We start from the raw sequence: 53628 nt of genomic DNA, 5'->3' as shown, positions 1-53628 counted from the left end.
GTGAGAATATCATCCATAGGAACCCCAGCATCTGTAAGCTACATTGCGCCAAATCGGCGCGTAATACATGTCCGTATTTTGAAAAGGTACCGGCTTTCTAAAGACTTCTTAAGTGACGCACCCCGCGTAATTTCTGGAAGTCCATCTACATAGTACTCCTCTTGTAGTAAGTGGCTCTGTCAAGTGTTATGTGTGAGTGAATTCGTCATACTTTCAGCAGCCCTTCGAATTTGTAATTCCCGAGCCGCTCGTCAAAGGCACTTGCACAAGGAGACCAAGCTCTAGCCCTTGTATTTTTCTCGGGCAACTTGGTTGAACTATTCCGCACTTCAAGCGAGGGTACAAGCGGCCGGAGTTCGCGAACTCTGGCGGCCGGAAGCAGACAATTTACAGGTCTAAATGTCGCCAGGAAACTCGATGTTGACCAGCAACATTTCGAGTTTTGCCGTTCGGTCAATTGAAGACGGCTGGTTGCTAAATCTTAAGCAATGCTTGAACAACCTTCTTTGCGGCTGTCGTCGTTCCCTGGCGCAGTCCTTGCGAGGCTGCGCCCCACCGCTTGCAGCGATTCGCACGCACGACTTGCATCCCCTTTCAACCGAATCAAGATTGGGTCAAGCGCAACGCCTGACCGCATCCTGGCAGAAACAGTCAGATCGATTGTCGGCATTCTCAACCGAAAACACCAACTGTGTAACTCCATGAAATACAAACATTGGACCATTACTACCCACCGGGCAAACGTGGGCTTCCTGGCGGTTCTCGTCGACCCCCAGGGTTTGTACGAATTCGGTCCTTTCGACAGTGCAGAGGAAGCGGCGGACTCGGTCGACAGGCACGCGCCCGACCTCGCCTCCGAGGGATGGCAGATAGTCGGCCAAAAGTTGCTCCAGCAAGAATGTCTCTTCGGCCATACCGTCTCCCAGGCTGGGGTAGTTTGAGCGAAGACCCTCAAATTCGAAATATTACTGAGAAAGGAGAGATGAGCAGTAAGCATTTTATCCGCAAGGCTAAATACTAAAACTCATAACGCCGATGGTCGTCAGGTTGCCCGAATGACGCAAGCGGTCTAGGGCAGGTTTTAGGCTGAAAACCTTTGCCCACCCGGGTTTTCAGCCTGCCTGCCGTTGTCCATCAAACTGAAAACCGCTCTAGGTGATTGCAGCAGGATTGGGTTCGGGACGGCTCAGCCACCAGGCCCAGGCGATGAGTACTGCCTGAAAGGGTAGTCTCAGCCAGTACAGCAGTGGAATGTGAGGGATTCCGTCCAGGACGATATCGTTGACGGCCATATTGATATTGGCAGGAAAAACGGCGATGAACAGAGCGACGAGTCCCCAGGCAGCCGCTCGACGAAAGGGCGGGATCAGCAGACCGATGCCGCCCAGGATCTCAAAAAAACCGCTCACGTAGACGAGCAATGCGTGGGCAGGCAGGTAGTCGGGCACGATTTTGATAAATGGTGCCGGGATGAGAAAGTGCAGAGTGCCTGCGACAATCACAAACGCGCTCATCAACACTCGCAGAAGGAACTTGTAACGGTCCAAGGCTTTTCGCAATGATGGTGTGCTGTTCACAGGCTAGCTGTAAACACCCTGGAGTCATAGCAGAATCGGGGTAGATAGAGAGGGCATCAATTTTCGGGGGTGGGGCGATTTCTGAAGAGGAAGGCCCGTGTACCCCTTGAGAAACGCTCCGGACAGCCTAGATAAAGGAGCAAGACGCCGGCGACCCGATTCCGGCCAGCAGTACTGCGGCGCTGGGTTTGCCGACACCCAGGATGCTTGCAGGTAAATCCCGCTGACTCCTTTGCCGGTCTTGTTGCGCTGCAGGGTGCTTTAACAGGCTCCCCAATCCCGCCCGCGCCCGCTCAGCTATCCCGCCTTGCCAAGGGAAGAGCCGGGGGGGGATCCCCAATCCACATAGGGCAAGCGCCCGGCAATCTCTCGAATGGCGGCCAGGCCCGCGCGCAATTGACCGGTGGCATCCCAGGTGCCGGCCAGAAACATCCGGTGTGCCCCCGCAGGCATCTCTACGGGCACGCGCGACTGCGGCAGGCGCACTTCGAGGGCTTCGAGGTCGAGGGTGAGGGGGATCTGCGGATCCTCGGCAACGGCTGTGTGCAGGTGCTCGATGTGCGCCTGCCGAGCGGTTGCGCAGGGAAGGCCGATGGCGACACAGTTGCCGAAGAAAATCTCCGCATAGCTCTCGCCCACGATGGCCCGGATGCCCCACTTGGCAAGGGCCTGGGGGGCGTGCTCGCGGCTGGAGCCGCAGCCGAAGTTCCGGCCGACCACCAGAATGCGCGCCCCCTGATGGTGGGGCGCGTCGAAGGGGTGCTGCCCGCTCTGGCGGCGGTCGTCGGCAAAGACCGCTTCGCCCAGACCATCGAAGGTGACGCAGCGCAAAAAACGCGCCGGGATGATCCGGTCGGTGTCGATGTCGTGGCCCGGTAGCGGCATGGCCCGGCCTTCGATACTGACGATGCGGCTCATGGGGTGGGCTCCAATAGGGCGCGAACGTCGGCGACCGCACCGCTCACGGCAGCGGCCACCACCATCGCCGGGCTCATCAGCAGCGTGCGGCCGGAGGCTGAGCCCTGGCGACCCTTGAAGTTGCGGTTGGAGGAGGAGGCGCTCAGTTGGCGGCCTTCGAGCCGGTCGGGGTTCATCGCCAGGCACATCGAACAGCCGGGCTCGCGCCACTCGAAACCGGCTTCTAAAAAGACTTCGTGCAGACCCTCGGCTTCAGCCTGCCGCTTGACGCGCTCGGAGCCGGGGACGACGAAAGCTTTGACGCCCGGGGCGACATGCCGGCCCCGGGCGAGATTGGCTGCTTCGCGCAGATCGCTCAGACGTCCGTTGGTGCAGCTGCCGATGAAGCAGACATCGACCTTGGTGCCGACGATGGGCACCCCTGGGGCCAGATCCATGTAGCGATAAGCTTCTTCCGCCAGAGGCCGATCTTCGCCGGGGAGTTCCTCCGGCCGGGGAACGATCTCGTCGACGGCAATCCCCTGACCCGGGGTGATGCCCCAGGTGACGGTGGGGGCAATCTCGGCGGCATCGAAGTGTATGGTGTCGTCGTACTGGGCGTCGGGGTCGGAGCGCAGGTTCTCCCACCAGGCGACCGCCCGCTCCCAGTCGGCGCCCTGGGGGGCGAAGTCGCGGCCTTTGAGGTAGGCGTAGGTGACGGCGTCGGGGTTGATGTAGCCGCAGCGGGCACCGCCCTCGATGGCCATATTGCAGACGGTCATCCGCTCTTCCATATTCATCGCCTCGAAGGTGGTGCCGGCAAATTCGTAGGCATAGCCCACCCCGGCTTTGACACCGAGCTTGCGGATGATGTGCAAAATCACATCCTTGGCAAACACCCCCGGGTGCAGGCTGCCGTTCATCTCGATGCGGCGCACTTTGAGCTTGTCTAGGGCGAGCGTCTGGGTGGCGAGCACGTCGCGCACCTGGCTGGTGCCGATGCCGAAGGCGATGGCGCCGAAAGCGCCGTGGGTGGCGGTATGGCTGTCGCCGCAGGCGATGGTCATGCCCGGCTGGGTGAACCCCTGCTCGGGGGCGATGACGTGCACGATGCCCTGGGAACCCGAACCGATGTTGTAAAAGCGAATGCCGAATTCGGCACAGTTATCTTCGAGGGCGCGGATCATCTGCTCGGCCAGCGTGTCGGCAAAAGGCCGCTGCTGGCTCTGGGTGGGCACGATGTGGTCTACTGTCGCCACTGTCCGTTCCGCATAGAGCACCCCCAAACCTCGCTCGCGCAACATCGCAAAGGCCTGGGGACTGGTCACCTCATGAATCAGGTGCAGTCCGATAAAAAGCTGGGTCTGACCGGAGGCCAGAGTGCCCACCGTGTGCAGATCCCAGACTTTGTCAAAAAGCGTTGCGCGGCTGACGGCCATGGGAGTCCCGATACTGCCCCGCTATTGTAGCGAAAAGTGCAAAAACCGAAAAAAGCAAAAAACACGGGCGGCGCCGCACACTTGTGTGCTATGGTTGTGGACGTTGGTCCACTTCTCGCGGCGGGTCGAACCTGGGCCTGCTTAGCATCGGTGTTAGAATCTGGGAGCTATTTTGATGACCAAAAACGGTACCAACGGCACTCGGTCCTCGGCGCGGGAATCGATCGACCTTTCTTCTGATGCGCCGGAGACGACCATGGCCCGCACCACAGACGATTCCAAAAAGGCCGCCCCCGCGGCCGGTACCGCCGACGAAGCCCAAAAGCAAAAAGCGCTCAAGATGGTGCTCACCCAGATCAAGCGCAACTTCGGCGAAGGGGCAATCATGCGCCTGGGCGAGAACACGCGCATTCGGGTGGAGACGGTGCCGAGCGGCGCCATCACCCTCGATCTGGCCCTGGGAGGCGGTCTGCCCAGAGGTCGGGTCATCGAAATTTATGGTCCTGAGTCCTCGGGCAAGACGACGCTGGCTTTGCATGCCATCGCCGAGATCCAAAAAACCGGCGGTGTGGCGGCCTTCGTGGACGCCGAGCACGCCCTCGATCCGGCCTACGCCAAGGTGCTGGGCGTCAATGTAGATGATCTCATCATCTCCCAGCCCGACACCGGCGAGATGGCTATGGAGATCGTCGATCAGCTGGTACGCTCGGCCGCCATCGACGTCATCGTCATCGACTCGGTGGCCGCCCTGGTGCCGCGCGCCGAGATCGAAGGCGAGATGGGCGACGCCCACGTCGGTCTGCAGGCGCGGCTGATGAGCCAGGCTTTGCGCAAGATCACAGGCAACATCGGCAAGACCGGCTGCATGGTGATTTTCCTCAACCAGCTGCGCTCCAAAATTGGCGTGATGTACGGCAACCCCGAGACCACCACCGGCGGCAATGCCCTCAAGTTCTACGCCTCGGTGCGCCTGGATATCCGCAAGGCCGAGACCCTCAAAAAAGGCCAGGACGAGTACGGCAACCGCGTGCGGGTCAAGGTGGTCAAAAACAAGGTCGCCCCGCCGTTCCGCAAAGCCGAGTTCGACATCATCTTCGGCAAGGGCATCTCCTCGCTGGGCTGCATCCTCGATCTGGCCGTCGAGATGGAGATCGTCGAGCGCAAGGGCGCCTGGTACTCCTACGGCAGCGAGCGGCTCGGCCAAGGCCGCGAGAACGTGCTGGCGCTCCTTGAGGAGAATGCCGCCCAGGCCCAGGAGATCGAGATCAAGGTGCGCGAGAAGATCGCGAGCGGTGCCGCCGTTCCGGCCGCTGCTGTGGCTGCTCCGGACGAGGGCGACGACGATCTGGGCGACGAAGAAGTCTAGGGGGCGTCCCGGCCTGAGCCGGGGCTTGTCCGATCCCTAAGAAAACACATCATCCGGGCACCCCGAAGCCCGGTACCAGTAGGATTAGGGATGTAGGGTGGTTGCACAAATGAACATCAACTTCATCAAAAAGCTGGCGGCAACCTTCAGCACCGCGGAACTAGAACGCCTCATCCACCAGATCGAAGAGCACTACTTCGAGGCCCCTCCCGATAGCCAGACCCAACTGCTCGACACGGTCGGCGACTATCTCAAGGCCCTCGACGTGCGCCTGCAGATGGAGCGCGAAGGGGTCGACGAGGCTACGGCGCTACGGGATCTGGCCCGCCGCATGCGCCAGTTGAGCGCCCACCGGCCCTTCAGCGAATGGCTCGGCGAACCGCAGCGAATGGCCGGACATTACTAGCGCAATGGTTGCCCTTACTGCTCTGGGTCACCCTCTATGGGGTGAGCCTGGATTTGATTTGTCGGTGTGTCAGAATAGATCTGTATCCCGATAGATTTGGTGGGTTAAGGCGATGACCCTGACGGTCAACGAGGCGCAATTGGGGGCAATCCGCGCCCATGGCGAGCGCACGTACCCGCGCGAATGCTGTGGTCTACTTCTGGGGCGCTTCGAGCCCGATGGTGAGAAGATCCTCTGTTCTGTATATCCGGTGGAGAACACTTGGGAAGGGGCGGGGGAGTTTGGCCTGGGGGACGGCGAAGGTGAGGAGCGTCGGTTTTTGATCACCCCCGACGATTACCGGTCCGGCGAGCGCGCGGCGCGCTCGCAGGGGTGGGAGGTGATCGGCACCTACCACTCCCACCCCGATCACCCGGCGCGGCCTTCGGAGTTCGATCGGGGCAACGCCTGGCCGGTCTACTCCTACCTCATTGTTTCGGTGCAAAATGGTCAGGCGGCCGATTTGACCAGTTGGACGCTCGATGACGAGCGCCAGTTCCAGCTTGAAACGGTTCATCAGACCACGGAGGTCTAGATAAATGGCAGTGAAAGTGTTGATCCCGGCTCCTTTGCGCCGCTACACGGGCGACCAGGAGAGCCTGGAGCTGGAGGGCGGCAGCGTCGGCGAGATACTCGACGATCTAACCGGCCGCTACAGCGAACTCAAAAAGCATCTGTACGGCGAAGACGGCAAGCTGCGCAATTTCGTGAACGTCTACGTCAACGACGAAGACATCCGCCACTTGCAGCAGCAGGGTACGGCCGTCCAACCGACCGACGTCATCAGCATCGTGCCTTCGATCGCTGGAGGACTCTAGCCATGCTCAACCCCGATACGACGACGATCGAACTCTCGAGAGACGAACTGGAGCGCTACTCCCGCCACTTGATCTTGCCGGAGGTGGGTCTGGAGGGCCAGAAGAAGCTCAAAGCCGCCTCGGTGCTGTGTGTGGGTACCGGCGGTCTAGGGGCACCACTCACGATGTACCTGGCCGCCGCCGGTATCGGCCGCATCGGTCTGGTGGATTTTGACGTGGTCGATGCGAGCAACCTCCAGCGCCAGATCATCCACGGCACCTCCTGGATCGGCAAGCCCAAAATCGATTCGGCCACCGACCGCCTCCAAGAGATCAACCCGCACCTGCAAATCGACCGCTGGCCGGTGCGCCTTTCGAGCGAAAACGCCCTCGACATTTGCCGCGATTACGACTTGATCATCGACGGCACCGACAATTTTCCGACCCGCTATCTGGTCAACGACGCTTGCGTTCTGCTGGGCAAACCGAACGTCTACGGCTCGATCTTCCGCTTCGAGGGCCAATCGACTGTCTTCCACTACGAGGACGGCCCCTGCTACCGCTGCCTCTACCCGGAGCCGCCGCCGCCGGGCCTGGTGCCCAGTTGTGCCGAAGGCGGCGTCCTGGGGATCTTACCGGGGGTGATCGGTGTCATCCAGGCCACCGAGGCGGTCAAGATCATCCTGGGCATCGGCACCACCCTCAAGGGCCGCCTGATGCTCTACGACGCCCTCAACATGAAGTTCCGCGAGCTGAAGCTGCGCAGGAACCCCGAGTGCCCGGTGTGCGGGGATCACCCGACGGTCACATCGCTCATCGACTACGAGGAATTCTGCGGCATCCCCCAGGCCCGCGCCGAAGAAGAAAAGGCCAAAGCAACCATGAAAGAAATCACCGCGACCGCACTGAAGCAAATGCTGGACGCCGGTAAGGACGTCGTCGTCGTCGACGTGCGCAACCCCGACGAATTTGCCGCCGCCCGCATCCCCGGCACTACGCTGGTGCCGCTGCCGGAAATCGAGCAGGGACCGGGCATCGAGAAGGTGCGTTCTCTAATCAACGGCTCCGAACTGGTGCTCCACTGCAGGAGCGGCATGCGTTCAGCCAAGGCCCTGCAAATTCTGCAGTCGGTCGGCATTGAAGGCACCAACCTCAAAGGCGGCATCCACGCCTGGTCCGACGAGGTCGATCCAAGCGTGCCCAAGGTATAGAAGATGTCATGGCCTGCAAAACCGCCATCGATTCAGGAGCGCAAGTCCGTGCTCGATGAGCTCGCCTACGAAGCTCAAGAGCAGGACATGGGCTACGCATAGCTAGAGCTTTTTAAAGTATCTAGCGATTGGCAATAGCCCGAAGCCCAGCTTTTCATAGGTGCGACGTGCTGGGGCATGACCGGGATCGCCACCGGTCTCAACCATAGCAACGGACATCCCAGCATCTTTGAGCCAATTAAGAGCGAATTCCATCAGAGCAGTGCCAATGCCTTGACCTTGAAAGTCGGGATCGACAGCGACCATATAGACTTCACCCATGCTGTCTTCCGAGTGGAGTTTCACGGCTACAAAGCCCACGGTTGAACCAGCGTCGATCGCAACCCATACATTTGTGTCCTCTGTGCTGCAGACATCCTCGACAGCCTTTCGCTGGCTCACACGCCAATCAGGATAGAAATTCTGGTAGACGTCATGGTCCATCACTTTTTGAATCGAATCAAAAACCGGAGCCCATGCCCGAAGCGAAAGACGAATGACTGCCTCAAGTTGATGGGCGTTGAAAGGTTCAATGCGCATTTTCTCTATGAACTCTACTGAACGCCGCAGGTTCCCAGGCAGCGAGGGTGTTCTTGAAAGCCTAGCCCAGGTCTTCCGGCCACAGGGAGCTGACTTCTAGCTCCCAACCCGGCAACAGTTGCGGCAGGGTGAGCACTTCGCCGTTGAGCAGCGTTCGCGGGCTGTGGCCTGGAAGCAAAATGGTGAGCGTTTGCCGGTCGGGATCGACCAGGATGGCTGCTTCGGCTCCAAGGGCAAGGTAGCGCTCCAGTTTGTCCTCCAGCGCTTTGAGGCGGTCGGTGATCGATTTGATTTCGATCACCAGATTGGGCACCAACCGGGGCGTAGCTTCTGGGGGCTTGCCGCAGACGGTCGCGGCTGACAAAGGACACGTCCGGGGCGGTCAAGCCCTCGTCGGGGGGCTGATAACCGGCGCTCGCATCGGCGATGAAGCCTAGGCGGCGAGGCTTGACCCAGTTGCGCAGCTGGGCGGAAAATTCTGCCCCTACCGCCCCGGCGACAAAATCCGATGGGCTCACGATGGTGATCGTCCCGTTGTCCAGTTCGATCCGGTGATCCGGGTAGAGCTGATGCAGCTTCTCGACATCGGCGACAGTGAGCCCCATAGACGGCCACTCGGCTGGGGTGAGAACCCTACCTTAGCGTGCCCGCCTGCCGATGGGAAAACGCGCCAATCGTTGCATTGTGTAAAGGATGGCCCGGTGGTTTCGGGCCTTCGCGGTAATGTGAACACGGCGCACACCCGTATGTGAGAAAGGCGAACGCTATGGCCATTGAAAGAGGTGCCAAAGTCCGTATCCTGCGCAAGGAGTCCTACTGGTATCGGGAGGTGGGTACGGTCGCGTCGGTCGACAAGAGCGAAAAGACGATCTACCCGGTGACGGTCCGCTTCGAGAAGGTCAATTACTCGGGGATCAACACCAACAACTTTGGCGTCAGCGAACTGGAAGAAGTCGAAGCCTAAGTGCCCGAATTGCCCGAAGTCGAGACACTGCGCCGCGACCTCCTCATCCACCTGCCCGGCGAACGGGTGGTGGGCGTGGAGGTTTTGCGCAGCGATTCGGTGGGTTACCCCGCCGATCCGGCGATTTTTATTGAACAGATGCAAGGCCAGATCTTCAGCGACAGGATGCTTCGGCGCGGCAAGTACCTGCTGCTCTACTTCGCGCGCGGGGCGGCCCTGGGAGTGCACCTGCGCATGTCGGGCAGGTTGCTCTGGCGCTGTGGCGAAGCTCCCCTTGAACCCCATACCAGAGTCCGGATACCCATGGCGAGCGGTCACGAACTGCGCTTTGAGGACATGCGCGTCTTCGGTCGGCTCTGGCTGATTCCGGTGGGGGTGCCCCCGGAGCGGGTGATGGGTGGGCTCACCCGGCTCGGTCCCGAGCCTTTTGCTGAGATGTTCGACGGCCCATACCTGGCGGGGCGCTTTGCGGGGCGCAACCAGCCGGTCAAAAGCGCCCTACTCGATCAGCAACTGGTGGCGGGAGTAGGGAACATTTATGCCGATGAGGCCCTCTTCAGCAGTGGCATCCATCCTGCCCTGCCCGTAGGCGGGCTCGATGCGGCTGCCCTCGAACGGCTGCATCGAGCCGTAGTCAAGGTGCTCGAAGCGGGCATCGCGCAGCGGGGCGCGACGTTGCGCAACTATACCGACGCCCAGGGCATCAACGGCAACTACGCCGGCACTGCCTGGGTGTATGGACGCAAAGGCCAACCCTGCCGCGTGTGCAATACCCCGATCGAGCGCATCCGGCTGGCGGGCCGCTCGACCCACTTCTGCCCCACCTGCCAGCGCGCCCAGCAATCAGTACAATAAAGCTCAACACGGGGAATTCTGCTCCAGCCATGCCGTTATGACAGCCAATCTTCTGACCCGGACCCGATCGACTGCCAGGCTGCAGGTGCTCAAGCCCCTAGCAAGCCTGTGGTATCGATTCTGCGCCCTGATTCTCGATCAGGCGCTGTTGCTGCTCGTGGCTTTTACCCTCGCCCAGGTGTTCGGCGCTCTGCTGTCGCTGTTTGGGGCGGGGCCGGACGGGGCCGCGCTCGCCCTGGGCACCCTGGGGCTCTACGCCATCCTCGCCCTGGGCAACTACCTCATCTGGCCGCTCAGCCACAAGGGCCAGACGGTGGGTCAGCGGTTGGTGGGCATCCGCATGGTGAGCGCCGACGACAGCGACCTGAACCTCGGCACGCTGCTCAAGCGGCACCTGATCAGCTATTTGATTTTGGGGGGTGCCCTTTTTGTCGGCTATGTGTTCGACTCGGTGCTCTTTGGCCTGCTGGCCAGCGGCTTTTTGCTGGTGCTCGCGTTTATCTTCGCAAGCCTGGACGGCGAAAAGCAGGGTCTGCCGGACAAATTCGCCAACACCCGCATGATTGCCGATCCGCGCCGCACCAGCGCCAATCTCTACCCGGCGATTGTTTCGTCTTTGTTTATTCACCTGCTGGTGGCCGTGGCGGCGGCGGTGCTAGCAATCATCATTCCGCTGCTCTTCGAAGCGCTCAATATCAAATTCCCGGAGCTGACGCCGCCCGAACCACCGGCACCGTCGATGGAATTTACGCTCACCGACCCGACCGATAAGGTCAAACCACCGCCCAACGCTCCCAAATCCAACGCCAACTCCGTCGCCAAAAAGCGCAACCGCCAACTGCCCACCGACGCGGGGGTGAAGGGTGCCCCGCAGGCCCGGCCCACCCCGCAGCCGCGTCCTCGACCCACCCCGCCCCCGCCCCGGGCCGAGCAACCGACTCCCCGGCCGGAGCAGCCCAAGCCCACCCCGGCTCCTAAGCCGAAGGCCGCCCCGCCGCCCTCGCCGGAGGCGGTGCTGCCCAAGATCGAGGAGCCGCCTAAAGAGACCAGCCCGGAGCTGGCCCCGCTTCCCCAGGAGACGACCCCGGAGCCCGCTCCGCCCGCCCCGGCTCCCAAGCGCCGTGCCTCGCGCTCCAGTGCCACCTCGGGATCTTCCCTGGCGCCCGCCTCGGCCCTGGGCGGTCCCCTGAGCGCCAGCCGCGGCAGCGGCGGCAACGGCGGCCTGGGCGAGAGCGGCACGCTCAATCCCGGGCGCGACGGCGACGGCTCGGGCATCGACGCCGCCCAGGATGTCGATTTTGGCCCCTACATGGCCGCTTTGCAGCGCAAGGTCAAGCGCAACTGGATCGCTCCTGAGGCGGGCAACTCCCGGCGCACGGTGCTGCTGTTTACCATCTCGCGCAACGGGCAAATCATGAACCTGCGCGTCGGCCGCTCCTCCGGCTCGCGCTCCTCCGACGAGTCGGCGATGGAGGCAGTGCAGCGCGCGGCTCCGTTTGGTCCCTTACCCGCCGCCTACAAAGGCGACCGCATCGAAATTCAGTTCACCTTCGACATCAACGTCTTCGGTGGCGACATCGGCGGGCGGGGATTCTAGGGTGAGCGAGCCGGCCTACCGCTTCTATGTGGCAGGACCACTCTTTAACGCATACGAGCAGGCCTACCAGGCCGAACTGGCCGCAAGACTCGCCCCCCTGGGGCGGGTCTTTTTGCCGCAGGCGGAAATTCCCGCTGACGCCGGGGCGGAGGAAGTCTTCGCGCGCTGCGTGGCGGGCATCGACGCCAGCGCCGTCGTGGTAGCCAATCTTTCGGGAGCCGACGCCGACTCGGGAACGGCCTTCGAGGTGGGCTACGCCTACGCCCGCTCCAAACCCGTCTATGCCCTGCGCAGCGAGATGGCCTACGGCTATCCCGACCGGGCGCTCTATCCGAATCTGATGCTGCGGGGGGCTGCCCGGCAGTTGCTTGCAAGCATCGACGAGCTGGTGGCGAAGTTCGAGGCCGACTATCCGAACGGGGGCTGAGGATGCCCCTGGGCCGCACCCACGACCGGATCACCTGGTGGAGCGTGCCTGCCGCCGGTGCTGCTGTCTGGCTGGTGAGCGGTGCTTTTGAGGCCGCCCTGGGTGCGGCGTGCGCCTATCTGTTCGCAGGGTTGATGTTCGGAGGCGATCTTGACACCCATTCCGTTCAGTACCGCCGCTGGGGGTTGCTGCGCTGGATCTGGCTGCCCTATCGGCGTGTTGCCCCGCACCGCTCGCTTTTTTCCCACGGGCCGCTGGTGGGCACCCTGGGCAGGCTCCTGTATCTGGCGATCGTGGCGGTCAGTTTGGGGGTGCCGGGAGCCCTGGTGTTCGAGCGGCTGGCGGGGGTGAGCATCGATTGGCAGGCCGCCTGGCAGACCGTGTCGCTGTGGTGTGGCGCCAACATTTCCACTTTGATTTGGGGGCTGGTGGGTCTGGAGTTGGGGGCGATGAGCCACAGCCTCAGCGATTGGACGGGCAGCGCCTGGAAGCGGCTGGTGGGCCGCCGCAGGCGCCGCCGAGTGCAGATGTCAGGTCCTCGGCTCCTGCGTTGAGATCTGCTGATGGCGGCGAGTATCCCGCGGCAGCACCCGCCGCATCGCCCGGTGCGGGATGCCCGCCTCGTCGTAGATTTCGCCGAAAGCTTTGAAGCCGAATTTTTCGTAGAAGGGCTGGGCGTGCACTTGGGCGCTCAGTTCTACGGCTTCCATCCCTGCGGCCTGTGCCAGGGAAAGCAGGCACTCGAGTAGAGCCTTTCCCACCCCCCGGCTGCGCCAGGCGGCGAGCACCGCCATCCGTCCGAGGTGCCCGTCCGGGAGGAGTCGGCCGCAGCCGATGGGGCTTCCTTCGGCGTCGCAGGCCAGGGCGTGGACGCTCAGAGTGTCCCACTCGTCGATTTCGATCTCAGGCGGAACGTTTTGCTCTTCGATAAAGACCACCCGGCGCACGTAGTAAAGTGCTTGCTGGTGGTCCTGCCAGCGGACGGGAGCGACGGTGAAAGACACGAAGACCTCCGACGAAGCACAGCCAGACGATTTTGCCATGGCCGTCCGGGCGGTTCACATCGAGCTTGGCGCTGCGGATCTGGCGCGCTCCCAGGCGTTTTATGAGCGGATGCTGAATAGGCGGGCACAGGTGGGCAGCGAAGCCGGGTATGTGCTGTTTGACGTCTTTGGCCTGGAACTGCTGTTGCTGTTGAGAGGGCGGGTTTTGCCGGTGCGCTTTGGCTGGAAACTTCTGGACGAGCGGGTTCTAGAGGCGTTGGCGAAGCGTTTTGGCACCCAAGGGATCGCTTTTGAGCGCCGGGAATTTACCTACGCGGCTCTGGGGGCGCGGGAGGTTGCCCTCAACTTGCACGATCCCGACGGGCACCGCTGCTCGTTTTATTGCTTGATCCCCGAGGGGAGCGTTTAGAGCGGCTTTCAGTTGCCAAGGCAAGGCTGGCTGGAAACCGCGATGGCGGGCAATGGTTTTTAGCCTGACACCTGCTGTTGGCTGTGCACGAGAGTCTGTGGAGCGAGAGGCGGAACCCCCTTCGGGTTCCCCTCTCGCGCTCTCCAGCCTCCCCGCGTCGAGGGGCGTGCCACCCCCCCGACACCCCCCCGGACTTAAAGGCACGGTGGGCATGAGAATTGGTGGGTGGGATGGGCTTACTCTTCCAGGGCCTGCACGACGTGTGTCGACTGCGGCACAGTCCTGGGTAAGTCGCTGCGCCCAGAAGGATAGCCGGAAACCTGGACAAGCAGCGATTTTACCCCGACACCTGCTGCGCAACCCCATGCTTTTTGAACCAGGCGAGCAGTTTCTGCCAGGCGTCCTGGGCCGCCTCCGGGCGGTAGCTTGGGCGGTAGTCGGCGTGGAAGCCGTGGGGGGCCTGTTCGTAGATGATGATCTCCGAAGGATTGCCCGATGCTTTGAGTACCTTGCGCATCTGCTCGACGGTGGAGACGGGGATGCCCTGATCCTGGCCGCCGTAAAGGCCTAGGACCGCCCCTTTGATCTTGGGGGCGACATCGACCGGGTAGGTCGGAGTATTGGGACTAGATTGGCCCACCAGACGGCCGTACCAGGCTCCTCCCGCTTTGATTTTTGGGTTGTGGGCCGCGTACAGCCAGGTGATTCGCCCGCCCCAGCAAAAACCGGTGACCGCCAATTTCTCGGCGTTCACCCGCCCGGTCCCGGCGGCATAGGCGACGGCGGCGTCGAGGTCGGAGAGCACCTGGGCGTCGGGCACTTTGTTCACCACTTCGATGACTTTCTGGACTTCCTGGATCTTGGAGACGTCCCCCTGGCGGGCGTACAGTTCCGGGGCGATGGCGAAGTAGCCGAGTTTGGCGAAGCGGCGGCAGACATCTTTGATGTGCTCGTGGACGCCAAAAATTTCCTGCACGACTAGGACCACCGGCAGGTTGTTGCCGGTGGCGGGCATCGCCCGGTAGGCGGGAATCTCGCCGTCTTTGACCGGGATTTTCACTTCCCCGGCGGTCAGTCCGGTGGTGTCGGTGTTGATGGTCGCCGCTCCCACCGGCAAGACCGCCAGGGCAAAACCTGCCGCCAGGGTGGTCACGATGAACGTGCGGCGGTCGATCGCCTCCACCCGGGGCAGCAAACTGAGCAAATCCGAATCCATGGCGGGGTCTCCGAGAGCAACTCCGGAATCCTACCAGAGTCCGGAGGAGGACATCAGGCTTCGCCTGCTTTGACCAGGCGGGTCACGCAGACATCCAGGGCGTTCATCTCGCTCTGGATCTGGCGCAGATCGGCTGTGCTGTCCGCAGGCAACACGATCTTCACCAAAAACTCTTCCTCCACTTCCACGCTCGGATTGCTCACCCCAAGCGCAGCCAGGCGCTCGCGCACTTTCTGCTCGACGGTCATCGACTGTCTCCCTACAAGTCAAGATTTAGTCTAACACCGGAGTAAGTCTAAAGAATTGGCGCTGTTGATTGCGAGCTGCTTAGAACGCGACGCCGGAAGATTTCGATCGGGCGTAGTCTTCTTGCGGGTACTAGTGCTCACCGCGCCGGCGGCGGAGCACCTCTTCGATCTGTGCCCGCATGTCACCGCCTGCGGGGAAGCTCGCCGTCTTGGGTGCGGCGTAAAGGCGATCCATGTAGACATGGAAGGCTACTTCATCCTCGCGGTGCTCAAGCACGTATGCGCGCAGTTGGGCAGTGGTCATCTGTTCAAAACTCGTCTGGCTCATTGGGATACTCCAGTTCGCCGTTGCGATCCACCAACACCTGAAAGTCGTCTCCGGCGAGGATGAAAACTTTGCCCGTGCGCTCATCGATGCGCACCAGGTAGATGGGTAGATACATGGCTGTCAAGTTGACACAAGCGGTCAAAGCGGCAACCGCCTGCTCAGGCGTCATCTGCACCAACCTCGACGGCGCCGTCATCACCGTCGAGGAGCCGTCGATCGCGGCCGAGCCGTTCAAGCAACTCCGACACGGATATGTCCAGGGAGGCGGCCAGGGCGCGTACACCCTGCCAGCCAGTCTCGGTGACCGAGACCTCCCGAGTCTTCTTCAACTCGCCATAGAGCCGAGAGCGCGGGCGGAGGTTGCGCAGGGAATCCGGACTGGCACCGCGGGGCATCGTCGTCCTCACTAGACAGAATCATTGTATCCCGGAATTATTGATTTATTCTCTCGAATCCGGTGCATTGAGCGCCACGATGGACAGTTGCATCAGCTGCAGTAGCGTTTCGCGTTTGGCCTCCATCTCAATTCCCCAGACATAGGGGGTTCGCTCCAATGCCTCGAGGGTGAACACGCACGATTCTCCTCAGACCATACCGAAGCTTGTACACAATAAAAGGCATGACAGGAAAAGATAGTGGAGTCCAGCGTTTGGGTAGGGAGTGTTGCGGGCGCATCAAAGTGCTGCTCTTGATGCTTGCCGTGCTGGTATTGAGTCCGCGAGCGGCCACCGCCCAGTCCGCACGCAGCTACTTGCTCAAACCGGCGGCGGTCTTCGACGGTGCAAATGCTCCCCATTCGGGTTGGGCGGTGCTGGTCAAGGGAGAGCGGATCGTAGCCGCGGGGCCACTTGGCGAAGTGGGTATCCCAAGCGGCACCGAAATTATCGACCTGCCGGGTTTGACGCTGCTGCCGGGGCTTATCGACCTGCACACGCACCTGCTGTTGCACCCTTATAACGAAGCGCTCTGGGACGACCAGGTGCTCAAAGAACCGTTTACTGTGCGTGTTGCCCGCGCCGTCGCGGCGGCCCGCAGTACCCTCATGGCCGGGTTTACGACCCTCAGAGATCTCGGGACCGAGGGGGCGGGTTATGCCGATGTCGGCCTCAAGCAGGCCATCGACCAGGGTGTCGTGCCGGGGCCGCGCCTGGTGGTGGTGACCCGGGCGATCGTGGCCACCGGCTCCTACGGGCCGAAGGGCTTTGACCCGGGTCGTGCGCGATCAGATCGGCAAGGGCGCCGACTGGATCAAAGTCTACGCCGACTACCGCTGGGGACCGAACGGCGGGGTGCAACCCACCTTTTTGCCGTCCGAATTAAACGCGATCGTCGAGGTGGCCCGCAGCAGCGGCCGGCCCGCCGTCGCCCACGCCACCCATCCTGAAGGGATGCGCCGCTCGGCGTTGGCCGGGTTCGAGACGATCGAGCACGGCGATGCGGGTACCGCCGAGGTTTTCGCCCTGATGGCCAAACGCGGTGTCGCCTACTGCCCGACCCTGGCGGCAAGCGAAGCGGTCGAGCGCTACCGGGGCTGGAAACCCGGCACCAACCCCGAACCTGCGGCCCTCACCCAGAAGCGCGCCAGTTTCAAAGCGGCCCTCGCCGCCGGGGTGACCATCTGCAACGGCAGCGACGCCGGGGTCTTCACCCACGGCGACAACGCCCGCGAACTGGAATTGATGGTCGAATATGGGCTTGCTCCGCTCGCCGCATTGCAGGCGGCCACGTCAGTCAACGCCCGTTTGCTGCACATGGAAGGCCGTATCGGTCGCATTCAACCCGGACTGAGTGCTGATCTCGTGGCGGTCGAAGGCGACCCGACGCGGGACATCAAAACCTTGCGCCGGGTCCGGCTGGTGATCAAAAACGGGCAGATCTATCGGGGTGGCGCGACGCAAGCCCGTGTCGCACGGTGACCCGGAGCGTCTCCGTCGCTGGCGTTATGGTGCCGATGGCGCAGCCTGCATCTCGGCTATGGCGCGTCCGTCTTCGCCGTCCCAGTAGCTCACTTCGTCCTTGGACGCATCTGCGATCAAGAATCTGCCGGCGCCGGATGCGCTGTCGTAGGTGATCCTGACGCCCGTTTTGCCCGAGTCCGGATAGCCCGCCACTTCCGGCAGTTGCAGAGTCGAAATGGCCAGATAGACCAGATCTTCGAGCCCGGTATTGACCAGCTGATGGGCCACCTCTGGCCCACCCGGCGGCGTGAAGATATAGTCGTGCGGCTTCACCGGATAGGCTTGGGAACCGACGCGCAGCATGCCGGTGCCGCTCAGGATAAAAAAATGCTCTTCGTTGGCGTAGTGGTGATGAAACGGAAAAGCGGCCTTGCCCGGGGGAACATGCGTGACGTTGGCACCGATGGACTTGGCACCCAACGGATTGGCCAGTTGCGCCATGCGGCATTCGAAGTGTTCGCCGCTTTCGAGCCGGCGAATCGGGGCATCGGCAACATTCAAGATCGGCTTCATGGCAATCTCCTTTGTGGACAGATTACCACAAGGACAACGCAGGGGCCGGCGGTTTTCAGGCGTGCGTGCGTCCGGCGTGGCGCAGCATTTCCCCCAGCGAATCGCCGCCCAGTTTGCGCTGCAGTTCTTGGGCAAGCACGATGGCCATCATCGCTTCGCACACGACGCCCCCGGCGGGTACGGCGCAGGTGTCGGAGCGCTCGTAGTGGGCTTCGAACGGTTCGCGGCTGACCAGGTCGATCGACCTGAGGGCCTTACGCATGGTGGGTAACGGCTTGAGGTAGGCGCGCAGGAGCACCGGCTGGCCGTTGGTCATCCCGCCCTCGATACCGCCTGCGTGGTTGCTCGTGCGGGCGATTTCGCCTGCTGCATTGATAAATTCATCCTGGACATCGGCGCCCGTCTCGCGGGCGGCGGCGGTGCCGATACCCACTTCCACCGCCTTGACGGTGTGCACCGACATTGCCGCCCCGGCCAATAGTCCGTCGATGCGCCGGTCGTAGTGGACGTGGGAGCCGAGGCCCACCGGAATCTCGCCGTAGGCCGCCAGTTCCACGGCACCCCCCAGGGTGTAGCCGCCCTTGGCCGCCTCGACGACGCGCGAGCGCAACCGCTCGTAGAGATCCGGGTGACAGCGAAGATCATTCTGATCGACGCGCTCGAACAGGTCTTTCCACTCCTCGAAGGTGGGCAAGGCGGGACGGACGGATTCGCCCGCCCCGACGCCGCCGATTTCGACGACGTGGGAGTGGACATGGACGTTGAATTGGCGCAGCAGTTGCTTGGCAATCGCCCCGGCCGCGACGCGCGAGGCGGTCTCGCGGGCACTGGAGCGCTCCAGGATGTTGCGCACGTCGGCGAGGCCGTACTTGACCGCCCCCGGGTAGTCGGCGTGGCCGGGGCGCAGTCGGGTGATGCGCTTGGCCTCCAGTTGGGCGCGCACCGCCTCGTCGTCGAGATCCACAGGGGAAACCGACATCGGCACTTCCCAGTTTTTAAAGTCGCGGTTTTCGAGGGTCATGGCGATGGGCGAACCGATCGTGCGGCCCAACCGCACGCCACCCCGAAAGGTGACCCGATCGGTCTCGATGCTCATCCGGCCGCCCCGGCCGAAACCCACCTGGCGGCGGGCCAGATCCCGGTCGATGTCTTCGGCCAACAGGGGCAAGTCGGCGGGGATGCCCTCGACAATGATCGTCAGCCCCGGCCCGTGGGACTCCCCGGCGGTCAAAAAGCGCAGCATGGTCTTCCTGAACAGGTCTAAGGCACACCTTATCGGCGAAATCGGATTTTAGCGCACTTCCCGCAGGGTATCGCGAAAAGCTTTGACGGCCCTTGGCTCGTTGTCGGGGTTCACAAAGCGGGCCAGCATGGCCAGGTCCAGATCCGCCAGCAGCCGGCTGCCGCTCAAGGTGACGTAGCGGCCTTGCTCAAGCCCGTGGAGGCTGAAGCGGCCCTCCTGCCAGAACCACACCTCCTGCACCCCAAGTCCCCGATAGACTTCCAACTTGTCGATGCCGCCGCTGGTAATCACCACCTCGATTGCCAGATCCGGAAACTCGCGCCGCTGACCCAGGCAGTAGCTCTCATCCGGCTCCAGTCCGCGGGCCGCCGCCTCGCGGCGGTAGGTGGGCGAACCGCAACTGAACAATGGAATGTCTCTTTGCAGGGCATAGACTTCCAGCAGCCGGGCGATGATTTTTTTGAGGGCTTCGTGCTCGCGGGAAGTCGTTATGATCTCAAGGACACCTTCCAGGTAGATCATTCGCAGGCCGGGCCGATGTCCCAGGGTGGCACCCAGAATTTCGTATTCTTTCCAGCTCACCCCGGCGAGCACGATGCGCTGCTCGGAGGCGTCCGAGACCGGTTCTAGTAAGTCGCGACCCATGCTCTACCCTCTGGCTGTGTCTCCAGTTATACCCACACATTGATGTAGCTACTTGTTGACCGGAGTAGCACCGGAGTAGCAATAGACAAAGCCTGAAAACCTTACTCCTCCGTTCTTCGGATTTGGGGCCACGGCTGGAAGCGGCTTTCAGCCATGCGGGTGTCAGAAGCGCAAATGCTATTCAGGTATGCCTTTGAGCATACTCCGTCATTCTTACTGAACAAAAGTGTGCAGAGTTTCACCTGGCTTTTCCTTTGTAGTCAAGAACATATCCAGGAAATGCATCGCTCAAAAACATGAGCGAGCCGATAAAGGTTCTCGTCAGAGAATTGTGTTCCAAAGTGGTCCTACGAGAAATCGTTCGATACAGTTTTTGAAAAGCTTTGATATCTGCTTCTGAGAACTCGGCAGGCTCTCGAGTTTCTGAATAAAAACTGCTCGCTGTAAGGGTATTTTGCTTCAAATTGTTGTCGAATATAACCTGCTTGCCGCTTCCAAAGTAGATATCGATCCTGTTACGCTCTACTCCCAAAACTCGGGCATCGAATTGCAGCCCCAACCCGACGTCTTTGCCGCGGATCTGCTGTCCAGATGCAACATCGAGTTCGAGTGTTGGGCTCAACTCATCTTCCGGTTTCTCGGGGCGTATCGACGCCAAAGCCCTTCCGGCCGCTCTGCCACTGTAACCGCCTTTGGCCTTTAAAGCTTCAAGGGAAGGGATGGCAGCTTGTGCCGATACACCTATTTTTCCAAGAGCACCGGCGGCGCCTGCACTGATTTGGGAATCTTTGTCATTCAGTGTTTCTACCAAAGCGGCAACAACGGCCGAAGAGGTAAGTTCTGCTTGATCGAGAACTTGAATGGCACAATAACGGACTTTAAATGCTTTATCTTGCAAGGCTTCGATCAAAGCACTTTGTACGTATTCGGACTCTTTAGCCGTACCCGCCAAGGTGCATGTCGCTGCCGAGCGAATTTCTGCGTTATGGTCCTTGACTGCAATCAGCAAGGCTGGAATAGCAAGGCTTATAGGGTAAATTCTTCCAAGCTCTTCCACGGCTTGTGCGCGCACTTTCGGATCTTTATCAATCACCATACTTTTAAGCGAATCTAACCTTTTAACCACTGCTGGTTGGGGTTCGTAGAATGCAGGCGAGCCGTTGAAAGGCTGTGCAGAACCGACCGAAGCAAACGTCAATGCCGAACAAAGACCGAACAAAGCGGTCGAGCATATCTGAAACCATCTTTGAACGTACGTATTCATATAAATCTCCTTGCCAGGTGCTTAATCGCAACGATTGACAAAAACTCATATAAGTATAGCCTGTCCCAAGGTTGTATGCTCATCAGTAGATGTACGGCTTCCTCAGGAGAACCTCTTCCTCGCCATGCTGAGAAATATCCGTCGCTTCCAGTTCAGTGTCGCTGGCGCACCTGTGCTGTACATCGGGGAGCGGCGAAAGATCAAGGCGCGTTGGAGTTAGTTGAGGTGACGCAGACGGATGTTCTAACTCTCAAAAAGCCAGTTACGCACCTTGGTCAGTTCCTTCCACTCGGGGCGGCGCTTGAGACCTTCTTCGAAGTTCTTGCGCACTTCTTCGGCCTGCTTCGGGTCGAGCTGGCAGACTTGCTGGGCACGCTCGATCGGTTCGCGCACACCCTTTTGGCCTGTCTCCAGCATGGCGAGGGAAAGATTGACGTAAGCCTGGGCGTCGGCGGGGGCGAGTTTGGTCGCCTGCTTGGCGACTTTGAGGGCTTTGGGCGCTTCGGAGTTCAGCAGATACAGCCAGGCGAGGCAGGTGAGGGCCGGGCCGTTCTTGGGCTGCTTCTCGGCAATCTCGCGGAATACCGGCAGCAGCACGTCGGCCGCTTCGCCCGCCTCGTAGCGCTGGATGCTCTGGTCGAATAGTTCCTGAACCGCGTTCATCAGCGCTGTGCCTTGGCTTGGATTTGCTTGAGGGTGGAGAGCACCTCCCGGCTATGGCCGGTCGGGTCGACATTGGAGAAGACCTTCGCCACCCGCCCCTGGGGGTCGATGAGGTAGGTGTTGCGGGCCGCCATGCCCATATCGCCCAGGCCGTACCAGGAGTCGTAGGCCTGGGCCACCTTTCCTCCCACGTCGGAGGCGAGCAAGAAGGTGAGACCCTCTTTTTTGCTGAACATGCTGTGGGAGTCGAGGGCGTCGGCGCTCACTCCGACAATCTCGGCGCCCAGCTGCTTGTACTGGGCCAAGTCTTTTTGAAAGCGCTGCGCCTCGATGGTGCAGCCGCTGGTCATGTCCTTGGGGTAGAAGTAGAGCACCAGCCACTTGCCCTGGAAGTCTTTGAGCGAGATTTTTTTACCCGCCGCCACCGGCAGCTCGAAGGCGGGAGCGGCCTCGCCCACCCGGGGAGCAGCCAGCAGGGCCGCCTGTGGACCTGCGAGCAGGAGAGCAAAGAGCAAAGAGGATTTCAGCAGCAATTTACGCATGGGTGCACGCCTTTTTTAGCTTCAAAGCACTTTTTTGAACTCGGACTCGAAAACCGTCTGGGGAATCTGACCGCTGCCGCGGTAGGCTTCTTTGCCCCGACCGTCGAGCAACACAAAAGTCGCCGTTCCGAAAATCTTGTACCGGCGCACCAGGGCGGCATTCTCGGGTTCGTCCACATCGACGATGCGGATATCCACCTGCTTGCCCCAGCGCTCCTTCAGAGCCGCCATCGTCGGCTCCATGGCCCGGCATACGCCGCACCACGAAGCCCAAAATTCGAGCAGTTGCGGCTTGCCGGTACTGGCCGTCACGGGCCACCCCGCCACCGCCGCCGCCAAAGCCCCCGCCAGCGCTCTGCGTTTCATCGTCACCATCCGAAACGGTCCCCCCGTTTTTTACGATACATTGCGCCGGACCCAATGCCCAGCCGTCCCGTGCGGCGCCGCCCGCCGCAGGCGGAGAAGCGCCGCAAATTTTGCCCGTGCGCGCAGCCGTCGCTTCTAATGGCCCTGTCGATGTCCCATCAGGTGCCATGAATTTCCGTTTTGCCTTGGTGTCTCTTTTGCTGTTGCCGACCGCCGCGCTTGCCCAGACGCCCGTGCCGCGCTTCGAGGTGAGTCTTGCGCGCATCGCCGCCGGCACCCGCGTCCAGTTTCTGGTCCTGTCCAACTCGGGTGCTCCGCTATCGCTTGAAGAAAATCGCACCGTCACCGTGCCGGTGGCCGCGCGGGCGGGCGGCCTGACGATCCCCGGCGGTGCGCTGCTGGTGGGCCGCTTCGAGCGCACCGGTGAAGCGAGCGGTGCGCTCAACATCGAATCGCTCGTGATCGGGCAAAACGTCTACGCCGTGCGGGCGACCAGCACTCCCATTCCCGGCTTGCTGCGCCGTACAGGCACCGCGACCCCCCGCTATCCGGGGCGCGAGGCAAGCGGCACGCTCTTCGAAGCCGGGGGCGACTTGCTGGGTATCCCGGTCCACTCCCGCCAGGCCCGGGCCGCCACTAGCTTGCTGGGGGCGCTCTTTGGGGCCGCCGCACCGCCCGCACCCGAGCGGTCGACGGGCACCCTGGCGGCGAGCCTGGAGCCGATGCAGACCTTGGGCGTGCAGTTTTTGGGCGAGGTGGATTTCGACAGCCCGATAGCCCAACTGCCGAACGGTCCAGCCGACCTCAACGGTAGTTGGTAAACTGCAGCGGCACCGGATAGTCCTGGCTTTTGAGCAGCTGGATGACCGTCTGCAGATCGTCGCGGCTCTTGCTGCTCACCCGGACGGCGTCCCCCTGTATCTGCGGGGTGGTCTTGGTGTTGTCGCGGATGAGCTTGGTGATCTGCTTGGCCAACTCCTGGCTGAGGCCGCGCTGCAACGCGACGCTCTGGCGTACCCGGTTGCCCGAGGCGCTCTCCACCTTGCCCGGCGCAAAAATCTTCAGCGACAGGTTGCGCTTGGCGGCCTTGGTGCAAAGCACGTCGTAGATGGCGTTGAGGCTCAGTTCGCTCGCGGTGTTGATGACGATCTGCTCCTCTTCGAGGGCGATTTCGGACTTGGTGTCTTTGAGGTCGTAGCGGCTGTTGATCTCGCGCAGGGCTTGGTCGACGGCGTTGACCAGCTCCTGGCGGTCAAAATCGGAGACCACATCGAATGAATAGGTTTGGGCAGCCATGGTGATCGGTTGTTTTTTCTGTGTTAGCACGCGGCGCGGCGGCTGCCGGTCTGTTTCTTATCATGGAGGCGTTGTCTGGGAGTTTGCCTGTGCCTGCTTACCGTTGGTTCGCCGCCGCCTTTGGGGCGTTGCTGCTTGTTTCTTGCGGTCCGCGCCTGGTGACCGCCCAGACCGAGCGTCCCGTGAGCGAACCTTACACCGGCAGCACGAACATTTTTGAGTACCCGGGTCGCGACCAGCGCCTGCAGATTGATCGCGTCATGGACGAGCTGCAGATCCAAGCGGGCAAGACCGTCGCCGACATCGGCGCGGGGGGCGGCTGGTTTGCCGTGCGCGCCGCCCGGCGCGTCCGTCCGGGGGGCAGGGTCTACGCCGTCGAAATCAATGACCAATTTCTCGAAACGATCGCGACGCGCGCCCGGCGCGAGGGCTACGACAATATCGAGACGGTGCTCGGCGAACCCGGCGACCCGAAACTGCCCAAGGCGAGCGTCGATGCCGTGCTGCTCCTCAAGACCTACCACGAGGTGGCCGACCCGGTGGCCCTGCTCAAGAACACCCGCCTTGCCCTCAAACCCGGCGGCCTGGTCGGGATTATCGACCGCAACGGCACCGGCGGCGACCACGGCCTCGATCGCAGCGTCGTGATCAAAGAAGCCAAGATCGCCGGATTCGAACTGGTGCGCAGCTTCGACTTTGTCAAAGCCGACGAGCAGGACTACTTTTTGATCTTCAAAGCCACAGCCTCATAACTCGGCTTATAAACATTTGTCAAGTTTGTGCGCCGTAATTGCTCGTCGATTTTATAAGTTACGTGAGAGTCGAAGGGCGCACCGGCAATGACTTCTGGTCCAAGATCCAACTCCAATTCCAACCCGGCTTCCGACGAAAGTTTTTCCTGGGACAACGAGCGCTACGGGGCGGTTGTCGAGCAGCACACGGGCGTGATGGCCGGAATGATCGACAAGCTTATCTGTCTGGGCCTGCTGCTGTTTGGCCTGGCAAGCCTGCCCGGCGTAGTGATGATGTTCTTCATGCAGCTACAGCGCTAGGCCGGGACCGCCGCCGTCCGGATCTGCCCCAATAGTTCGTGCAGGCCCACCCGTCCCAGCCGGTAGCTGAGCGGATGGGCAATCAGCCGGGCGGTGCTGTCGAAGATTTTTTCGAGTTCGACTAGGCCGTTGTCCTTGAGGGTGCGGCCCGTGGACACCAGGTCCACGATCGCCTCGGCCATGCCGGTGAGCGGGGCAAGTTCCACCGAGCCGTAGAGGGGAATCAGCTCCACGGGCAGTTCCCGCTCCTCGAAGTAGCTCCTGGCGCAGGTGGTGAATTTGGAGGCCACCCGGCAGTGGGCGGGCAGATCCTGCACACTGCGGTAGGGGCTGTCACTTTTGACTGCCACCGACATGCGGCAGTAGCCAAACCCGAGATCCGCCACCTGGGCGACGGGCAGTTGCTTTTCTTTGAGGACGTCAAAACCCACTATCCCCACCTGGGCCTGGCCGTAGGCGACGTACACCGGCACATCCTGGGCGCGCACCAGCAGACCCTCGTAGCGGCCCGAACGATCTTCAAGGCGCAACAACCGGTTGGAGCCTTCGAGAAATTCGCCAAAGTCGATGCCGATAGCCTGCAGGCGGGCGATCGTACCCTTGAGCAAGGCCCCTTTGGGTAAGGCGATAGTGATATTCATCGCCAGCCCGTCGTCGAAGGGGGCTCCTGGTCGCGGTTGTTTTCGGAGCGCTGAAAAGGCTCGGGCAAAGGCTGCTTGTTGCCCAGCGAGAAGCCCGGCAGCATGTCCTTGAGCTGCAGTCCTTCGAGCAGATTGCGCGTCTCGCGCACCTTGGGCCAGGTCGAGCGCGACATCAGCAAACGGCGCTCGATATCTTCCGCCGCGATCGAATTGAGAAATTCTTCGCGCTCCGGCTGGTAGTCGGTCGAGACCACCTGCAGCGCCTGGGCCGGGTAATTTTGCAAGATGCCCGCAATGTGGACGGCCAGCTGCGGATAGAGCCAGGTGTAGGCGGGGTGCACCAGCAAATGGGCACGGTGCGGCAGCAGCCCGGTCGTCGAGAGAATCAGTTCGAAGCTGCCGATGGCCGCCTTGCGCTGGGGCTCATAGACGAACTGGGCGACGCGCAGGGTCTGGTTGAACGAGCGCACCGCCGCCTCGAAGGTGCGGGTGACGACACTGCGGTGAAAATCGCTCGGGTGGCGATCAAAAATTTGGCGGACGATGGGCGGCATGGTGGCGGTATCGAGCTGGCACATCAAGGCCGCATCGGCGTTGCTCACCGGCTTGAAGAAATTGAGCGGCGGCTTCTCGCAGCGGGCCAGATCCGCCAGCACCGCGGGCGAAATCTGCCAGTAACACAGCTGTGCCAGCGACTGAAAACCGTTCTGGCGATAGAGAGCCAGGGCCTGGCGGTTGTGGATGTCGACTTCGGCCATCCAATTGCGCGCCTCGGGCCGGTAGTACTCAAAAACATGGCTGAGCAGCTGCGTGTCGATGCCCTGGCCGCGCACATCATCCGCCACGGCAATGTGCTCGACCTGCCAGGTGGTGTAGCCGACGTTGACCGGACGCACCTGCACTAACCCGACAATCTGCCCTTCGAGCTGAGCGACGTGCAGGCAGAAGACATGCTGCATCGGGTTGCGGAACAGACTCAAAAGTTTCACCGGGCCGTACAGGCGGTGGATGCCCCGCAAGGGCTGAAGCACATCCTGACTGGCAAAGGCCGCACCGCCGCTGGTCTGGTCGTAAAGCCTGCGAACCGAGTCGAGGTCGCGGTAGTGAACGGGGCGGATGAGCATGGAGGCGTCCCAATGGTTGATGGCCGCAAAGCCGCCGGCGCGTATCCATCCTAACCGCCTGGGGGCGGGGCGGATTTTATGAAAGTTGACCGCTCCAGTCGAGCAGGGCGCCCAACTGGACCAGCGTGATAAAGCTCAACTGCCAAAGCAAGATCGGCAGCGGTCCCTGCTGGGCACGCTGCACCTTCTTGGCCAGCTCCAGCTCCCGCCGGTTGACGATGCCGTTGTTGAGCAAGTATCGCTCTAACTCTTTTTGCTCGCTGCCCACGACTCCCTCCCAAGCGGAAGCTTTTCTTAAATTCGATGTTAACAATACGTAATATTCTGTCAAGGGTTTTGGGATCACCCCTGGGGAGGAGATAGGCGACGGTTTGCGGCGGTGCCCTCGCTGTGCTCAGTCCTGGCGGCGGTCGGATTCGTTTTCGCGCTCGGGCAGCCTCAAAGGCGGGTTGGACGGCTCGCCCAAGGAACCGAGGCGGCGGTCGAGTTCGGCATCGAGGGAGAGTTGCTTGAGGTCGTCTTCGACTTTTTGAGCCGGGTTCTCGGCCAGTTCGTTTAGGGCTTCGACCTGAAATTTTTTGCGCTGCACGGCGGAGCTCGCCTGCTCGAACTGCGAGCGGGCCGAGTCGATATTGTACTGGTCACTCACCCGGGCCATCGTGGCGAGGGCGTTATTGATCTCGTTGAGGTCTTTGAGGTTCTGCAGGCGCGACTTATATTCCTCAAGCTGCAGCTGCTCTTTGGCAAGGCGGGCGCGGGCCGCCTCGGCGTACTGCTCGGCTTTTTGGACTCGATCTTGCAACTCCGGGAGGATCTGCTCGACAGCGAGCGCTTTGCTGAGCGCCTGGCGTGCCAGATCCATCTGCCCCTGGCGCTTGGCCATCAGTGCCTGCTGCTCAAGGGTTTGATACTCGCGCACTTTTTGCTGGTAGAGCTGCTGGGCGCGGCGGTAGGCACTCACCTGGGTGGCCACCGCCTCGGTCAGCCGCTTGACTGAAAGCTGGATGTCGCGGTAAGCCTGCTCGGCCACTTTGACCGACATGTCTCCGCCCTGCTCGACCGGCCGGCCCCACAGCCAGTTCCAGAAGCCGACGATGACCCGGCCGGCGCGCTCCCCGAACAACCAGTAGACAAAGCCCTTTGGACCTGACCTGCTCATCGAGATCTTCCACCGCAAGCCCGTGTGTTCCCGAGCTTACCCGCAGGGAAAGCCGACACCGGACGAACCACGCAAAAGCTTGAAGACCCGCAACGCCGTTTTACCTCAGTATGCGACCTCTGGTAACCCAGGTGGGAACCGGTGAATCGGCTTTAGAGACTCCGAGATTCATCCGAAGATGCCCGGCTTGCTCACCGCCGACCGCGTTTGGCTCCCTATCGCACAAAGTATAGATCGATAACTTTATTGGCATTCACCAACGTCGCAGGCCAAGAGCATCTTAACAAAGCCTGTTCCCAGAAGGCCACTGCCGCGGCCAATCTCGCAAAAACCGCACCCCCGTGCGGGGGGTGCGGTCTGGGTGCCGGAAGCGCCTAGAACAGGCGTTGGCCGCTTCTGTAGAGCAAAAAAACGACCGTGGGGACAAAGACTACCAGCAAGCCGAGAAAAGCAAGGAACAACCAGCCGTTGCCGCTCATGGTCAGAAAACCTTCCGTAAATGGGGGCGTCCCCTCAATTATAGGGAAGGCAGGGGCGCCGAAAGCGGCTGAGCGGGCTCCATCAATCCCTGTTTGATCAGATCCGCCAACTCCTGCAACCTGGCAATCGCCTCGGCCCCCTCCAGGCGCACCAGTTCCGCGTCGTCGCAAATTTCGGTCCAGACGATGCCCTGATCGGACACCAAAAAGCGGATCATCTCATTGCCCATGCTCACCATGAAGCAGGCACTGTCGGCCTCCTCGCCGCAGGTGTAGCAGGAGACCAGATAACCCCGGCGCTCCATGACGATCGAAAGTGCCTGCAAATTGACGATCAGGTCGCGAACAAAATAGCGGTACTGCTCGGACAATCTGTAGAACACGGGCGCACTTCTCCAAAAGTGGTCACTTCTTATATTACTAAGTATTTATGCTCAGGTGTAAGGCTGCACTAGGGATGGCCGTTAGGATGGAGGCGATTTGGCGGAGTTTTCGTTTGCAGCCGCTTTCCCACATCGATGGCACCGGCGAGGCCCGTATGGTAGACGTCACGGCCAAGCAAGCCAGTGAGCGCGTCGCCGTCGCTGAGGCGAGGGTGTGCATGGCGGCAGGCACGCTCGAGGCGATTTTGGCGGGCAACACCCCCAAGGGGGATGTGCTTGCCACCGCCCGCATCGCCGGGATCATGGCCGCCAAGCGCACGGGCGATTTGATTCCGCTGTGCCACCCACTGCCCATCGGCGCGGTGCACATCGAGATCACCCCCCAGAGCGAGCCGCCCGGATTCTGCCTGCAGGCGACCGTCAAGACCCGGGCTTCGACCGGCGTCGAGATGGAGGCGCTCACCGCCGCTGCCGTCGCGGCCCTCACCCTCTACGACATGGCCAAGGCTCTACAAAAGGACATGACCATCGAAGGGGTGCGGCTGATGCGCAAATCCGGGGGCCGCTCCGGCGATTACGTGCGCGAGCCTGAACCCTAACCGGCGGCCACCGCCTCGGTTTTGGCCCGCAGACTGGCAAGCAGCTTGTCGAAGGGGGCGGTGAACTTGGCCAGGCCGTCGGCGAGTAGCTCGCCTGTGACCTTGTCAAGGTCAATGCCCACCGCCGCCAGTTCAGCCAGCGTCCGCTCGGCGTCTTCGAGGCCCGCCTCCAGACTGGGGCGCAGTTCGCAGTGATCGGCGCAGGCTTTGAGCGTCGCCGGGGGCATCGTGTTGACGGTCGCCGGTCCCACCAATTCCTCGACGTAGCGCACGTCGCGGTAGTCGGGGTTCTTGGTGCCGGTGCTCGCCCACAGCAGGCGCTGGGGTTTGGCGCCCCGGGTGGCAAGCTTTGCGAAGCGCTCGCCCCCAAAGAGTTGCTGGAATTGGCGGTAGGCCAGTTTGGCGTTGGCGATCGCCACACTGCCCTGCAGCGACTTCAGACGTTCGAGCTGTCCGGCGGCGTCGGTAGCGGCAATCTCGGCCTGCAGCAGATCGTCGACGGCAGTATCGATGCGGCTCAAAAAGAAGCTGGCCACCGAGGCCATCCGATCGAGCGGACCTGCGCGGCGCTCCAGGCCGCGCAGGTAGGCTTCGGCAGCCTCCGCGTAGGCCGCGCGCGCAAACAGCAGCGTCACATTGACGTTGATGCCCGCAGCGATCAACGCCTCGATGGCCGGGATACCCTCGGCGGTTCCCGGCACCTTGATCATCAAATTGGGCCGCCCGACGCGCTCCCAGAGGTGATGGGCCTCGCGGATCGTGCCCTCGGTGTCGCGGGCCAGGTAGGGCGAGACTTCAAGACTGACGTACCCGTCCGCCCCCTCGGAAGATTCGTACAGGGGCCGGAACAGATCGGCGGCATCTTGAATGTCTTTGACGACCAGGTTTTCGTAAACGGCGTCCACCGATTGACCGCGCTCGCCGCGGATCTGTTCGTCGTAGGCGGCGCTGCCCACGATCGCTTTTTCGAAGATGGCGGGGTTGGAGGTGAGGCCGCGCACGCCTTCCGCCTCGATCAGCCGCTGCAATTCGCCGGTAGTGATCATGTCGCGGCGCAGATCGTCTATCCAGACGCTCTGGCCAAAATCGTGCAGATGAACAAGAGGATTGTCAGCCATGGTTGTCCCTAAGATTGGCTTCGGGCCGATCTTAGCCAACCGTCCCCGGCAGCCCCCACGCCTTAAGCAAGAAATCCGAAGCTAGCGGCCGCTTAGTTCGGCGCGCACGGCGACGAGGCGCTTCAGTTCGCGCACGGTCGCCACGCCCAGTTGCCAACCGCTTTGTTCACCGTTGCTGAAGTGCAGACGCACCTTGAGCGTCCTGTCGGGCAAGGCGGCCAGTTGATCGGCCGCCGGGGACAGCTCAAAGCCGGTTGTACCCGAGGCGCAGGTCACCGCCGGATTGAAGACCGGTGCCGAGGGCATATAGCTCACGTAGGGCACCAGCCCATGGCGCGTGGGGCGGTAGCCGTGGACCGGCCGCGCGAACGGCTGGGAGTAGTAGGCGGGGCGCACCGTCTCGCGCTGGGCGGGCAACGCCCGTACCCCCTCATTCAGCGAGATCAAGACCTGATCGCCATCGAGCAAGTCGAGTTGGCGCAGCACCGCCCGGTCGGTATCGATGCCGGGATCAGGAACACAGTAGCGCGCCCGCACCTCGAACAAATTGTCCTGGGCCGGGTCGAAAATCCAGGTGCTGAAAAACCCGAGCCGCGGCTGCTCCGGGGCGAAGTCGCGATCTTTGACGACGTAGGCCGACGAGGACAGGTAAAGCCGACTGTAGGTCTCGTTGCCCTCGACGCTGCCGTTGAGCAGCAGACGGTTCTCGTCGGAAGCCAGAACCGTCCCCGGCAGCAGCACCGCGGTCAGAGCGGCCAACACCCAAGTTTTGAAGGCTGTCATTGCGCTCTCCTGGAAGACACCTCGGTCTTTCTTTCAGATATTTTCATGATAGAGACGGCAAGCCATTTGCGTCCACATCAAGCAAGTCTCTCCTTCTTGGGTCAATGATTGCCCCGGGATGTCCGGGCATCTACCTTTAGACTGAAATACGGATGGCGCGATCATAAATACGCCAGAATACGCTTCGCTGGACAACTTCATGCAAATAGTGAGTGTGCATTGGTTAGTACGTATTGCAACCCGGTTTCTCCTTTGCTATAATCCTTGCCAAACTTTGCGACCTACACGGCAGCCGCGAACTTCCCAAAGGAAACGACACGCGGCCGGGGAATCTCCGGCTGAACGGTTTGCGAGCGGTGTGCCCCTCAAACTCCCTTCTGCAGACGTTCTGAGGTGTTTCAGTCGTGCTTTCAAGACACTCAAGCCTGCTTCTGACCGGTGGTATCGTTTTGCTGCCGTTCGCAATTTTGTACCTGCCGGTGGTGATCGGCTATGAGGGGTCGCTTGCTGCCCAAAGCAGCACGGGGCTGTTGACCGCTCAAATCAATTTCCAACCGAAATCCTCCACCCTGCCAAGCGGTTACATCGAAGATACAGGCGCAGCCTACGACCAAAGCCGCAAGTTCGGTTGGGTGCGCGAAGACAGTCTGGCGTCCGCGACACCGACACCGATCGATATTTCGCCCAACGCCCGCGATCGAAAGGTGGGCGGCATCGACCCGCGTCTCAATACCTTGCAGCACATGGAATACCCGTCGGGCGGCACCGAGCCGACGGCGATCAAGGTTCCGGCCGCCTGGCAGTATGCTTTGCCGAACGGTTCCTATAGCGTCCAGATGAGCGTCGGCGACCCTTCGTATACCAGTAGTCAACACACTGTCAACATCGAAGGCATTCCGGCGATCAACCGCTACCAGCCCACCGCCGCACTGCCCTTTAAGCAGGTGCTCGTGCAAGCGGAGGTCGTGGACGGCACTTTGACCCTCGATTCGATCGGGGGCACCAACACCAAAATCAACAGCGTCGAGATCGCGAGCCGCCCCGGTTTTGATGCGGTTGCCTGGGAGAAAAAAGCCGCAGGTCCGATCAACCGCGCCGAGGCACAAGGGGCGATGGTCGCAGGCAAGCTCTACGTCTTCGGCGGGTATACCGACACCACCTTTAAACCCTCGGTCCGCTCGGACCTCTACGATCCGGCCGACAACACCTGGAAGCAGATTGCCAACCTGCCCATCTCCACCACCCACGCCGGTACGGCTGTGGTCGGCACCGATGTGTATCTGGCGGGCGGTTACATCGGCAAAGAAAACGGCGGCCAGACCTTTGCCACCACCAACGTCTGGAAGTACAACGTCAACTCGAACACCTGGAGCGCTCTGCCGCCTCTGCCGCAGGCGCGCGGTTCCGGGGCGTTGGTCGTGTTGGGCGCTCGGCTGCACTTCTTCGGCGGGGCCGACATCAATCGCAAGGACAAGGGCGAGCACTGGTATTTGCCGCTCAACGGCGGCACCGGCTGGACAAGCGCCGCCTCTTTGCCCAATCCGCGCTCGCATATGGGTTATGCGGCCTTGGGAGGCAAAATTTACGCTGTGGGCGGCCAGTACGGCTTCGATGCCAATCTGGTGGCCCAGAATTTTGTGGATGTGTGGGATCCCGCTTCCCCTGGGGCGTGGACGCGGGTGGCGGGTCTACCCGAGCCGCGCGGCCATATCTCTTCCTCGACGCTCGTGGTCGGCAACCGGCTCCTCGTCATCGGCGGACAGCAATTCAACGGCTCCTCCGAGGCCGATGTGTACGCCTACGACCCGCTCGGCAACGCCTGGTCGGTTCTCACCCCGCTGCCTGCCCAGCGCCACTCGGGCGTGGCGGGCAACACCGGAACCCAGTTGCACTACACCGGCGGCAACTTGACATCCAACCTCTGGCAGGGGAGAGCGGCCCTGGCGGTTTCCCTGCCGGCAGGGCAATGGGCCGAACCGGAGGACGAGGGCATCGCCGCTATGGAGCACTAACCGAGGCGCTCGCGGCCGTGGGGAGCGGCAAAGTCGACGAGCGGTCCGGCGGGCACGATGGCGGTGGGGTTGATGTTGGTGTGGCTGCGGTAGTAGTGGCGCTTGATGTGGTCGAGGTTGCACGTTTCGGCCACCCCCGGCTGCTGGTAGAGGTCTTTGAGGTAGTTCCAGAGGTTCGGGTAATCGACGATGCGCCGCAGGTTGCATTTGAAGTGGCCGTGGTAGACCGCGTCGAAGCGCAGCAGGGTCGTAAAGAAGCACCAGTCGGCCTCGGTAATGCGCTCGCCGCACAGGTAGCGCCGGGTCGAGAGCACCTGCTCCCAGTGGTCGAGGGCAGCGAACAGTTCGCCCACGGCTTCTTCATAGGCGCGCTGGCTGGTGGCGAAACCGGAGCGGTAGACACCGTTGTTGATGGGCTGGTAGATCGCATCGATGGTTTCGTCGATCTGCCCGCGTCGGTCCTCGGGATAAAAATCGGCGTCGGTCGCGGCGAGGGCGGCAAATTCGGTGTCGAACATGCGGATAATCTCGCGCGATTCGTTGTTGACGATGGTGTGGGTGAATTTGTCCCACAGCACCGGCACCGTCACTTTTCCGGTGTACTGGGAATCCGCCTTGCAGTAGACTTCCCAGAGGTAGCGCGCCCCATTGACGCTGTCAGGCAGCGATCCTGGCTCCTGGCCGAAGCTCCAGCCGTTGTCGCGGATCTCGGCATCGACAATGGATACGCCGATCACTGCCGCCAGGCCTTTGAGTTTACGCAAGATGAGCGTGCGGTGCGCCCAAGGGCAAGCCAGAGAGACATACAGATGGTAGCGGTCCGGCTCGGCCATGAAACCGCTACTACCGTCGCGGGTAATTTTGTGGCGAAACGTAGTCGCAGTGCGGTTGAATTTGCCTTCCGCATCGCGGTCTTTCTCTTCGATGACCCAGCGCCCTTCCATCAACCTTCCAAGCGGCATGTGTCCTCCTTGGGAACCCTTACGCGCCCATTGTCGGATCCCGTGCAGCAAGTTGGCACAGACCACCGGACAGATGTCGCCAAGCAGCAAACCGGCTGCGGGAGTTTAACCTGGGTAGATATTTCGATACTCTCGACGCTGCTATGCCCATGCCCTCCGCCGCCCTTCTTCTCGCCCTAGCCGCATTGCCGCCCGGGGCTGCCGCCCAGCAACCGCCCCGCATTCCCACCGAAGAGCAAATCGATAGAGCCTGCGCCACTGGAGCCGCCGACACCCTGCCCAACCCGTTTCGCGATGTCCGCCCGGAGCACTGGGCCTACAAGGCGGTCCTCAACCTGCATTATTGTGGAGCGGCAAGGTCGGTCAGGAAGACCATTTCAGCCTCCTAGCCAAGCCTTCCTGTATAATGCTGTGTACACAAAGGTTCCGCTGTGCTTAATCGCCGTCGTCCTCCCCTGATGTATCAGCCATCTGCTCACCGACTCCGGGCTACTGCGCTTATGCTGGGTGCCTGTTCCGGACACTCTCAGCTCTGATCATTTCGGCCTCAGTTATCGCCGAATCTTGGCACCGCTACTCTGGGCGACCCCGGTCTCATCTGGGGAATGATCGCTGGACTAAAGTGCGACCCTCGCACTGGGGATGCTCCTGCCAGGTATGCTCACCGGCCTGATCGTCTCCTCCACCCTTGCCATGATGGTCGGCGGCTACCTGGTGGCGGGATGGTTCAGGCTGTTCGGCCCAGAAGTTCTGGAGTCCATTCAACCAGCCCTGTGCAGTGCTCTGATCGGCCTGGGACTAGCCGGGCTGAACGCAGTGCTCTGACGTAACCTTTGCGACTGATGCGCGAGATCTGCCGCCAATGAGTGAGCGGTGTGCCAAGTGGTTGACGGACATAGCCTAGGCCACCGCCGTGGGCCTGTTTCTGGCGGTCCTGCTGCCGGTCGCGTTCATCTTCAACTGCTTGCTACCGCCACTTTGTACCCGATCTTTTTGATGACCGCCGCCAACTGGTGCTGAATTCGATGCTCTGGCTGGTGGTGCTCGCCGGGGTTATTGTCTAGTTTGGGGAGGTGTTCGGCTTGCCGTAAGCGACTTGCAGATGGCGCTGCTGCAGCCTAATGGGGGCTGCCAAGGGAAGGCGAAGCCGCCAATACCTCTCGCCCTTCGTTTGCGCCTGGACGGCCGCTGTCCGGCAAAGTGGCAGTTCCTGCAACCAACGATAATGTCGTTGGCCTTTCTGGAGTGCACAAAGGGGCTAGCGAATCTACAGAGATTGCAGCACCTCGATCCAAGCATCAAAACAGCCACCCTTTATCATCCAAAATATCCCAAGCCACTCGGATATGCCTGGGCTCGAAAGTCCTTTTGCGGTCATTCCACGCATGGGTAAATTGTACGGCTTTTTCCGGAGTACCTGCCCCTTCCGTCTTAGCAACCCAGTGGACCGTGGACAGCAACTCCATGCCGTAGGAGGTCTCAAAACCCTCAATGAGATCAATCACCCGCTCGAAGCGCTCGCGAGTTTGCGGGCACTCCTCAAGAAACGCCAAAGCCATCCCGACCGCCTCCGCGTTCGGCTCTATTTGCTTTGTGGGGGAGTCTTCGCCGTCTCCATAGCCACTGATGTAATGCCCGTCTATTGCGTTGAGCACATGGCGTAGGTTCTCCGCATAAGGCCCGTAAGTCCCTTTGGTGTAATTCAATCTGAGCGCTTCTCCCGCTTCCTGCATAAAGTACATAAGTTTGTGGAGTTCCAGTAGCGTGACAAACGGGTCCATCAACGCGGCTAGGTACCGATCCATCAATCCGAGCAAAACCGCCTTGCCCGGGGACATGGAAGGCTTTTTATTCGACTTGGGCATTGTGGCAGGAGAGGGCGCACCCACCGGTTCGAAAAGTAGGACGTGCACCCAGGGCACCTGAGCGAAAGCTGCTTCTATAAGGGGACGCACCTCCCGCCAATCCAATCCGCCCAACCCGCAACCTAGCGGGGGCAGGGCAAGCGAACGAATCCCAAGCTTTTCTACTTCCCCGATCAAGGAACGGAGACCCGATTCGATATAGGACAGCCTACTTGATCCTTTCCAATGATCTTTGGTGGGGAAGTTGATGATGTAGCGGGGATTGATGAAACTGTGCAAATCGTGCACAAACACCTCGCCCAGTCTCACTTCTTTGCGCTTGCAGGCCGACTCATACGCCTTGAAATTTTCCGGGTATGCCTTGCGGAATTGTAAGGCCACCCCACGCCCCATCACGCCGACACAGTTGACCGTATTGATGAGGGCCTCCGCATCCGCCGACAGAATATCACCCTTTGTAAGTTCGACCACTACAGCATCTCCTCCTTTCTCAATAGTACCAGTTGCGTTGCACTACCACCACGGGATTGTACTTCGTTCCCTCAAAGAGTGATTCGATTTGTTGCTCTACTTGCGAATCAAAGACGCCGACGCGATCCACGAAGGTCAATGGAAACGACTCAAACAGCAAAAACTCTGCTTGCTTGCCCTCTTTGATTGTGGCATCTCGAAAATCGGTAGCGCTCACTGCTGACCAATTAATCCGATATAAATCCCTCAAATCATTGTAGAAATCAGCGTAGTGCGTACCAGCATTTCTGGTAGAAAAAGCCCAAGGCTTTTGATTTGCTTCTGCCCATTGGACTACTACTTTTAATTTCGATTCGAGGTGCAATATGGGCTGCTGTCCACCTGTGTATTTTAGATCTTTGTGGTTTTTGCAGTGCAAGATGTATAGCATGATAGAGCGAGGACAGAAGTAGAATGGAACGTACTCTCCAACCTTGGTCCCTGGATTGCAGTGCACCTGTAGTTTTCTACGACGCTCCTTGATATCGCTTATGCCAATGTTCAGATTGGCCAAGCCCCGGGCAATCATTTGAACGTCCGACCAAATGCAACCGCAATCAATCATCGAAGCTAGGCTTTGGACTGGGGTAATGTGGTATATCTTTGGCTCGATTGGGGGCGGGGCAGTCAAAGGTGGCTCTCAACGGTTGAACATGGTTATCAGCAAGAAGGGCAGAGTTTGCTGCTGGACCTTCACGGAGCGGTAAATTGCGTTCGGTACGCGCTTTGCTTTGCGAAAGAGCTCGACTGCGAGCACCGTTTTGCGGCGTCGCCATTAGGCGGCATGCTCAGTTATTGGCTACCGTCAATGCTTGCTACGGCGCGTTGCAACCCCTCGACGTTTGAGTCTTTGCGAGCAAGTGTACTCCTTTTCTCCCAAACCTTCATCTCTAACATGCTCAGCCTCAAGCACTCGCCACGGGGCGGGAACTCAGAATCCGCTCACGCTTTGCGCTCCTGTTCTTGGATGGTTGCCGTCCTGGTAAACAGCGGTTCGATCTGTCGCAGAGGCTTGCGGGGAAGGTGCTCATGCACCCCCGGGGCGGGCGAAGGGAATAACCAAGGAACAGGTGGAACAGGTGTCAGCGACGGAGACGAAGTTCGCAGCCTTTGAGCGTTTGCTGCGTTTAACCGGCGCTCCGATGCATCTGGGCGCAGCCAAGAGGACCGGCGAGCGCTAAGCCACCCATTCCCACCCGTTTCGCCAGTACACGTGCACAGACCTCAGTGCGTGCGCCCGCTCTCGCACTCCCTTCAGGCTTTACCCCGGGGTATAACCCCCTTGGGGGAAATGGCACCCGAAAGGGATACCTGCCCCTTTCCCTTTGGCGTATCAGCTCCTGCTATGTTGCGGCGGTGAGAGCAACGATGAGCGCTTGGCGGAGATGGGGGTATTGGGCAAGCAACTCGGGCGGGTGCGCAGCGGATGGGCACCAGAAACCAGACGCCCGCACCGGGCCACCTACCGGCTCCCGGACATCGCTGTGGCCGGAATGCGACAGATCGACGCAGATGAGGCAGAGAACACACTTGGCTGGGGCTGGGAAGGTACTGTCTCTGCGCTGACCACCAGGGACCAGAGCCGCGACGACGGCTTGCCCATCCGGCAGCAAGAAGACACGGCAGACGCCATAAGGGAGTAAGCGCCACACTCCGCTGTCGAATTCGAGCACGTCTGACCCGCTGCTTTCCAATTCGGCCAACTGGGAGCAGGTGACGCAGTCAATGCCGATGGCGGTCGCGCCGCCCAGCACAGGACGCAGGTAAGCCCAAGGATAAGCATCCTGGGGTAAGACCGCACCAGCAGAAACCCTAACCGCAAGGGCACACCCTCTGGTAAGCAGATCCGCCAGTCGGTCAGGATCGCAATACCCCTGTTCGCTCAAATGGTCAGGAATCTGGTACCGAGCCAGTGCCTCGAAGTGCCGCCGGTACGGTCACCAGGAGGGGATTTCGACGGTGCGGATGTCGATTGCTGAGGAAGTCATTGCTCACTTACAGCGGACGGATGTCCATGCTAAGCACCCGTGAAGTGAGTCTTGTGCATTTCTTGAAACCGATAATTACTCTTGCGTCGATGCAGTATGGGCGTTATCCTCACTCGGCTCCTGGGAGTCCCTGAACACCTTGATCTTTGCTTCAAGCTTGGTGTAGGCACTTTCGAGATCGGCAGGTTTGGGTGAGTTACTTCCCTCGCGCTCATTCACATATTCGCGTACCTTGTTTAAAAGGCTAACCGAATTAGATATTGCAGACTGAGCTACGCTTGCAGCTTTGACGGCCACAACGCCGAGTTCCGGATCGAATGGTGAACGGTTGCCATGCATTAAATCGGAGCGGACATCGTAGACAAACTGCGCTTCTGCACAGTTATGGTCGAATTCTTTTAGGTAGCTGGGGTCATTCTGCGGCATACCCAACAATAAAAGAGCCGTCCTGCGACTAACGGTCTTGCGTAGATCTTCCGTTCTTTTGGTGATGGTCAGCCGCTCAAGTGCTGCCACGAATTTCACGATCTTTGCGGAGGGCAGGATTTCGCGGACGGCTTGGCCGTGCCACGAGAGGGCATCAAGGATCCGCTGATTGAGTTGATCTGTCCTGGATGGATCCAGGTAGGACCAAAGCATCTCGCCCACCGCCTGAAGAATTTGTCCCTTAGGCCCTTCAAAGACAACAGGGAACCAGCCAGGACCAAGTATCTCCTCAGCGCTCCCGAACGAATACGAAAAGCTGAAGCCGCCCTGAGCATGTCGGCTCAATTCCACAAAGTCAGTTCCAATACTGGGCGAGTTACCTTGTCGGAGCTTTGCCCCCCGGCCCCTCCCCAAATGCAATCGCAGAACGTCAAGTGCGCCTTCCACCGCTAAGCGCGCCCTTTCGGCAGAAACCTTAGGGTGGCATCGTGGCACTGAGACTTGTGCCATCCAACTAAACCCGGAACAGTATTCCTCGAATCGCTTGAAAAAGAAGTCGGCCGCTTCTGAGGCGCTCTCCTCGGGTGTTCCGGTGGGTTTGCCGAACACCTTATCCCAAGGTTTGGGAGTCGGGTCGAGCTGGGATTTCAAGCTCGCTTCGTAACGCTTGTTGCGTTCGGCATCGAACTCTTCTTGGTTTTCAGCCAGAAACTTTTCCCTGCGGGTGAAACGAACGGGGCCAATTGTAATTTCGGCGGGTTCCTCATCGTGCACCAAGATGCACGGGATGAAGTGGGTCAGTTCGGAATACTCAGCCTTTGCTCTGCTTAGAGCTGCCGTGAACATCTTGTCGATTTGTCTTGTGTCAACAACCTTCCGGTCTTTCACGAACCGTCTCCCGAAATCCGAGATTACTGCCTTACGAAAAGTGTCAAAGTCCACTTCGTCCTTGTCCACGGGACGCGAATCCAAGTATCGCTTCGACATCCTGGCGAAACAGCGCATGGCTTCTACGCCACACACCAGGTAGGTTCCCGTATAGAAGGGATTGGGGATGAGCGCCAGACGGTCCAAAGAGCGCGATCCGAGGAGTGCGAACTTCTCATCCTGCGACATCGCAGCGAAGCGCATGATTTCGTCGAAGATGAATTCCGCGTCTTGCAGATGTTCCTGCGCCTTGTTCGCCATAGTGCCAGCACCCCAGGATTGACGAAGAGTTCAAGTCCTCATTGAAGCCTGGAAGTGATTTTATTTGAGCTTTTCAGGAACAAGTCTCTTACCCTTGGGGTAATCTGCTATGTACTTGTCTTGATGATGGAAGTCGATGGTCTAATTTACTCCATTGTGATGCAGAGCAATTTGCGGTTAATTGCCGGGAGGACATGCGCCCTTGGCGCGCTTGCGGCGTTGGATAGGTGTACTGCGCAGCAGGCGCATTGTCGAACGGGGCAATGCAGGCGGCAGTCCACAGACATCCCAACCGGTCAGGGCGACCCCCGGCAATGACACCTCGCAAATTACCATCTGTGGGGTATGCATGCTATCTGCATTTCTACTCCCAGGAGTCAAGCATGAAGGCTAACCGCCCTGACGAACAGGAATTTGACAAGTACATGTATCAGAGTTTCGTCTCGACCCTGAAAGGTCTTCAAACACTGGGCTACATCGTTGCCATCGCAGTGATCGAGGTAGGCATATACTCTGGAGAACCTTCAGGCCCAGTGGCAGGTCTCGTTGTTGGGCTGGTGATTGCCTTTCTGGTTTACATCTCGTCCCCTGGGGACTCGTGGCCGTGATCGACCTACTCAGCCGCATCGAGTACAACACCCGCCGATAGATTGTCAGCAGTAACACGGCCATCAAGATGCTGGTATCGGGGAGTACCGCCGGGGCTCGTGACGACTGGTACATTTGACCTCAAAGCAGGGGTTGAGGCTTGATCGGGCATGTCCGGCGATGAGATAGAGAAGGGGCTTCAGTGGCTGTTTGAGTTTTTGGATCTGAGCAAGTTGGGCGGCTGGAAGGATCTGATCGATACCTTGGGATACCTGATAGAGAAACTGGACTGGTTGCTTGCTCCCATTGCGGTGTCTTTAGGTGCGCTCCTTAGAGTCTGGTGGTCGGGAAAGGTGCTTCCGTGGCTGCGCGGTCTTTGGAATACCGAAGCGGCGGCACAAAGAGAGTTGAAGGCACTCGAAACAGGTCTTGAGGAAGCGGAGCGTTACTACAACCGGCCGGATATTTGGTACCGGCTGGCGAGTGACTTTATGTTTGCAGGTTTTTGGTGGGTCATGTTTGCTGTTGAGGCGCTCACGATCGCTATAGCTCCGCCTGTGAAGACGGGCGTCCTTGATGTCATTTTTTACACATTCTTTGTAGTTCTACTGCTATTCGGTTTGATCTGGGCCGGTGCGAGGCTGGGCGACGTGTGGGTGATCCTCAGTCGGCTGGGCCGCCACAAGGAGTACCGCAAGCAGACCCAGAAAAGGATCGGCGTTCTCACAATGAAAGCAGGGTTACCTCCAACTATGCATAGCCCAGGCGCAGCTTCCCAAAAGAAGGCAAAGCACCTCGAACTCAAGGCATGGATAAGAGCCAGGCGGGAACAGCCGACTTTGCCGACCGACGGCAACTCAACTCCCCCTAAGTAGCGCGGATTCGAGTCGCTGCCAGCTCTTCAGGTGTGCGCCTGGGGGCTGGTGGCAGCTTCAATCCGTTGATGAGGCGAGCCAGTTCGCTGACGGTGAGTCCATGGGCACGGGCGAGATGGCAGATGCGCCGCTGATGGGCTTTCCAGCATCCCGTCCGCCCCTTAAAATGCCTCACGGGCGGACGGGGCTGGATGCTGCTTTTCCCGTGGATGGGTTTGGGGCGTCTTGCTGGGCATCCTGAAGGGGGAGATTTGGAATCGGCTGTGAACTGCAACACCGGCTTGCTGTCTGGGGAGTGTAGGAGGCGCACTTCCACCCCGCCGAAGTGTCCGGCCTCATCGAGCACGGTCAGCGCGGACCAGACATCCCGCGATGGTTGCGCCGGTGATCGTAGCGGTGATGGGTTGCCCCCCTTACGCCGGATGCGCGGCGAGTCGGGCCGCTTTAAGGAGCGCCCCATGCAGTTGGTGGCTGACGGGCTTCTGGTCAGGCGCAGCGCAACGGAGCGGCTTGCGGCCGAAACCTTTGGCGTGCAACTTGGGCGGTGGGCGACGGGTGGCGACCATGGTCATTCATTTCTCAAAATGTAAGGTTTTTTCCGGTTCCCGATGGGTAAATAAAGATTTTTCGAGCACAAGTGAGATTCTTGGGTAGGACTGTGCATGCTGTCTTAGGAATATCGACCAATCCCTATGCTTGTGTCCCAATAAAGTTTTTAAATCAATCGGGAACCGGGAACCGTTTTCCCCTTCCGTGAGCTATACATTTGATTTAAACCATGCCGTTTCAACCGGATTCGGCATCAGCAGCCAAGATCCGCCTTGCGGCTGAGCAGATTTCACCCTCTTGGTCAGTGCTTCTGGTGGTGCATATTCCTATGCTAGGCATACTAGAGCAAGGTTTGGATACCCCCATGGAAAACAAGCCCAACTACGGCGATTTTTCTTCATACTTGCCCCACGACGAGCCGAGTGCGGGCACCAACGAGTCGGCGAAGGAAATTCCCGACACCGGCCATCGCCAGCCACCGCCCGCGAGTGAGCACACCGACCAGGCTCAGGTCAAAGAGCGCATCGACGATGCCCTCCATCAAACCGCCGGCAAGCTCCATGATCTCGCTCAAAAGCTCGAAGGCTACGGCGAGTCCGGCTCTCAAACCGGCAAAGTCACCGAAAAGGTGGCCGGTGGTCTGCACCGGGGAGCAGAGTACCTTGAAAAGGCCAAGGTCGACGATCTGGGCAACCAGTTGACGGAGACGATCCGCAAGCAGCCCCTGGCCAGCCTCGGGATTGCCTTTGGCGTTGGTTTTGTGATCGCCCGCCTGTTGCGGAGGTAACGGCAACATGCAGCGGCAATCCGAAGCAAACCTTGGCCTGTTGCTTAGCCAACTCGTCTCGCAGGTTGAGCAGCTGTTATCGGCCCATCTACGCCTGGCCCGCCAGGAACTGGCGGCCGACGGCAAAAAATTCGCCACGCAGTCCGGCGGTATCGTAATCGGCGGCACCCTTGCCGTTCTCGGCGTCGCCTTCGTCGGCCTGGCCTTGATCCGCGGGCTTGAAATCTGGCTTGCCCCCTGGCTTGCCGCTTTGATCGTCGCCGCGCTGTTTCTGGGCGGCGGTGCGCTCATTGCCCTTTCATCGGTGCAACGTCTGGGCAAAATCGACCAACTCGGCCGCACCAGAGAAGAAACCCAGGAGACCATCGCATGGCTGACTCGCAAGCAATAACCTACCAGCAGAATGGCAACGGGACCGCGAGGACAGCAGAGCCCGTCTCCACTCCCGAACTGCCGGCTGAGGAAGACATTCGGCGCACCCGCGCCGAAATTTCTCAGACCACCACGCTCATCCAGCAGCAGTTGCGCGCCAATATGAGCTGGCGTCTATGGGTTTACCGCTACCCACTGGCCATGACGACCCTTGCGGCGGCAGCCGGGGTGGTGGCGGGATTTGCCCTTCCTGGCGGCGCGCGGGCCTCCGGGGGGCGTTCTTCGAAGGCAGAGGCCGACGGTCCGCAGCCGAACCGCCGTGAGGAGCAACTCATCAAGGAAACCGGCCAAACCACTCTGGTGGCAACGGTGGTGACCAATCTGGCGACCATGGCTCTGCGCGAGGGATCGCGCTACTTGGCCCAGCGGTTCTTCGACGGCGCCCCGGAGCGCCGCTGAACCGACCACTCGATGGGCTGCCCGTCCGGACGGTCCGGACGGGCACGTTTTTGTGAGCCATACCGCCGGGCGACCGAACCAGCCCGGCGGTACTTTCTGCAGATTCTAGAAAAATCGTGATGAAGTCCACGATCGCAAGGGGATCGAGATAGTATCAAGCCGCGAGAGCCAGTCTCTATACCAATTCATTCTTGTGAACATTTTTGTACTGATTAAGCAAGTTCCTGACCAGGGTGCCAAGGCCGGCATCAACCCGGACGGGACGATCGATCGGGCCAGAGCCAAGCGCATGCTCAACCCCTTCGACCGCTATGCCCTCGAAGCGGCGCTATTTGTCCGCCGCCTCTACGGCGGCACGGTGACGGCGATCAGCATGGGTCCGCCCCCGGCCGTCGAGGTGCTCTACGAGGCCATCGCCCACGGTGTGGATCAGGCCATCTTGCTGAGCGACCGGCGTCTGGCCGCCTCGGACACCCTGGCTACCGCCTACGCGCTCTACTGCACCGTCCGCTACGCCGGAGCGTTCGATCTGGTCTTCTGCGGGTTGCAAACTACCGACGGCGACACCGCCCAGGTCGGCCCGCAACTGGCCGAGCGGCTGCAGGTTCCCCAGATTACCTACTGCGAAAAATTTGAAATTGCTCAAGGTGCGATCGTCGCCCGCCGGGTCATCGAAGGCGGCGCCCAGACGGTGCGCTGTCCTCTGCCGGCAGTCGTCACCGTCGCCAACTCCGCCCCCCGCCTGGCCTACAAGACCCTGCGCGGCGCCCGGCGCGTCCAGCAACTGCAGCGCGACGAAGCGGAGCGCTCGCGGGTTATCCGCACCGTCAACCTCGACGACATTGGCGCCGACCCGGTCCGCTGCGGCCTCAAAGGTTCGCCTACAATCGTGGCCGCCACCGAAAAAGTCGGCGAAATTGGCGGCAACTGTACCCTCTACCAGGGCAAGCCTCTCCAGCAACTGGTAGACGATTTGCTTGCCGCCCAGGTGATTGCACCGGAGCTTGTGAAGCAATGAGCACCAAACAAGTCCTCATCTTTGTCGAACAGGAGGACGGCTGCGCCCGGCCGGTCGCCTTTGAACTGTTGGGAGCGGGCCGGATGCTGGCCAATAAACTCGGGGCGGAACTGGCGGCATTCGTAGCCTGCGATTCGGTGGGAGAACTGCCCGAGACGCTCGTCGCCCACGGGGCCGACCGGGTCTACGTGGCGGAGCATCCGGAACTGGCCACCTACCGCACCCTGCCCTACCGGCGGGTGCTCATCGATCTCATCGCGGCGATGGACACCCCTCCGCACATCGTGCTGTTCGGTTCCACCACCACCGGCCGGGATTTGGCCCCGCGCATCGCCGCCTACTTCGAGACGGGGCTGACTGCCGATTGCACAGAACTCGACATCGGTCCCTACGAGCACACCAACGCCCAAGATCCGAGCAAGGTGGGTCTCTACCCCGACTGTCTCTACGCCATTCGTCCCAGCTTCGGCGAATCGCTCAAAGCCCGCATCCTCGGTCCCTGGAAAAATCCCCAGATGGCCACGGTGCGCTCCGGGGTGATGGTGCCGCTCGCTCCCGACGCCACCCGCACGGGCGTGGTCCAGTCGGTCCCGGTGCACCTCGAAAGCGCGGATCTGCAATTGGTGGTCGCCGAGACCTTGCGTTCGCTGGGCGAGCAGGTCGAACTGCAGGGCGCCGAGGTGATCGTCTCGGGGGGCTACGGTCTGGGCAATCCCGAGGGTTTTGCCCTGATGTACCAGCTCGCCGCTTGCTTCGAAAACAGTGCCGTGGGTTCCTCGCGCAAGGCGGTGGACGCCGGTTGGATCGCCCACGCCCACCAGGTGGGCCAGACGGGCAAGACCGTGCGCCCGAAGCTCTATATCGCCTGCGGCATCTCGGGGGCCATCCAGCACCGGGTCGGCATGGACAAATCGGCCACAATTGTGGCCATCAACAAAGACTCCAACGCCCCAATCTTTAAATTTGCCCACCACGGCATCGTGGGCGATCTCCACCAGGTCATCCCGGAACTCATCCGCCAACTCAAACTCCAGAAGACCTCTACCCCGGACACGAGCCATGTCGCCACCCATTCGCTATGATTTGCTGCTGGTCGGGGGCAGCGCTTCGAATCTGATCCTTGCCCACCGCCTGTTGGATCTGGCCGGCAAAAGCGGCCTGCCCCTCACCATCGCCCTGGTCGAAAAAAGCGCCCAGTTCGGCGCCCACATCGTCAGCGGTGCGCTCACCAAGACCCACGTCCTCGAAAAAGTCTTCCCCGACTTCAAGACAAACGGCTTTCCAATCGAGGGCTATGTCACCCATAGCCACCTGAGCGTGCTGGGCTCCGAGGAGCGCTGGGATCTGCCCCACGCCATCGTACCCAAAGGTTTTCGCAAAGAGGGCCACGCCATCTTGACCCTGAGCCATGCCATCCGCTGGCTGGCGGAGCAACTGCAGGCCAAAGCCAAAGAGCTTCCGAACGTTCTGCTGGACGTCTTTCCGGGGTTCGCCGCCCAGGAGATCCTCTACGAGGACCAGCGGGTCGCGGGTGTGCGGGTGAGCGCCTCGGGCGACGTGTTCGAGGATGCCATCTTCGCCGAATTCACCTGCTTCGGCGACAAGGGATTCCTCTCCAAAGACTTGGTGGAGCGTTTCGCCTTGCGCCCCAATCCCCAATTGTGGTCGGTGGGAATCAAAGAAGTCTGGGAAGTCGACCTCGACTGTCGGGGCGTCGTCTGGCACACCCTGGGCTATCCGATTCTGGACGGCACCTTCAGCGGCGGTTTCGTCTACGGCCTGGGCCACAAGAAACTGGCCATCGGCCTGGTGATCAGCCTGGACAGCAAAAACCCCAACCTCAACCCGCAATTGCGCCTGCAACAGTTCAAGGCCCATCCCTGGATACAGGAACTGATCCAAGGCGGGCGGCTGCTCAAGTACGGCGCCGCGGTGATCCCCGAGGGGGGCTACTACAGCCTGCCCACCCGCTTTGGCGTCGAAGGGGCGTTGCTGTTGGGCGATGCGTTGGGTGTCCTCGATGCGGCCAGTCTTTCCGGTCTCGACAAATCGATGGAGACCGGTTACGTCGCCGCCGAACTGTTGCACGGCGCGTTTGTCGACCGCAACTTCGAAGGTCTGACCGAACGCTACAAAAGTGCCGTCATGGACGGTTTCATCGGTCAGGAACTTTACGCGAGCCGCCACTTCCGCCGGGCTTTTCTCGAAAACGACCGGCTTTTGGGCGAGTACCTGCCCGCCGTCTGCCAGAGCGTCGATCAGGGCCACCCCTGGCTGGGCAGTCTCAAATTCGGTCTCGGTAAACCGATCCAGCGCTCCACCGATACGTTCCAGGCTTTGGGACTGATCCTGGGGCGCATCAGCGGCGACAAGATCTTCCGCTACACCCCTTGCCACGAGAATATCGAACCGGCCTTCACCCAGCCTGCTGTGGCGGTCAGCACCCAGGCGCGGCCCGAGACGCTCTTGAGCCGTCCCGACGCGGTCTTCTTTGCGGCCCCTCGCTACCACGAGGGCAACCGCCACATCGAAGAATTCGATGCCGATACCTGCCGCCGCTGCATCGCCGTTTACGACCGGCTGGGCAAACCCACCCCCTGCATCGCCGACTGCACCGCCGAGGTGCACCGCATCGACGAAGCGGGCGGTGTGCGTGTCCACGGTATGTCCCTCGAAAACTGCATCCAGTGCCGCACCTGCGAGATTGTCTGTCCGTCGGTGAATTTGCGGGTCAACCCGACCTACGAAGGCTCCGGCCCGGATTTCTACGGCCTGTAGCATAGATCGCCGGGCTTTAAGGTTGCTGTTCTTCTTCGCCGAACAGCCTGCGCAGGATGTGCCCCTGGGCACGGTAGAGATCCTCGATGCGCTCCTGGTGCGACTGCAGTTGCCGCTGCTGGGTCTCGATGACCGGCAAAATCCGGCCAAAGGCGTCGGTGAGCTGTAACACGGCCGTGTTGGTAGCAGCCAGTTGGCGCTGGGTCTCACCGACTAGCTGCAGTGTTTCACCGATCTGCCGTTGGGTCTCACCGACCTGCCGTTGGGTTTCACCGAGCTGGCGCTGGGTTTCACCGATCTGTTGCTGGGTGACGGCCATCTGCTGGTTGGCGACCACCTGCCCAACCCGCAATTCAGCCATCAAATTGATCTGGTTGTCCAGGCGCTCTGTCAAAGCTTTCAACCACTGTTGCCACGGTTCGCTCATGCAGCACTCCTAAAGGGGCTGTACATTCCGATTGCCGCCTCCCTTGCTCCTCCTATTGTGCGCCACAGGCCGAACCCGCCTCAGAAAAACGTCCTGCCGTCAGACAGACTGTCCGGCGGCGACAGCGGCAAAGGCAATCTCCCGGGCCACCCGCACGAACTCGCGCACCACCGCCGGGGGCTCCGCCCGCCAGGCGACGGCCACTTCCAGATGAGGGGTCTGCTCACGAAGCGGTCTGTAGACTACCCCCGCTCGTTGAAACTGGCGCGCGGAGGCGGGCAGCAGGGCAATGCCGACACCACCCGCCACCAGGCTCACGATCGTCTGGGTGAGCACCGCCTCCTGGGCGACGCGCGGCTTGAAGCCCGCCTGCTCGAAAATTCCCGTCACCAGGTCGTAGAAGCGGCGACCGTCCGCGCGCGGGTTGATAATCAGCGGCTCGCCCGCCAAAGCTTCCAGTCCCAGGCTCTGCTCGCCCGCAAACGGATGAAATTCGCCCACGGCAACCACCAGCGGCTCGCTCAACAGCACCTCGCAGCGCAGGGCGGGATCCTCGACGGGCAGATAGAGAAAACCGACGTCGATCCGCCCGTCGCGCAGTTCCGACAGTTGCCGGTCGGTGGTCAATTCGCGCAACACCAGTTCGACTGCTGCGAAGCGTTGCCGGTAGGCGCGCAATATCGCAGGCAGCACGCTGTAGGCCGCAGAACTGTTGAATCCGACCGCAAGCCGACCGCTCTCGCCGCGGGCGGCCCGTTGTGTGGATCTCACCGCCTGCTCCAGTTGCGCCATCACCAGCTGCCCTTCTTCGAGCAACACCCGCCCAGCCTCGGTCAACTGCACCTTGCGGCGGGTGCGCTCGAACAACTGCACCCCCAGTTCCGTTTCCAGCGCCCGGATTTGCTGACTCAAGGGCGGTTGGGCCATGTGCAGCTTCTCGGCGGCCCGGCTGAAATGCAGTTCCTCTGCGACTGCCAGGAAATATTTCAGGTGTCGAAGTTCCACGGGAGTTAGAAATTGATATGTCGTAGATATAAATTAGCCATTCAACAGGTATTGGACGTATCAAAGCTAGCTTTCTAGGCTGAGGATATCGTTGCAAGGCAGGAGCAAACGTGGACGGGGCACCGGCATTGCGGGGGGAACTGGCGGCTCTGGCCGCTGCCTTCTTGTGGGCGGTCGGTTCGGTGATCTGGAGCCTGGTGGGCAGACGCATTGTGCCCCTGGAGCTGAACCTGATCAAAATCGCCATCGCCATGGTGCTACTGGTTCCAACTCTATGGTTGGGGGGCGTGGGGCTCGCGGTCGATCGGCCTGAGGCTGTGGTCTTGCTGCTGGCCAGTGGGGTGGTGGGCATTGGTCTTGCCGATACGTTCTTTCTCGAAGCTCTGAAGCAATTGGGGGCGCGGCGGGCGCTGATGTTGCGCACGCTCGATCCGCCCTTTGCGGCGCTGCTGGCGTTGTTTTTCCTGGGAGAAGCGCTGGGCTTTTGGGCCTGGGGCGGCGTGGTGCTTACCGTGCTCGGGGTAGCCTGGGTGATTGGCGAGCGCACGGCCACCCGTTTGCCGGTTACCGAACCCAGTGCAGTTGTATTCCGGCGCTGGGGGGTGATCTGCGGTGTGTTGGGGGCCTTGGGCCAGGCGGCCGGGGCGGTGCTGGCCCGCCAGGCCCTGGTGGAAACCGAGATCACCCCGGCCTGGAGCACGCTGTTGCGCCTGGGTGGGGGACTCGCCGTCGTGCTGGTCTGGGTGGGATTGAAACGACAACCCCTCGGCCGCTGGCTTGAGCAGCCGCCGGTCGAGGATGGGTGGTCACTCGGGCAATTGCTTGGAGCGATCAGCTTTGCCGCTTTCACAGCGACCTTCCTGGGCATCTGGCTGCAGCAGACGGCTCTCAAATTTACGGCGGCAGGGATCGCCCAGACCCTGTGCGCCACCAGTCCGCTGTTCGTGCTGCCTTTTGCCGCCTGGATGGGCGAGAAAATCGGTTACCGGGCCATCCTGGGGGTGCTGGTTTCCCTCGGTGGGGTAGCGTTGCTCATTGGGCAGCGGTGACAGTGCAGCGAGAATAGAGGTAAAGCTGCATCGAAACAATGGAAAATTCTGCCGATAGGCCGGACGCTGGGCGTGGGCTGTGCGGATTAAAGATCCGAGGATTTGTGGAGATCATCGAGCGACTGCTGGACAAGGAGGCACCGCAGCCGGACGGCGAGGGTCGGCGCGTCTACGAAGGAAAGCCCTACCGCGTCGAGAAAGGGCAGGATCAGCTCAAAGTCTGGTCCCAGGGACGCTTGGTCCTGGAGTTGGCGGGGGACGAACTGCGCACCAGCCACCTCACTCCCCGGGATCTGCTGGAGATCGGCCGCATAGAAGCCAGGCTCAAACGGGAACAGTGAACGGAGCCGATGGCGAGATTACCGGAAGAAAGCGAGATCTTTGACCTGTTGCAGCGGTTGATTGCCATTGTTGACTCTGCCAAAGCTCTCGAATTCAACCTGCTCCAGCGCTATGGCGAAATCCCGGAACTCATACTTAGTCTCGAACAACTGGACAACATCACTCAAAGAGCTGCAGATCCCTACAGGCGATTGACAAACTTGTTGCTTCGCATAGCAGAATCGCAGCCTCTACCTGCTACCGCTACGCTGGAGTTGCTGCAAAGTACCATGGAGATGCGCTTCGGTCTCGCGGCCCTAGAACGCAGCGTTGAGGAAATTCGGCTTACCTGGAGGCTCGATGAGTGACACCTACTTGCCCGATCCCGAGTCGAGAGAAGCAGTTCGGCTTCGTGCACAACAAGCGTGCGCTCAAATGGAGTCGGCAACCAGGAAATTGGCCGAGATCATCGACAAGATCGAATCACAAATACGGAGCAGTCCTTTTGAGACTATCCGCTCTCGAAGAGCAGATCGGATCTCGTAGCGCAATGACCCTGCCTGCGAACTGAGTAGTAGCCGCAGCGATCCTCGGCTTGCAGTCGCGTGTTAGCCTGGCTCACAGACCGACGGCATAACATTCGGGGCGTAGCCCGACCGGCAGCTCCGGCGGAAGACGCTACGATAAGTCTCTGGGAACGCCGGAGAGAAGCATGGCCGAGGAAGATTTGCGCCGCACGCGCCTGGAGAAGGCCGAGCAGTGGCGCGTCCACAACCAAAACCCCTACCCGTACCGCTACGAGCGCACGCACATGGCAGGGGATTTGCAGGCGAAATACAAAGATCTCGAAAACGGCCAGGAAGTCGAAGATGCCGTCTCGGTGGCGGGCCGCATCGTCGCCCGGCGCGTGCTGGGCAGCGTCGCCTTTTTTGGCCTCCAGGACGATTCGGGTACCATCCAGCTTTATTTCGACAAAAAGCGCATCCGCGAGAGCATGGGAGCCGACGCCTTCAAGTGGCTCGACAAGCTCACCGACACCGGCGATTTTATCGGGGCGCACGGTACCATCCGCCGCACCGAGCGCGGCGAACTGTCGGTCTACGTCCACGAGTACGAGCTGTTGTGCAAGTCGATTTTGCCCTTGCCCTCTGAGTACTACGGCCTCACCGACGTCCAGAAGCGCTACCGTCAGCGCTATCTCGATCTGATCGCCAACCCCGGCGTGCGTGAGACCTTCCGCAAGCGCGCCCTGATTGTGCGGGAAATTCGCCGCTTTCTCGATGAGCGGGGCTTTCTTGAAATCGAGACCCCCGTGCTGCAGACCGAGGCCGGGGGCGCGGCGGCGCGGCCCTTTACCACCCACCACAACGCCCTGGGCCTCGATATGTTCTTGCGCATCGCCACCGAATTGCACCTGAAGCGGCTGGTGGTGGGCGGGTTCGAAAAGGTCTACGAACTGGGGCGGATCTTTCGCAACGAGGGCATCTCGACGCGCCACAACCCGGAATTTACCACCGTCGAAATCTACGAAGCCTACAGCGATTACTTCGACATCATGGATCTGGTGGAAACCCTGCTGCGCGCGGTGGCCCACATTGTCCTCGGCTCCACCGAACTGGTCTGCGAGGGCAATACGATCGACCTGGGCGCCCCGTTTCGGCGGATCACCATGTTCGATCTGGTCGCACAGATGACCGGGGTGGCCCTGGCCGGATTGCGCGACGGCGAGAAGGCGGCCCGCCTTGCCGAAGCAGTCGGTGTCGAGGTAACCGCGGGAGCCTCGGTCGGCCAGATTCTCTACCAGCTATTCGAAGAAAAGTGCGAGGCGAAGCTCACCCAACCTACCTTCGTGCTCGACTATCCGGTCGAAATTTCGCCGCTTGCCAAGGCCCACCGCTCGGTGCCGAACATGGTCGAGCGCTTCGAGCTATATATCAACGGTCGTGAGACCGCCGACGGTTTTTCAGAACTCAACGACCCGGTCGATCAGCGCGCCCGCCTGGAGGCCCAGGCCAAAGCGAAGGCGGCGGGAGACCTGGAGGCGCACCCCTTCGACGAGGATTTTCTGACCGCCATCGAGCACGGCCTGCCTCCCACCGGCGGCGTCGGCATCGGCATCGACCGGCTGGTGATGCTGCTCACCGACAGCCCGAGCATCCGCGATGTGATCGCCTTTCCGACCCTCCGGCCGGAGGCGGGGGAATAGTCTTCAACAGCACCCGCCGCCCTGGTAGTGGTAGGTCGGGGCGGTGATCACCAGATCGCTGTGGTGTAGGCGGGCGAGCTTGTCGGCGGTCTTATCGCACACGGCGGCGGGCAGGCCCACCGGCAGGATGTGACCCGCCCGATCGTCAAAGTGTTCTTCCTGGCCAGTGTAAATGGCCGTGCGCCCGGTGAAAATACACGGACCGTCCGCGGGCACCGGCACGTTGTAGGCCGCCAGTTCGATACTCTCCAGCAGCAGATTCGCGTCCAGGCCGTAGCGGGCGCTGTCCAACACCCGGTAGGGGCGGCGCGCCCGGATGTCGATCTGCCCGAAGCCCGCCTCGACGATGCACCCCAGGTACTGCTCCAGAGGCAGGCAACCGCTCAGGCACATCGCGCGCAGGCGTTCGTCCGCCTGCAGGTGCGGCGGTATGGGCCGCGAGGCGATCGGGTCGGACAGCACCAGGCGACCGCCGGGAACCAGCACCCGGCGCACCTCCTGCAAGGCGGTGAGCAGATCGTCGGGCTCGAAGATGTTGAACAGGCAGTTCTGGGCCACCAGGTCGATCGCGCCGTCCGGCAGGGGCAGCGCCAGAGCGCTACCGTCCACCAACTCGACAAAATCCGGCTCGAACCAGTCGTTGAGGGCTGCGGCGGTCTGCAGATTCCGGCGGGCCTGCTCGCGCATCGCCGCTACCGGATCGACTGCGACCACCCCGCCCGGGTGCCGGGCGAAGTAAGCAAATTGCAGAGCCTCCAGGCCGCCGCCAACCCCGATATAAAGCATGCGTTGCCCCTCGGCAAAATCCTGCAGGTGCACGGTGCTGCCGCAACCGTAGTTCATCGCTTCCATGACCGGTGGGATCACCAGCCCGGGCAAATGGGGACGCGCCTGCTGCACGCAGCACAGGGCGGGTTGGGGGGTGAGGGCGGCCTGCTCGTAAACTTGCTCGGTGGTCTTGAGATAACTTTTCATCGCCGAAACCCCTGTCGTGCCGTCCCCTCCACGGTAAACGGCCCGAGCCGGATTGCGCCGCCAGACCGGAGAGCCTGCGTT

At 60.9% G+C, this 53628-nt stretch carries 65 protein-coding genes, 1 other RNA gene and 2 pseudogenes (1 of these 68 cut by a window edge); 32 read left to right on the top strand and 36 right to left on the bottom strand.

Annotated features, from left to right (window positions below):
* Positions 1–17, bottom strand: partial view of a hypothetical protein gene (locus GLL_RS17640; protein WP_164929283.1) — the 5' end (the start) only. The gene continues 604 nt to the left of window position 1, outside the view; 17 of the gene's 621 nt are visible here — the first part of the coding sequence; the start codon lies at positions 15–17; its stop codon lies beyond the left edge, outside the window.
* 684 nt (positions 18–701) lie between these two features.
* Between GLL_RS17640 and GLL_RS17635 the strand changes: the two genes are divergently transcribed.
* Entirely contained in the window at positions 702–941 is a 240-nt protein-coding gene (locus GLL_RS17635) for a DUF1816 domain-containing protein (protein WP_164929282.1), read from the top strand.
* 210 nt (positions 942–1151) lie between these two features.
* Here the strand turns inward: GLL_RS17635 and GLL_RS17630 are convergent, their stop codons facing one another.
* The 3 genes from GLL_RS17630 to leuC form a co-directional block, all read right to left on the bottom strand.
* On the bottom strand, positions 1152–1514 hold the full coding sequence (locus GLL_RS17630; protein WP_197530034.1) for a DoxX family protein: 363 nt from the start codon (positions 1512–1514) through the stop codon (positions 1152–1154).
* Positions 1515–1874: 360 nt separating this feature from the next.
* Positions 1875–2495 (bottom strand): 3-isopropylmalate dehydratase small subunit, encoded by a 621-nt coding sequence (leuD, locus tag GLL_RS17625; protein ID WP_011143407.1) that lies wholly within the window; start codon positions 2493–2495, stop codon positions 1875–1877.
* Positions 2492–3913, bottom strand: coding sequence for a 3-isopropylmalate dehydratase large subunit (gene leuC, locus GLL_RS17620; RefSeq protein WP_011143406.1), 1422 nt, complete (start codon positions 3911–3913; stop codon positions 2492–2494). The genes leuD and leuC overlap by 4 nt, the downstream gene beginning before the upstream one ends.
* A 256-nt stretch (positions 3914–4169) precedes the next feature.
* Here leuC and recA point away from each other — a divergent pair, with 256 nt between their 5' ends.
* The 5 genes from recA (at position 4170) to moeB (ending at position 7732) form a co-directional block, all read left to right on the top strand.
* Positions 4170–5279, top strand: a complete 1110-nt coding sequence (gene recA, locus GLL_RS17615; protein ID WP_011143405.1) for a recombinase RecA — start codon at positions 4170–4172, stop codon at positions 5277–5279.
* Positions 5280–5388: 109 nt separating this feature from the next.
* On the top strand, positions 5389–5685 hold the full coding sequence (locus GLL_RS17610) for a hypothetical protein (RefSeq protein WP_164929280.1): 297 nt from the start codon (positions 5389–5391) through the stop codon (positions 5683–5685).
* 112 nt (positions 5686–5797) lie between these two features.
* The gene (locus GLL_RS17605) at positions 5798–6259 is read left to right on the top strand and encodes a Mov34/MPN/PAD-1 family protein (protein ID WP_011143403.1); all 462 of its coding nucleotides are present in this window, start codon (positions 5798–5800) and stop codon (positions 6257–6259) included.
* 4 nt (positions 6260–6263) lie between these two features.
* Positions 6264–6542: a MoaD/ThiS family protein gene (locus GLL_RS17600; RefSeq protein WP_011143402.1), complete on the top strand. Its 279-nt coding sequence runs from the start codon at positions 6264–6266 to the stop codon at positions 6540–6542.
* Positions 6543–6544: 2 nt separating this feature from the next.
* Positions 6545–7732 (top strand): molybdopterin-synthase adenylyltransferase MoeB, encoded by a 1188-nt coding sequence (gene moeB, locus GLL_RS17595; protein ID WP_011143401.1) that lies wholly within the window; start codon positions 6545–6547, stop codon positions 7730–7732.
* Between the two features lie 102 nt (positions 7733–7834).
* Here moeB and GLL_RS17590 read toward each other — a convergent pair whose 3' ends face one another.
* The 3 genes and pseudogenes from GLL_RS17590 to GLL_RS23510 all read right to left on the bottom strand — a co-directional run.
* Positions 7835–8311: a GNAT family N-acetyltransferase gene (locus tag GLL_RS17590; RefSeq protein ID WP_011143400.1), complete on the bottom strand. Its 477-nt coding sequence runs from the start codon at positions 8309–8311 to the stop codon at positions 7835–7837.
* Between the two features lie 61 nt (positions 8312–8372).
* The gene (locus tag GLL_RS23515; protein ID WP_269446161.1) at positions 8373–8675 is read right to left on the bottom strand and encodes a Uma2 family endonuclease; all 303 of its coding nucleotides are present in this window, start codon (positions 8673–8675) and stop codon (positions 8373–8375) included.
* A 22-nt stretch (positions 8676–8697) separates the two neighbouring features.
* Positions 8698–8916, bottom strand: a pseudogene (locus tag GLL_RS23510) (Uma2 family endonuclease); the annotation flags it as partial.
* A 161-nt stretch (positions 8917–9077) separates the two neighbouring features.
* Between GLL_RS23510 and GLL_RS17580 the strand changes: the two are divergent.
* The 5 genes from GLL_RS17580 to GLL_RS17560 are packed head-to-tail and all read left to right on the top strand — an operon-like array spanning position 9078 to position 12708.
* Positions 9078–9275: a photosystem I reaction center subunit IV gene (locus tag GLL_RS17580; RefSeq protein ID WP_011143397.1), complete on the top strand. Its 198-nt coding sequence runs from the start codon at positions 9078–9080 to the stop codon at positions 9273–9275.
* On the top strand, positions 9276–10130 hold the full coding sequence (gene mutM, locus GLL_RS17575) for a bifunctional DNA-formamidopyrimidine glycosylase/DNA-(apurinic or apyrimidinic site) lyase (protein ID WP_011143396.1): 855 nt from the start codon (positions 9276–9278) through the stop codon (positions 10128–10130).
* Positions 10131–10167: 37 nt separating this feature from the next.
* On the top strand, positions 10168–11727 hold the full coding sequence (locus GLL_RS17570; RefSeq protein ID WP_011143395.1) for a TonB family protein: 1560 nt from the start codon (positions 10168–10170) through the stop codon (positions 11725–11727).
* A 1-nt stretch (position 11728) separates the two neighbouring features.
* Entirely contained in the window at positions 11729–12154 is a 426-nt protein-coding gene (locus GLL_RS17565) for a nucleoside 2-deoxyribosyltransferase (RefSeq protein WP_164929279.1), read from the top strand.
* 2 nt (positions 12155–12156) lie between these two features.
* A complete protein-coding gene (locus GLL_RS17560; RefSeq protein ID WP_011143393.1) occupies positions 12157–12708 on the top strand; it encodes a metal-binding protein in 552 nt (183 codons plus the stop codon).
* On the opposite strand, the gene GLL_RS17555 is transcribed toward GLL_RS17560, so the two are convergent.
* Positions 12685–13158, bottom strand: coding sequence for a GNAT family N-acetyltransferase (locus GLL_RS17555; protein ID WP_011143392.1), 474 nt, complete (start codon positions 13156–13158; stop codon positions 12685–12687). The two genes, GLL_RS17560 and GLL_RS17555, sit on opposite strands and share 24 nt — an antisense overlap.
* Here GLL_RS17555 and GLL_RS17550 point away from each other — a divergent pair.
* Complete coding sequence (locus GLL_RS17550) at positions 13148–13567, top strand: glyoxalase/bleomycin resistance/dioxygenase family protein (RefSeq protein WP_011143391.1); 420 nt, start codon at positions 13148–13150, stop codon at positions 13565–13567. The two genes, GLL_RS17555 and GLL_RS17550, sit on opposite strands and share 11 nt — an antisense overlap.
* 337 nt (positions 13568–13904) lie before the next feature.
* Here GLL_RS17550 and GLL_RS17545 read toward each other — a convergent pair whose 3' ends face one another.
* The 5 genes from GLL_RS17545 to GLL_RS23505 all read right to left on the bottom strand — a co-directional run bounded on the left by GLL_RS17545 (position 13905) and on the right by GLL_RS23505 (position 15931).
* Positions 13905–14783 carry a dienelactone hydrolase family protein gene (locus tag GLL_RS17545; RefSeq protein WP_011143390.1) on the bottom strand — a complete coding sequence of 293 codons (879 nt, stop codon included), beginning with the start codon at positions 14781–14783 and terminating at the stop codon, positions 13905–13907.
* 53 nt (positions 14784–14836) lie between these two features.
* The gene (locus GLL_RS17540; protein ID WP_011143389.1) at positions 14837–15031 is read right to left on the bottom strand and encodes a hypothetical protein; all 195 of its coding nucleotides are present in this window, start codon (positions 15029–15031) and stop codon (positions 14837–14839) included.
* A 130-nt stretch (positions 15032–15161) separates the two neighbouring features.
* Complete coding sequence (locus GLL_RS17535; protein WP_011143388.1) at positions 15162–15359, bottom strand: DUF6887 family protein; 198 nt, start codon at positions 15357–15359, stop codon at positions 15162–15164.
* Complete coding sequence (locus tag GLL_RS17530) at positions 15340–15594, bottom strand: DUF6888 family protein (protein ID WP_164928408.1); 255 nt, start codon at positions 15592–15594, stop codon at positions 15340–15342. Before GLL_RS17530 ends, GLL_RS17535 begins: the two co-directional genes overlap by 20 nt.
* Before the next feature lie 205 nt (positions 15595–15799).
* Positions 15800–15931: a hypothetical protein gene (locus tag GLL_RS23505; RefSeq protein ID WP_269446160.1), complete on the bottom strand. Its 132-nt coding sequence runs from the start codon at positions 15929–15931 to the stop codon at positions 15800–15802.
* Between the two features lie 119 nt (positions 15932–16050).
* On the opposite strand from GLL_RS23505, the pseudogene GLL_RS23785 reads away from it, so the two are divergent.
* Positions 16051–17275: pseudogene (locus tag GLL_RS23785) on the top strand (amidohydrolase family protein).
* 24 nt (positions 17276–17299) lie between these two features.
* On the opposite strand, the gene GLL_RS17520 reads toward GLL_RS23785, so the two are convergent.
* The 7 genes from GLL_RS17520 to GLL_RS17490 all read right to left on the bottom strand — a co-directional run bounded on the left by GLL_RS17520 (position 17300) and on the right by GLL_RS17490 (position 22553).
* Positions 17300–17830: a cupin domain-containing protein gene (locus tag GLL_RS17520; RefSeq protein ID WP_011143383.1), complete on the bottom strand. Its 531-nt coding sequence runs from the start codon at positions 17828–17830 to the stop codon at positions 17300–17302.
* 55 nt (positions 17831–17885) lie between these two features.
* Positions 17886–19073 carry a chorismate synthase gene (aroC, locus tag GLL_RS17515; RefSeq protein WP_011143382.1) on the bottom strand — a complete coding sequence of 396 codons (1188 nt, stop codon included), beginning with the start codon at positions 19071–19073 and terminating at the stop codon, positions 17886–17888.
* 48 nt (positions 19074–19121) lie between these two features.
* Entirely contained in the window at positions 19122–19718 is a 597-nt protein-coding gene (locus tag GLL_RS17510) for a Uma2 family endonuclease (protein WP_011143381.1), read from the bottom strand.
* A 238-nt stretch (positions 19719–19956) separates the two neighbouring features.
* Complete coding sequence (locus tag GLL_RS17505) at positions 19957–20982, bottom strand: HEAT repeat domain-containing protein (protein ID WP_011143380.1); 1026 nt, start codon at positions 20980–20982, stop codon at positions 19957–19959.
* A 243-nt stretch (positions 20983–21225) separates the two neighbouring features.
* Complete coding sequence (locus GLL_RS17500; protein WP_011143379.1) at positions 21226–21645, bottom strand: hypothetical protein; 420 nt, start codon at positions 21643–21645, stop codon at positions 21226–21228.
* Positions 21645–22187 (bottom strand): peroxiredoxin, encoded by a 543-nt coding sequence (locus GLL_RS17495; RefSeq protein WP_011143378.1) that lies wholly within the window; start codon positions 22185–22187, stop codon positions 21645–21647. Before GLL_RS17495 ends, GLL_RS17500 begins: the two co-directional genes overlap by 1 nt.
* A gap of 21 nt (positions 22188–22208) precedes the next feature.
* On the bottom strand, positions 22209–22553 hold the full coding sequence (locus tag GLL_RS17490; protein WP_164929277.1) for a thioredoxin domain-containing protein: 345 nt from the start codon (positions 22551–22553) through the stop codon (positions 22209–22211).
* A 167-nt stretch (positions 22554–22720) separates the two neighbouring features.
* Between GLL_RS17490 and GLL_RS17485 the strand changes: the two genes are divergently transcribed.
* The gene (locus GLL_RS17485) at positions 22721–23374 is read left to right on the top strand and encodes a hypothetical protein (RefSeq protein WP_164929276.1); all 654 of its coding nucleotides are present in this window, start codon (positions 22721–22723) and stop codon (positions 23372–23374) included.
* On the opposite strand, the gene GLL_RS17480 is transcribed toward GLL_RS17485, so the two are convergent.
* Complete coding sequence (locus GLL_RS17480) at positions 23358–23849, bottom strand: YajQ family cyclic di-GMP-binding protein (protein WP_011143375.1); 492 nt, start codon at positions 23847–23849, stop codon at positions 23358–23360. The genes GLL_RS17485 and GLL_RS17480 overlap by 17 nt on opposite strands.
* Before the next feature lie 89 nt (positions 23850–23938).
* On the opposite strand from GLL_RS17480, the gene GLL_RS17475 reads away from it, so the two are divergent.
* Together GLL_RS17475 and GLL_RS17470 are read left to right on the top strand one after the other, a co-directional pair.
* On the top strand, positions 23939–24601 hold the full coding sequence (locus GLL_RS17475) for a class I SAM-dependent methyltransferase (protein WP_197530032.1): 663 nt from the start codon (positions 23939–23941) through the stop codon (positions 24599–24601).
* Positions 24602–24688: 87 nt separating this feature from the next.
* Positions 24689–24901, top strand: a complete 213-nt coding sequence (locus GLL_RS17470; RefSeq protein WP_011143373.1) for a hypothetical protein — start codon at positions 24689–24691, stop codon at positions 24899–24901.
* Here the strand turns inward: GLL_RS17470 and hisG are convergent.
* The 6 genes from hisG to GLL_RS17440 all read right to left on the bottom strand — a co-directional run bounded on the left by hisG (position 24898) and on the right by GLL_RS17440 (position 28687).
* Positions 24898–25542, bottom strand: coding sequence for an ATP phosphoribosyltransferase (hisG, locus tag GLL_RS17465; RefSeq protein ID WP_011143372.1), 645 nt, complete (start codon positions 25540–25542; stop codon positions 24898–24900). The two genes, GLL_RS17470 and hisG, sit on opposite strands and share 4 nt — an antisense overlap.
* Positions 25539–26666 carry a GNAT family N-acetyltransferase gene (locus tag GLL_RS17460; RefSeq protein ID WP_011143371.1) on the bottom strand — a complete coding sequence of 376 codons (1128 nt, stop codon included), beginning with the start codon at positions 26664–26666 and terminating at the stop codon, positions 25539–25541. The genes hisG and GLL_RS17460 overlap by 4 nt, the downstream gene beginning before the upstream one ends.
* A gap of 76 nt (positions 26667–26742) precedes the next feature.
* Positions 26743–26934 carry a DUF2949 domain-containing protein gene (locus tag GLL_RS17455; protein ID WP_164929275.1) on the bottom strand — a complete coding sequence of 64 codons (192 nt, stop codon included), beginning with the start codon at positions 26932–26934 and terminating at the stop codon, positions 26743–26745.
* A gap of 126 nt (positions 26935–27060) precedes the next feature.
* Positions 27061–27825, bottom strand: coding sequence for a PspA/IM30 family protein (locus GLL_RS17450; protein WP_011143369.1), 765 nt, complete (start codon positions 27823–27825; stop codon positions 27061–27063).
* Between the two features lie 80 nt (positions 27826–27905).
* A non-coding RNA gene (ssrS, locus tag GLL_RS17445) (6S RNA) lies at positions 27906–28099 on the bottom strand.
* 243 nt (positions 28100–28342) lie between these two features.
* Positions 28343–28687 carry a DUF1815 family protein gene (locus GLL_RS17440; RefSeq protein ID WP_011143368.1) on the bottom strand — a complete coding sequence of 115 codons (345 nt, stop codon included), beginning with the start codon at positions 28685–28687 and terminating at the stop codon, positions 28343–28345.
* A 74-nt stretch (positions 28688–28761) separates the two neighbouring features.
* Here GLL_RS17440 and moaC point away from each other — a divergent pair, with 74 nt between their 5' ends.
* Positions 28762–29286 carry a cyclic pyranopterin monophosphate synthase MoaC gene (gene moaC / locus GLL_RS17435; RefSeq protein ID WP_011143367.1) on the top strand — a complete coding sequence of 175 codons (525 nt, stop codon included), beginning with the start codon at positions 28762–28764 and terminating at the stop codon, positions 29284–29286.
* Here moaC and tal read toward each other — a convergent pair.
* Entirely contained in the window at positions 29283–30404 is a 1122-nt protein-coding gene (gene tal, locus GLL_RS17430) for a transaldolase (protein ID WP_011143366.1), read from the bottom strand. The two genes, moaC and tal, sit on opposite strands and share 4 nt — an antisense overlap.
* Before the next feature lie 81 nt (positions 30405–30485).
* Positions 30486–31187 (bottom strand): hypothetical protein, encoded by a 702-nt coding sequence (locus GLL_RS17425; RefSeq protein WP_011143365.1) that lies wholly within the window; start codon positions 31185–31187, stop codon positions 30486–30488.
* A gap of 449 nt (positions 31188–31636) precedes the next feature.
* On the opposite strand from GLL_RS17425, the gene GLL_RS17420 reads away from it, so the two are divergent.
* Complete coding sequence (locus tag GLL_RS17420) at positions 31637–33199, top strand: Kelch repeat-containing protein (protein ID WP_164929273.1); 1563 nt, start codon at positions 31637–31639, stop codon at positions 33197–33199.
* Here the strand turns inward: GLL_RS17420 and GLL_RS17415 are convergent.
* Positions 33196–34161 (bottom strand): glutathione S-transferase family protein, encoded by a 966-nt coding sequence (locus GLL_RS17415; RefSeq protein ID WP_011143363.1) that lies wholly within the window; start codon positions 34159–34161, stop codon positions 33196–33198. The genes GLL_RS17420 and GLL_RS17415 overlap by 4 nt on opposite strands.
* A gap of 143 nt (positions 34162–34304) precedes the next feature.
* Between GLL_RS17415 and GLL_RS17410 the strand changes: the two genes are divergently transcribed.
* Both GLL_RS17410 and GLL_RS17405 read left to right on the top strand, forming a co-directional pair.
* Positions 34305–34550: a hypothetical protein gene (locus tag GLL_RS17410; protein WP_197530030.1), complete on the top strand. Its 246-nt coding sequence runs from the start codon at positions 34305–34307 to the stop codon at positions 34548–34550.
* 268 nt (positions 34551–34818) lie between these two features.
* Positions 34819–34986, top strand: a complete 168-nt coding sequence (locus GLL_RS17405) for a hypothetical protein (protein ID WP_164929272.1) — start codon at positions 34819–34821, stop codon at positions 34984–34986.
* A gap of 473 nt (positions 34987–35459) precedes the next feature.
* Here GLL_RS17405 and GLL_RS17400 read toward each other — a convergent pair whose 3' ends face one another.
* The 3 genes from GLL_RS17400 to GLL_RS17390 all read right to left on the bottom strand — a co-directional run bounded on the left by GLL_RS17400 (position 35460) and on the right by GLL_RS17390 (position 40138).
* Positions 35460–36497 carry a type II toxin-antitoxin system antitoxin DNA ADP-ribosyl glycohydrolase DarG gene (locus tag GLL_RS17400; protein WP_011143360.1) on the bottom strand — a complete coding sequence of 346 codons (1038 nt, stop codon included), beginning with the start codon at positions 36495–36497 and terminating at the stop codon, positions 35460–35462.
* Positions 36498–36516: 19 nt separating this feature from the next.
* A complete protein-coding gene (locus GLL_RS17395) occupies positions 36517–37167 on the bottom strand; it encodes a type II toxin-antitoxin system toxin DNA ADP-ribosyl transferase DarT (RefSeq protein ID WP_269446159.1) in 651 nt (216 codons plus the stop codon).
* Between the two features lie 1432 nt (positions 37168–38599).
* Positions 38600–40138 (bottom strand): HEPN domain-containing protein, encoded by a 1539-nt coding sequence (locus GLL_RS17390; protein ID WP_011143358.1) that lies wholly within the window; start codon positions 40136–40138, stop codon positions 38600–38602.
* 383 nt (positions 40139–40521) lie between these two features.
* On the opposite strand from GLL_RS17390, the gene GLL_RS17385 reads away from it, so the two are divergent.
* The 8 genes from GLL_RS17385 (at position 40522) to GLL_RS17350 (ending at position 47564) form a co-directional block, all read left to right on the top strand.
* Positions 40522–40746: a hypothetical protein gene (locus GLL_RS17385; RefSeq protein ID WP_164929271.1), complete on the top strand. Its 225-nt coding sequence runs from the start codon at positions 40522–40524 to the stop codon at positions 40744–40746.
* A gap of 150 nt (positions 40747–40896) precedes the next feature.
* Complete coding sequence (locus GLL_RS17380) at positions 40897–41601, top strand: hypothetical protein (RefSeq protein WP_011143357.1); 705 nt, start codon at positions 40897–40899, stop codon at positions 41599–41601.
* Positions 41602–42514: 913 nt separating this feature from the next.
* Positions 42515–42937: a DUF883 family protein gene (locus tag GLL_RS17375; RefSeq protein WP_164929270.1), complete on the top strand. Its 423-nt coding sequence runs from the start codon at positions 42515–42517 to the stop codon at positions 42935–42937.
* 7 nt (positions 42938–42944) lie between these two features.
* On the top strand, positions 42945–43328 hold the full coding sequence (locus GLL_RS17370; protein WP_011143355.1) for a phage holin family protein: 384 nt from the start codon (positions 42945–42947) through the stop codon (positions 43326–43328).
* Positions 43307–43768 carry a hypothetical protein gene (locus tag GLL_RS17365; protein WP_011143354.1) on the top strand — a complete coding sequence of 154 codons (462 nt, stop codon included), beginning with the start codon at positions 43307–43309 and terminating at the stop codon, positions 43766–43768. The genes GLL_RS17370 and GLL_RS17365 overlap by 22 nt, the downstream gene beginning before the upstream one ends.
* A gap of 193 nt (positions 43769–43961) precedes the next feature.
* Positions 43962–44786 carry an electron transfer flavoprotein subunit beta/FixA family protein gene (locus GLL_RS17360; protein ID WP_011143353.1) on the top strand — a complete coding sequence of 275 codons (825 nt, stop codon included), beginning with the start codon at positions 43962–43964 and terminating at the stop codon, positions 44784–44786.
* Complete coding sequence (locus tag GLL_RS17355; RefSeq protein ID WP_011143352.1) at positions 44783–45868, top strand: electron transfer flavoprotein subunit alpha/FixB family protein; 1086 nt, start codon at positions 44783–44785, stop codon at positions 45866–45868. The genes GLL_RS17360 and GLL_RS17355 overlap by 4 nt, the downstream gene beginning before the upstream one ends.
* Positions 45846–47564: an electron-transfer flavoprotein:ubiquinone oxidoreductase gene (locus tag GLL_RS17350; RefSeq protein WP_011143351.1), complete on the top strand. Its 1719-nt coding sequence runs from the start codon at positions 45846–45848 to the stop codon at positions 47562–47564. The genes GLL_RS17355 and GLL_RS17350 overlap by 23 nt, the downstream gene beginning before the upstream one ends.
* A gap of 16 nt (positions 47565–47580) precedes the next feature.
* On the opposite strand, the gene GLL_RS17345 is transcribed toward GLL_RS17350, so the two are convergent.
* The gene (locus GLL_RS17345) at positions 47581–47991 is read right to left on the bottom strand and encodes a hypothetical protein (RefSeq protein WP_011143350.1); all 411 of its coding nucleotides are present in this window, start codon (positions 47989–47991) and stop codon (positions 47581–47583) included.
* Positions 47992–48090: 99 nt separating this feature from the next.
* Positions 48091–48996: a LysR family transcriptional regulator gene (locus tag GLL_RS17340; RefSeq protein WP_011143349.1), complete on the bottom strand. Its 906-nt coding sequence runs from the start codon at positions 48994–48996 to the stop codon at positions 48091–48093.
* A gap of 110 nt (positions 48997–49106) precedes the next feature.
* Between GLL_RS17340 and GLL_RS17335 the strand changes: the two genes are divergently transcribed.
* The 4 genes from GLL_RS17335 (at position 49107) to lysS (ending at position 52572) form a co-directional block, all read left to right on the top strand.
* Entirely contained in the window at positions 49107–50045 is a 939-nt protein-coding gene (locus GLL_RS17335; protein WP_011143348.1) for a DMT family transporter, read from the top strand.
* A 38-nt stretch (positions 50046–50083) separates the two neighbouring features.
* The gene (locus GLL_RS17330; protein WP_011143347.1) at positions 50084–50386 is read left to right on the top strand and encodes a hypothetical protein; all 303 of its coding nucleotides are present in this window, start codon (positions 50084–50086) and stop codon (positions 50384–50386) included.
* 9 nt (positions 50387–50395) lie between these two features.
* On the top strand, positions 50396–50734 hold the full coding sequence (locus tag GLL_RS17325) for a hypothetical protein (RefSeq protein ID WP_011143346.1): 339 nt from the start codon (positions 50396–50398) through the stop codon (positions 50732–50734).
* A gap of 344 nt (positions 50735–51078) precedes the next feature.
* Positions 51079–52572 carry a lysine--tRNA ligase gene (gene lysS, locus GLL_RS17320; protein WP_011143345.1) on the top strand — a complete coding sequence of 498 codons (1494 nt, stop codon included), beginning with the start codon at positions 51079–51081 and terminating at the stop codon, positions 52570–52572.
* A gap of 3 nt (positions 52573–52575) precedes the next feature.
* Here the strand turns inward: lysS and arsM are convergent, their stop codons facing one another.
* Positions 52576–53547, bottom strand: a complete 972-nt coding sequence (gene arsM / locus GLL_RS17315; protein WP_011143344.1) for an arsenosugar biosynthesis arsenite methyltransferase ArsM — start codon at positions 53545–53547, stop codon at positions 52576–52578.
* Positions 53548–53628 lie beyond the last annotated feature (81 nt).

This window comes from Gloeobacter violaceus PCC 7421 (assembly GCF_000011385.1).
Taxonomy (GTDB): domain Bacteria; phylum Cyanobacteriota; class Cyanobacteriia; order Gloeobacterales; family Gloeobacteraceae; genus Gloeobacter; species Gloeobacter violaceus.
This window is presented reverse-complemented; position numbering and strand designations above follow the sequence as displayed.

Excerpts from the sequence above, each read along its gene's own strand:
- GLL_RS17590 (WP_011143400.1), bottom strand. The coding sequence starts at position 8,311 with ATGCGCATTGAACCTTTCAACGCCCATCAACTTGAGGCAGTCATTCGT.
- GLL_RS17470 (WP_011143373.1), top strand. The coding sequence starts at position 24,689 with ATGACTTCTGGTCCAAGATCCAACTCCAATTCCAACCCGGCTTCCGAC.
- lysS (WP_011143345.1), top strand. The coding sequence starts at position 51,079 with ATGGCCGAGGAAGATTTGCGCCGCACGCGCCTGGAGAAGGCCGAGCAG.
- leuD (WP_011143407.1), bottom strand. The coding sequence starts at position 2,495 with ATGAGCCGCATCGTCAGTATCGAAGGCCGGGCCATGCCGCTACCGGGC.
- moaC (WP_011143367.1), top strand. The coding sequence starts at position 28,762 with ATGGCCGTTAGGATGGAGGCGATTTGGCGGAGTTTTCGTTTGCAGCCG.
- GLL_RS17495 (WP_011143378.1), bottom strand. The coding sequence starts at position 22,187 with ATGCGTAAATTGCTGCTGAAATCCTCTTTGCTCTTTGCTCTCCTGCTC.
- GLL_RS17365 (WP_011143354.1), top strand. The coding sequence starts at position 43,307 with ATGGCTGACTCGCAAGCAATAACCTACCAGCAGAATGGCAACGGGACC.
- GLL_RS17410 (WP_197530030.1), top strand. The coding sequence starts at position 34,305 with ATGCCCATGCCCTCCGCCGCCCTTCTTCTCGCCCTAGCCGCATTGCCG.
- GLL_RS17385 (WP_164929271.1), top strand. The coding sequence starts at position 40,522 with ATGAAGGCTAACCGCCCTGACGAACAGGAATTTGACAAGTACATGTAT.
- GLL_RS17345 (WP_011143350.1), bottom strand. The coding sequence starts at position 47,991 with ATGAGCGAACCGTGGCAACAGTGGTTGAAAGCTTTGACAGAGCGCCTG.
- GLL_RS17425 (WP_011143365.1), bottom strand. The coding sequence starts at position 31,187 with ATGACAGCCTTCAAAACTTGGGTGTTGGCCGCTCTGACCGCGGTGCTG.
- GLL_RS17605 (WP_011143403.1), top strand. The coding sequence starts at position 5,798 with ATGACCCTGACGGTCAACGAGGCGCAATTGGGGGCAATCCGCGCCCAT.
- GLL_RS17610 (WP_164929280.1), top strand. The coding sequence starts at position 5,389 with ATGAACATCAACTTCATCAAAAAGCTGGCGGCAACCTTCAGCACCGCG.
- GLL_RS17405 (WP_164929272.1), top strand. The coding sequence starts at position 34,819 with ATGCTCACCGGCCTGATCGTCTCCTCCACCCTTGCCATGATGGTCGGC.
- leuC (WP_011143406.1), bottom strand. The coding sequence starts at position 3,913 with ATGGCCGTCAGCCGCGCAACGCTTTTTGACAAAGTCTGGGATCTGCAC.
- GLL_RS17560 (WP_011143393.1), top strand. The coding sequence starts at position 12,157 with ATGCCCCTGGGCCGCACCCACGACCGGATCACCTGGTGGAGCGTGCCT.
- tal (WP_011143366.1), bottom strand. The coding sequence starts at position 30,404 with ATGGCTGACAATCCTCTTGTTCATCTGCACGATTTTGGCCAGAGCGTC.
- GLL_RS17505 (WP_011143380.1), bottom strand. The coding sequence starts at position 20,982 with ATGAATACGTACGTTCAAAGATGGTTTCAGATATGCTCGACCGCTTTG.
- GLL_RS17415 (WP_011143363.1), bottom strand. The coding sequence starts at position 34,161 with ATGCCGCTTGGAAGGTTGATGGAAGGGCGCTGGGTCATCGAAGAGAAA.
- arsM (WP_011143344.1), bottom strand. The coding sequence starts at position 53,547 with ATGAAAAGTTATCTCAAGACCACCGAGCAAGTTTACGAGCAGGCCGCC.
- GLL_RS17600 (WP_011143402.1), top strand. The coding sequence starts at position 6,264 with ATGGCAGTGAAAGTGTTGATCCCGGCTCCTTTGCGCCGCTACACGGGC.
- GLL_RS17500 (WP_011143379.1), bottom strand. The coding sequence starts at position 21,645 with ATGAACGCGGTTCAGGAACTATTCGACCAGAGCATCCAGCGCTACGAG.
- aroC (WP_011143382.1), bottom strand. The coding sequence starts at position 19,073 with ATGCTGCGCTTTTTGACCGCCGGGGAGTCCCACGGGCCGGGGCTGACG.
- GLL_RS17535 (WP_011143388.1), bottom strand. The coding sequence starts at position 15,359 with ATGAGCCAGACGAGTTTTGAACAGATGACCACTGCCCAACTGCGCGCA.
- GLL_RS17325 (WP_011143346.1), top strand. The coding sequence starts at position 50,396 with ATGGCGAGATTACCGGAAGAAAGCGAGATCTTTGACCTGTTGCAGCGG.
- GLL_RS17545 (WP_011143390.1), bottom strand. The coding sequence starts at position 14,783 with ATGGATTCGGATTTGCTCAGTTTGCTGCCCCGGGTGGAGGCGATCGAC.
- GLL_RS17375 (WP_164929270.1), top strand. The coding sequence starts at position 42,515 with ATGGAAAACAAGCCCAACTACGGCGATTTTTCTTCATACTTGCCCCAC.
- GLL_RS17635 (WP_164929282.1), top strand. The coding sequence starts at position 702 with ATGAAATACAAACATTGGACCATTACTACCCACCGGGCAAACGTGGGC.
- GLL_RS17580 (WP_011143397.1), top strand. The coding sequence starts at position 9,078 with ATGGCCATTGAAAGAGGTGCCAAAGTCCGTATCCTGCGCAAGGAGTCC.
- GLL_RS17485 (WP_164929276.1), top strand. The coding sequence starts at position 22,721 with ATGAATTTCCGTTTTGCCTTGGTGTCTCTTTTGCTGTTGCCGACCGCC.
- GLL_RS17390 (WP_011143358.1), bottom strand. The coding sequence starts at position 40,138 with ATGGCGAACAAGGCGCAGGAACATCTGCAAGACGCGGAATTCATCTTC.
- GLL_RS17510 (WP_011143381.1), bottom strand. The coding sequence starts at position 19,718 with ATGGGTCGCGACTTACTAGAACCGGTCTCGGACGCCTCCGAGCAGCGC.
- hisG (WP_011143372.1), bottom strand. The coding sequence starts at position 25,542 with ATGAATATCACTATCGCCTTACCCAAAGGGGCCTTGCTCAAGGGTACG.
- GLL_RS17540 (WP_011143389.1), bottom strand. The coding sequence starts at position 15,031 with ATGACCGTCGAGCAGAAAGTGCGCGAGCGCCTGGCTGCGCTTGGGGTG.
- GLL_RS17490 (WP_164929277.1), bottom strand. The coding sequence starts at position 22,553 with ATGAAACGCAGAGCGCTGGCGGGGGCTTTGGCGGCGGCGGTGGCGGGG.
- recA (WP_011143405.1), top strand. The coding sequence starts at position 4,170 with ATGGCCCGCACCACAGACGATTCCAAAAAGGCCGCCCCCGCGGCCGGT.
- GLL_RS17350 (WP_011143351.1), top strand. The coding sequence starts at position 45,846 with ATGTCGCCACCCATTCGCTATGATTTGCTGCTGGTCGGGGGCAGCGCT.
- GLL_RS17570 (WP_011143395.1), top strand. The coding sequence starts at position 10,168 with ATGACAGCCAATCTTCTGACCCGGACCCGATCGACTGCCAGGCTGCAG.
- GLL_RS17480 (WP_011143375.1), bottom strand. The coding sequence starts at position 23,849 with ATGGCTGCCCAAACCTATTCATTCGATGTGGTCTCCGATTTTGACCGC.
- moeB (WP_011143401.1), top strand. The coding sequence starts at position 6,545 with ATGCTCAACCCCGATACGACGACGATCGAACTCTCGAGAGACGAACTG.
- GLL_RS17630 (WP_197530034.1), bottom strand. The coding sequence starts at position 1,514 with ATGAGCGCGTTTGTGATTGTCGCAGGCACTCTGCACTTTCTCATCCCG.
- GLL_RS17380 (WP_011143357.1), top strand. The coding sequence starts at position 40,897 with ATGTCCGGCGATGAGATAGAGAAGGGGCTTCAGTGGCTGTTTGAGTTT.
- GLL_RS17370 (WP_011143355.1), top strand. The coding sequence starts at position 42,945 with ATGCAGCGGCAATCCGAAGCAAACCTTGGCCTGTTGCTTAGCCAACTC.
- GLL_RS17520 (WP_011143383.1), bottom strand. The coding sequence starts at position 17,830 with ATGAAGCCGATCTTGAATGTTGCCGATGCCCCGATTCGCCGGCTCGAA.
- GLL_RS17330 (WP_011143347.1), top strand. The coding sequence starts at position 50,084 with ATGGAAAATTCTGCCGATAGGCCGGACGCTGGGCGTGGGCTGTGCGGA.
- GLL_RS17450 (WP_011143369.1), bottom strand. The coding sequence starts at position 27,825 with ATGAGCAGGTCAGGTCCAAAGGGCTTTGTCTACTGGTTGTTCGGGGAG.
- GLL_RS17460 (WP_011143371.1), bottom strand. The coding sequence starts at position 26,666 with ATGCTCATCCGCCCCGTTCACTACCGCGACCTCGACTCGGTTCGCAGG.
- GLL_RS17355 (WP_011143352.1), top strand. The coding sequence starts at position 44,783 with ATGAGCACCAAACAAGTCCTCATCTTTGTCGAACAGGAGGACGGCTGC.